The following is a 57671-nucleotide window of genomic DNA, read 5'->3' on the forward strand; positions in this document are numbered from 1 at the left end:
TCCTAAAATAATTGCATAGATATACCTAATCACAGAAAATACAAGTATAAATGTAATTTTAATGTTTTTAAATGTGAATTTTTTTATTGCTCCATTTATTTTTTATTAAATGAATTAGTTAAATTAACTAAAAAATAAATGAAAATAATATTGTCATTATGGGATGCTGCTTTACTCAATGGATTTTTAATATTTTTATACATAAGGTTTAAATTTTGACATTTTTGAGGAAAATATTTTTTTAATATATAATATTAAAAATAAATAGGAGTAAAATGGAAGCGATTAAAAAACATAAATCAATGAGAACTCAAAGAGTTGAAATTATTAACGAAATCTATCGAACCGAACTTCTAGAAGAACACTTTGATTATCAACAAATTATTATTGATAATATTGAGTTGACAAGTCTTCAAATAAGTAGATTGAATGAAATACAACAAAGATATGAATTTATTAAAAAAATTTATGGTAAATTAATTAACAAAGATTGAACCTGAGATAGAATTAGTCCATTAATAAGAGCGATATTAATCAATGCAGCAAATGAATTTTGAAGTGTTGAGCCCAAAATTGTTATAAATGAAGCGATAGAAATAACTAAAATGTTTTTTGGTTCACCTGAATTAGATGAAATAGAAACAATTGATAACAGGTTATATAGATTTGTTAATGCTCTTTTACAAAATTTTTATAAAACATTATTACATTTGGAAATGAGTACTAAATAATGGGCGTCATATCAAAATTATATTTTTCTCATATACAAAAGCAAATTACGTATGTTAATGATGCTTTTATAAAGTTAAATATAATTAATCATCTTGATAAAGAATATATATTGTGCAGAAAAATAAATGAATTTGAATCACTAGATGAGTTTATTGAAGATTTTTGTGAACAATTTAGATCGGTTAGTTTAACACCAACATACTTTAAAATGATTAAAAATTTTTATTTTTTTTATTTTTACCATCAAGTCTTTAAACATAAAAAATATTGAGTTAACAAAGAGAGTTTGAAATTTCTAAAAAATAAAACTAATAACATTATATTTAGCCATGAAAAAAGAGACTTTTATTACGATTTTTTGGATGAATTTAAAAAAATTAAAGATCATAATCGTTATTTAATTTTAATTTTAAGAAAGGTTTTGTAAATGGAAGATATCAGAAAACAATTTCCAATTTTAAATGATTTAGTATATTTTGATAGTGCTGCATTAGTTTTAAAACCACAAGTTGCTATTGACGCAATTATTGAATTTTATTCTAAGAATTCTATTTCTTCCCGTACTATTGATACACCAATCGGTTATTTAGTGAATGAAAAAATAACAAGTGTAAGACAAAAAGTTGCTAATCTAGTCGGAGCAAAATTAAATGAAGTAATGTACACAAGCGGAACAACAGAATCAATTAATTTATTTTCAAAAATGTTTGCAAGATTATTAAATAAAGGAGATGTTATTTTAGTTAGTGCATATAATCATTCATCTAATTTAATTCCTTGAGTTGAAATAGCAAAAGAAAAAAATGCTATTGTAAAGGTTTCGAATAATATATTAAATGACATTAATTCAATTAAAAATCTAAGACTTGTTGCTTTAGGGCAAGAAACAAATAATTATGCTATTAAATATGATTTAGAAAAAATTTATGAAATAGTTAAACAAAAAGGTGCATTTTTACTAAACGATGCTGCGCAAGCAATAATTCATCAACCAGTTAGCCTAAAGAATTGTGATGTAATTGCATTTAGTACTAATAAATTTTACGGCCCAACTGGATTGGGATTTTTGGTTATTAAAGATAATTTATTTAAAGATTTAAAACCAGCAAAATACGGAGGTGGAACCGTTAATGAAGTTAATATTGATTTAGAATGGACTTCTAAAAAAACAATTATGGATTTTGAACCTGGAACTCCTGATCTAGCTGGTATTTATATGTTTGATAAATCATTAGATTTTTTTAATGAAATTGGATATCAAAAGACCCAAAACATTTTGAAAGATTTATCATTTTATTTACATAAAAAATTAGCTGAATTGTCTAATGTAATTGTCTATTCAAAACCAGGTGATTATATTTGTTTATTAAACATTAAAAATGTTCATCCGCAAGATGTTGCTACATATTTAGGCTCTAAAAATATTTATACGTTAGCCGGAATCTTTTGTTCACAATATTTAAGAAATATCTATGATGAAAAGTCCTATTTAAGAATTTCATTAGGTATTTATAATAACTATCAAGATATAGATAAATTGGTTGCAGAGTTAAAAGAAGGCGGTGACTTTTATGCATTTTAATCCTAATGAAGCTCGAGAAATTATAATGAAGCATTATATGTTTCCTGAAAATAAAACTCTAGATTTCGAAGAAGATAATATTATTACAACTTATAGTCAAACATGTTCTGATAAATTAGAACTTTCAGTTAAATTTGAAAATAATATTTTGGTTCAGGCAAAGTTTAATGGACATGGATGCTCTGTATTTTTAGCTTCAACTGACATTTTGTTAAACGTAGTTAAGCAAAAGTCTAAAAAAGAAATACAAGAATTAATAAGTCTTTATGAAAAATTTTTAAACAATAATAATGAATTAAGTGATCAAGAATTAAAAGCAATTAATGATTTATGAGTGTTTTTTAATGTTAAAAAACACCTTAGTAGAATGAGTTGTGCATTACTAAGTTCAAAAACAATATTAAATGAAATCAAATAGATATATTTTTCACATTGATTTTGATAGTTATTTTGTGAATGCTATTAGAACTATTCGACCTGAATTAAAAAATAAACCTGTTGCAATAGCGAAAAATTCCATCCACTCAATTGCAGTATCAGTGAGCTATGAATTAAGGGCAAAAGGCGTCAATGCAGGAATGAAAGTTATTAATATTAAAAAGATTGAACCAAATACAATAATTTGTGATTCAAGATTTGACTTATATAGCACACTTTCTAGTGAAATATTTAGATATTTAGAAAAAAATTATTGTTCAGAAATAGAAATAGCTTCTATTGATGAATGTTTTTTGTTTTTCTATCATAATCAAATTCAAAATGATGAGCAAGCATTAATGCTTGGTAAAAAAATTCAGAGTGAGATTTTAAAAAAATTTAAAATAGAAGTTACGATCGGAATATCGTATACAAAATTCTTTGCTAAAATGACTACTAATATTTCTAAGCCTTTTGGCATACGTTTAACTAATCATAATAATTATCAAAATAATTTTTGAGAACTTGATGTTGAAAAATTTCATGGAATTGGATCGAAAATTGCTACTAAATTAAGACAAATAGGAATTTATAAAATTAAAGATTTAGCGAATTGTGATTTTAATAATTATAGTCTTAGAGAAATTTTTGGAACCGTAGGTTTTAAGTATCGAGAAGCTTTAAACATAGATCATTTTGATGCTTATAACTCAAGTACAGATATAAAAGGAATTGGTAATGAAACTACTTTTAATACCATTACTCAAAGTGAGGAAGTTATTTTGCAAAGTTTAAATTCATTAGTTAAAAAAGTATCTAATAGACTTAAAATGTATGCAAAAATGGGAAAAGTTATAACATTAGTTGTGAGAAAACTAAATAAAGGATGAGTTTCTAAACAAAGACAAATTTTAAATTACACTAATGATGAAGAAATTATTAAAAAAGTTGCTTATAATCTTTTTTATGAATATTTTTATGAAACTGAATTATTAGGAATCGGATTAAGAGTTACAAATTTAATTGAAAGTTACAATAATTTTTTCAAAATCTCATTGTTTGAAGAAACTAATTGTAGAAATAATTCGAAAATTGATGGAATAATTTCTACAATTAAAGCAAAAGCAAAAACTAATAATGTTTATACTTTAAAAGATTATGAAGTAATTCAAAATCGCGTTAATAGATTTGGCAAAAAAATCACAACAGGAATTTTTAAAAAGTAAGGAGGAAAAATGAGAATAGGAATTTATGGTGGTTCATTTGATCCGATTCATAAAGGTCATATTAAGCTTGCTAAATATGCAATAAAAGCGTTGAATTTAGATAAATTGTTAATTATTCCGGCTTACGTATCTCCTTTTAAAAATAAGGGAATTAGCATTGAAGATAAGATTAATATGATTGAATTAGTTTTAGAACAAAAAATGGAATTGTGTTTATTTGAAGCAAAAAGAAATACTGTTAGTTATACAATTGATACGATAAAATATTTAAAAAATAAATACCCTAATGATGAGTTGTTTTTAATAATTGGTTCTGATAATTTACCGAAATTGCATAAATGAAAAGATGTTGATCAAATTTTTTCATTAAGTAATTTAGTTGTTTTAAAGAGAACTAAGAATATTAGCAAAACTAATTTAAAAAAATATCATGGAATATTAATGGATAACCCGATTATAGATTACTCTTCAACAATGGCGCGGAATGGAATGTTTCAAATGCTAGACCCAAAAGTTGTTGATTATATTCAAGGTAAAGGTTTATATTTAGAAAAAATTATTCATGCATCATTGAGCGCTTTAAGAGCTAAGCATTGCGTTTCATGTGCTAGTTTTGCTGCTGATTTGGCTAAAAAACATAATTATCCTGCTAAGGACGCTTATATTGCAGGTCTAATTCATGATATTGCAAGAGAATGAGATCCGAAATTTTCTAGGGATTTTATTAAAAAATATCAACCAGATTTAAATAATGTCCCAGATTATTTTTTACATCAACATTGTGGAGCATTATGAGCTGAATATATTTATGGTCTAAAGAATAAAGAGATAATTCAAGCAATTAAATGTCATACTAGTATGAGAACAAATATGGATAAGCTTGATAAAATCTTATTTATTGCCGATAAAATTTGTCAAGGAAGAAAATTTAATGGAATTCAAAAAGTAAGAGAATTAGCATTCAATGATCTTGATGCTGGTTTTGCGAAAGTAACTAGATGTACATATGATTGAAATACTAAGATTAATAAAGTGGTTTTTGAAAAAGAAATAGAAGAAATCTACCAAAAATATATGGAGAAGTAATGCAAAAGCAAAGAATTCAAAAAATATTATCAATGGCTGGTGTTGCATCGCGAAGAGAAGCAGAATTATTAATTTTACAAAAAAGAGTTAAAGTTAATGGAGTAGTTGCAAGAATAGGAGATAAAGCTAGTTTTGATGATGTTATTTTATTTGACAATAAACCTATCACAGAAGAAAATAAGGTATATTATGTTATTAACAAACCTGCAAAAACAATATGTTCATTAAAGGATAATTTTGGTAGAACACTTGTTACAGATTTAATTGATGTTCCTTATAAAATTTTTCCAGTCGGTAGATTAGACTATGACACTACTGGAGTATTAATTTTAACTAACGATGGTGAATTAGCCAATAAATTAATGCATCCAAAATATAAAATTTTTAGAGTTTATAGAGCCAGATTAAATGAATCATTATCTAAACAAGAATTAAAAACATTAAATGGAACATTAATAATTAATAATACTCAAAGTTCTCAAGATGTAGTACCGGTAGGCAAAGATAGCCCTAAAACTTATTTTGTTATTTTAACTGTTGGTACATATCACCATGTTAAAGAACTTTTTAAACTGGTTAATAAAACTGTTGTTAATTTAAAAAGAGTCGAATTTGCAGGAATTACAGTAGAAAAAATGCCATTAGGTTCTTATCGTAAGTTGACATTAAAAGAAGTTAAAGATTTAAAAACCTTGGTAAATAAACAAGAAGAAATATTGCAAAAAAAGGAGAAATAATGAAAGAAAAAATTATTAAAAAATCTTTTAAAGATGCATTTGCATTTCTTAAAAAGGGTAATATGCTATTGTTAGCAATTGGGTTTTTAGCTGGGGTAGTTTTTAATGCTGTTGTTTCATCACTTGCTAATGATATTATTATGCAAGCGATTGCATCAACATTTGGTGTTACAAAACTTGACAATTGAGTTGTACACGGTATGCTTGTTGGAAAGTTTTTAGGAACTGTATTGAACTTTATTATCGTCACAACCTTATTATTTGTTATTTTATGTTTTTATTTTATTATTAAAAATATTGTTAATATTAGAAGAGAGAAAAATAAACCAAAAGAAGAACCACAAGAACTAAAACCAACCACAGACGAATTGATTTTGCAACAACTCCAAGAAATTAATAAAAACTTATCTAAAAATAAATCAAAAACCGCTAAATAAATGTTTAACAAAAAAAGTCGCTGGTATTAAACGACTTTTTTTGTTAATTTTAAATGATTAGTCTTTTCATTTTCATTCATTAAATGCATTCTTTAAGGCTTTGACTTGATCTTCTTTTGAAAGTTTATAATAATTTTTATCTAAACCTTTTTCAAATCCGCCATATGATGAATTTCCGCCTATTAAGACATATCCTTCAGCTCATGATTCATTTTCTTTTTTAATTATTCCTTTTGTTTTAGTATATTTAATACCTTTTACTTCCTTACTAAAGTTACCGAATAATGGACCAATTTCTTTAAGAACATCATTTCTTTCTTTATTTGATTTATTAACTGATGCAATATCATTAAAGTCATCAAAATTATCACCAACTCTCATCACAACTTTAAATGAAACGTTATTTGCTCCAACTTGATTATCACCAGAAAGGTCTAATTTTTTAGAATTTACTAAATTCATTCTTTCTTCTTTTTCAGTTTTTACTCTTTTATCATTTTCTTTTTTAATGTGCATTCATGGTTTATCTTTTGATAAATCAACCCCTTGCATTCATCATACTCATTTTTCTAAATATTTCGCTGGTAATCCTTGAGCAATTAGATTTTGTTTAGTAGGTTCAAGTTGATTTTCTTGTTCTCTATTTGAATTAAAGAATACTACACCACCTTTTTTTCAAACATGCTCAATAAATTCGAATGCACCTGCTAATTTTTTAGAAATTTTAGCTTTTACAAATTCATCTCAAGTTTTTGAACTGAATGATTGTTTATGAAGAACTAATCAATTTTGATATGCATAATTATTTAAAATTGTTTCATCAATATCCATAAATACAACTGGAATTGATTTTCCGTTATCGGTATTGCTTATTTTTACCTTCTCATTTTCTACTTTTACCTTGGTTAAGTCAAACACATCACTTTGGCTGTCTACAAGAGTATCAAATTGTTTAATTGCTGAATTATATTGAGTTAGAGTCATTGCATTTTTTTCAGCTGAAACAGTATTTCAAATATTAGATAATCATCTTTGATTTTCTAATACGGCTTTTGCATCGTCTTGTTGTTTTTGATTACTGCATGCAACTACTGTTGTTATAACAGTAGATGAGGCAATAATACCTAAACCACCAAATACTTTTTTTCATTTTTTCATCTTTGTACCTACTTTCCTTTAAATTATTTAGTTAATAGTAATTGTGTTTAATATTCTACAATTATGAAATAAATAAATCTTAAATATTGAATTTTTCTTGTATTTACTATTTCCATATTTTCAAAAGATTATTCTTTATTTTTTAAAGTTTCAAAACTTTTACTATTTATTTATAGACCTAAAAGAATTTTATTATGTGAGAATACTTTTTTCAAAGCATTCGGTATCTTTTCATTTTTTTTTTTTTTTTTTTGGCTGATTTTAATGATTTATATTATAAAAGCTTGAAAATAAAACATCAATTTGATTGAAATGAAAATATTAAAAAACAATTAAAGAAATAAAAAAATGCATTTTTCAACTATTTTTATATTAAAAATGCATTTTTTACTTTTTTAATAGTTAAAATAAGCTATAATTATTTAAAAATATTAAGGAAAATTATGAATTCAAAAAAGAATAAGTTTACAGAGAAGCAGTTTATATTTTATGGACTAAATTTTATTGTTGGTTTTGGTTTTATTGCCACGATTTCGAGTGTCATTAGTAGGGGATTATGAGGTATTTTAATTTTTGCATTAACTGCTTTTATTTCAATGACTGTTATGCTTGCTTTTGCTAGGGCGAGTCAAAGTTATGGGAAAGAAGTTGGTGGAACATATGTTTATGCAAAAAAAGCTTTTAGTGATAAAAGAAAAATATTATTTCTACAGGGATGAAATCAATTTTCACAAGTGCCATTATTTTCAGCAACAACACCATTATTTTTTATTGATCTATTAAAAGAAATTGACTCAGGAAATCAAACAATATACCAAATTTGTGCATTAGCATTTTTTGTGCTTTTAAATGTTATATGTTCATTTGGTATAAAAACATCTAAATGATTTATCCTATTTACCGGGATAATTAAATGACTTACTATTGGTTTAGGATTATCGATTGTTACTTTCTACTCATTTAGCACTTTATCATTTGGGGCAAATTTTAAAAATACCCCTAATGTTGATATTAGCATTATAGTTACATCCGTATTATCATTTATCTACGCTTTTGCAGGTGGAGAGGGCTTAGCAGGTGTTTCATCAGAAGTAGAAACAAAAAGATTCAAGAAAATTATTATGTTAATTTTTTGGATTGTATTGATTTTTTATTTTACATTTTATATTGTTTATTTAGGTTTAGATAGCACGGTATTTAATGAAAGTACTTCAATAAGTTTTGCGTTGATTTTTAAAGTTTCATTAGGTTCTGTTGGTGTCATATTATTTATTATAGGTACATTTTTTAATAGAGTAGGAGCAGGTATTAGTTCAATCATTTATTATGCTAGAACTGTTGTCCCATTAGCTCAAGATGACTTTATTCCAGGTATTTTTGCAAAAAAATCTAAAAAAACTGGTGAGTATCGAAATGCTATACTCTTTCAAAGCGCATTTTCGATAATCTCGATGATTATTTTTACCATTATTCCTTATTTTTTAGGTATAAAGGATCAATTTAGCGCTATTTTAAATGCAGGAAATATTGTTTTCTTAATGCAATATTTATTCACTATTTGTACCTTGTTATATTTATCTTGAAAAAGAAAAGAATTTGTTATTCCTGTTTGAGAAAAAATAGTTTACATCTGTTCAATAATTTTAATTTCATTTATTGTTTTAACTTCATTAATTCCGCCAATTATTGGAACAAGTTATACAGCAGAAAGTGCATTATTGCTTCCGAGTTATATGGGAATAATGTTGATAGGTTATCTAATTTGAGGTGGGTGATACTTAATTAAGAAGAAATGACCTAATAATAGATTTGTATGAAAAGAAGATGAAATAATGATTAATAATCAAAACAAAACAATGTCAAGTCCATTAATCTATTGATCAGAAAAAAGCAAAAAACATTAACTAAAATAAACCAAGAATTATTCTTGGTTTTTTACCATTTAAGCATTATAAATATGATATGAATTTATAAATGTGATAAAATAATTAACATAATATAAAAAGACTTAAATTATTATTTTATTTGGAGTAAAAATGAAAATAAGAACTCGTTATGCACCTAGTCCAACTGGATATTTACATATCGGGGGAGCTAGAACGGCGCTTTTTTGCTATTTATATGCAAAACATTTTAATGGTCAATTTATTTTTAGACTAGAAGATACAGATGTTAAGAGGAATGTTCCAGGCGGTGAAGAGTCCCAATTAAATAATTTAGCTTGATTAGGAATTATTCCTGATGAATCACCATTAAATCCAAATCCTATATATGGTAAATATCGTCAAAGCGAAAAATTGGATAGGTATTGAAAAATCGCTAATGAATTAATTGAAAAAGGATTCGCTTACAAAGCATATGATAATTCAGATGAGCTTGAGCAACAAAAAAAAGAAAGTGATGAAAAAGGAATACCTAGTTTTAGGTATGATAAATATTGATTAAAAATTTCTGATCAAGAAATCGCTAAAAGAGATAAATTGGGGCAATATTCTATAAGATTTAATATGCCAAAAAACCAAGAGTTTGAATGAAACGATATTGTTCGAGGACTTATAAGTTTTAATTCAAATGATATTGGAGATTGAGTTATTTATAAATCTGATGGTTATCCTACTTATAATTTTGCTGTGGTGGTTGATGATTACGATATGCAAATTACTCATATTCTTAGAGGTGAGGAACATATTGGTAATACACCAAAACAATTGGCTATTTATAAAGCTCTAAATTGGCCTGTACCTCAATTTGGACACCTAACAATTATTACCAATATGGAAGGTAAAAAACTTTCTAAAAGGGATACTTCGTTAAAGCAATTTATAGAAGATTATAAAAATGAAGGATATTTACCAGAAGCAATATTTAACTTTCTTACTTTACTTGGTTGAACTGCGTCAGATGCATCTGAATTAATGTCTAAAGATGAAATAATTGCCAAGTTTGATCCAGAAAGGTTAAGCAACAGTCCATCTAAGTTTGATATTTCAAAAATGAATTGATTTTCAAAACAATACTTTAAAAAATTGGACAATCAATTGATTATTAATCAATTAGGTTCATTAAATACTTCAAAAGATTTTTCATGAATTAATTTATTTGTTGAAACATTTAAGTCAAGTGTTGAGACATTTGCAGAATTAAAAAGCCATTTAGCTACTTTTTTAAATCCAAAGTTAATAATGCATAATTTTGAATCAGATGAATTAGTTGTAGTACATAAGTTTAAATTATTATTAAATGAAATTAAAGATGATTTTACAGTTGAAAATATTCAAGAATGTATTAATCAAACATCTCATGAATTATTAGTTAAAGGTAAAAAACTTTTTATGCCAATTAGAATTGCAACAACATCTATGATGCATGGCCCAGAATTAGCAAAAGCAATATATCTATTTGGAAAAGAAAATGTTTTTAAATCATTGGATCAATATTAAAATGAAACTAAAATTTAAATCAATTATTAATCAAAATAATGAAACCAAAAACATTGAATTTACTGTTCCTGTTGATATATATGAAGACGATAAATTTAAGTCATTTGCATTTTATGAGCCAAATACTAATCTTCGAAGTATGATTGAGATTAATGATGCAATTTTAAATATACACAATAATAGTTCAACTATATCTTTAAAGTATCAGGAAGAATGTGATTTTGATTTGGAAATTATTCAAAATAATAAATTATTTTCAATACCTTGTAAAACATTTTGAAAAAGTAAAGAATTTAGTGAAAATTACTACAATTTTACATATACTTTAACATCTAATGAGAAATTATTTGGCGAATTTAATATAACCTTAGAAATCATTGAATAATATTTGTTTATGTAGAAATTTAAAATACATAAATTCAAGCATAATGCTTAAAATTGGTTCAATAAAACAACAAACATTAATGAAATAATGGTTGTTGTTTTATTATAGTTTTAGAAATGAATGTTTTAAAATTATTGTTTTCAAGTCTTATTTTGTAGAATAATATCAAGTATGAGAGAATTTTACTATGTTTTTAGTTCTAAAAAATAGTACTATTTATTGAAATTTTAAATATTTAAAATGAACCTTGTTTATTAAAAGAGTTAACATAAATGTTGGAAAATATAAAATGTTTTCTTAAAATTTTTCTGTATAAATTATTAAAAATAAATTTTTTCTTTTTTTAATCAAAATTTTATTGGTTATTGCGCAAACTTAAAGTAAGTAAATTATCATTTTTTAATTTTAAGATAAAATGATATAATCAAAATAATTAATAAATATATTTATTAATCCTTGTTTTCAATTAATTAATTACAAAAAATAGGAGTTTTATATGGAAAATGTTAGAGTTTTTGCCTTAGGCGGGCAAGACGAGAATGGAAAAAATTGCTATGTTCTATCATATAATGAAGACATATACATCGTAAATACAGGCGTAAAAGTCCCGATTAATGCGCATAATGGAGTAGATACATTAATACCTGATTTTACATATTTAGAAAGTAATAAAGATAAAATTAAAGGTATTTTAATCAGTGATATTAGAAATGAGAGTTTTTCAGCCTTGCCTTGATTATTGATGAAAATACCTGGACTAAAAATTTTTACTTCAAGATTAAGTAAGGAAATAATTTTAGATAGATTAGCAAAATATGGAATTAAAAAAGATACTTATAAAATTTATGTTTTAAATGAACGCAAGAAAATAGGTAGCTTATTTGTACAGCCCATTTCACTTCCAGGTAGTGTTCCTGGCAATATTGGATTTGATTTTATTACTAAGACTGGTGATTATGTATTTATGTTCAATTATGTTGAAGGTGATTTAGAAATCTTTGGAAAAACCTGATTCAATCAATTGCCTAAATTATTTGGTAAAAGAAAGATAGTTGCTTTAATTTCCGATTCTGGTAAAACTAATTTTTCAGGTCGAGCAATCGATAAGATCCGACTACCAGAAAGTATTAAAAATGTTTTTGAAAAAGCTAAAAATAGTGAAAGAATTATTGTTGGAGCTTATGGCGAAGATATGGTTTCGTTACAAAAAATTTTGATTTTAGCTAAAAAATATGATCGTAAGGTTGTCACCTATGGTAAAAATTATGCTGATTTACTAGAAATAACAAAAAAAATTTGTATATCTAATGATTCATGCAAAGGATTTGAATTACCTGAAATAATAGATTATCGTTATATTCAAAAAAATAAAAATATAGTTGTATTAGTTACTGGTGCTATAGAAAGATTGTTTTTAAGATTTTTAAGAATAACTTCAGGGGAAGATGTTTATTTAAAAATAAATCCAACTGACCATGTTATTATGCTTGCTCCTCCTGTTAATGGTTTAGAGTCCCAAGCTGCATTTACATTAGATGAAATTGCTAGAGTTACACATAATTTAGTTGACATTTCTGATTCTGAATATTTTTATTGCAGACCATATAAAGATGATATTTTAAATTTAGTAAGAAATTTAAAACCAGACTTTTTTATTCCTGCGCAAGGCTTATATCGTTATTTAACAGATGCTGCAAATCATATAAATAATGAACCAAGTGTAAGACCGACTGAAGCTATTTTATTATTAAATGGGAAGATTCTACATTTTCAAGATGGTAAAAAGTTTTCTAATAATGGTAAAATAAAGGATGTGGGTGATGTTATTGTGGATGGCTTTGGTGTCGGGGATATATCATCAGAAGTTATTAATGAAAGAGAAGTTTTAGGTCGCGAAGGTGTGATTATTATCAATTCACTTTATGATCCTAAATTACGCAAAATAATTGGTAAATTACATATCAATTATGTTGGTGTAATTGATGAATCTGAGCAAAAAAATATGAATAAATTAATTAAAAATATTTTAATTGAAATAATTTCAGAAAATGTCTTTCCATCGCTATTTGAATTAAATGAAAAAATTAGAAAAACAATAAGAAAGAAAATTTTTAAATTAACTGATAAAGACCCATTAGTTGCATTAACTTTAACTCAGGTATAAAATTATGACATTAAAAAAAATTTATAATAAACTTGATATTAAATATCTAGAAAATAATGAAAAAATAAGCCCGAACCGAAAACTGTCAAGAAATACTAAAATTATTAATACTTGCTTATTAAGTGTATTATTATTTATGATAGTTTGTTCGATCGCTTATCTAATTCCTAATGTTTCTAAATCATTTAGAATATTTTATATTTTTTCATTTGGCTTAGCATTTGGAGGTTCAGTTTGAGCATTTATTCCGCTTTGCACTATTTTGCTATTATTTAGAGTTATAAATCATAAACTAGAGTCTAAAATTATTTTTTGATTGTCAAGAAGAAAAAAAATGAATTGATGAGATTACAAAAGGAAAATAATCTTAATTAGTGTATGAACATTCATCTTAGTTTTATTATGTTATCATGTTGGATTGCATTTTAATGATCCAAAACTAAGAGAGTTTGATTTTAATACAGAGAAGTTAAGAAATTTATTTTATTTTGGTTGGTGAGACAAGTTTTATAATGTAGGTATAAAAGATACCAATCAAAATGTAACTATCATTGATAATTTAATTAAAAATTACTCACTTTTTTCAAATCTAGGTTTTTTATTTGATACTCTCTTAAATGTTTTATATTTTATTTCAATATCATTTATTTTCCCGATAGTATTAATAATTATTTTAATAGTTTGAATAGTTAAAGAAATTTTGTTTCCTTATTTGTTTGTTAAATATCAAGGAAAATGAAAAAAAACAATTAATAATACAATATTAAATGAAAAAAATTATCTTGAGAATGTTCAAAAATATTTTATAAATACTTTATCAACACAGATTTTTTATAATTTTTTAGTATTTATTGAGAAAACCCAAAATACATTTAGAATAAAGCAATTTACCTTTTTTAAGTTTAAAACTACAATTTTAAAACATATTAAAGATGAGAAGTTATTAAATTTAATAAATGAATTTATGTCATCAAAGCTAAACGAATCTATAAATCAATATCAAAATGAGAATAAGGAAAATGTAAATCAAATTAAAGAAACAAAAAATAACATTGATTTATATGAGGAAATTTATGATGATGTTAATTTGTTTGAAGATGATATTAATATAACTTCGCTTACAAATATTAATTATTTGAATGAATCAAATAATGAAAGTACAAAAAATGAGATTGAAGATAATGATATAGAATTGACAATTGATCAAATTGAGTTAAAAAGCGAAAATAAAAACAATAATGTTAAAATAAAAAATAAAGTTGATAGTTGACTTGATAAAATGTCACCAATTGAATAGGAGAAAAAATGTTTAAAAAAATGCTATGAAATCACGCGGAACATACAATTAATAATAATAAAAAAAATAATTTAATATTCCTTGTTTTTACCACTGAATGATGTGGTGATTGTAAAATGATGAAAAGGACTTTTGATAGTGTTGCTGCGAAATTTAGCAACAATAAGGAGATAGCTTTTATTAATGTTGATGCTGAAGAAGCTAATTTATTTAGAAATCCTGATACAAAATGAAAAGTTATAAAAGTTCCAACAATGATGCTTTTAGATGGAGATGAAATTATTCAAAAAGCATATGAATATGTACCAGAAGAAGTCTTGGTAAACTGAATAGAACAAAAAATTTTATAATGCTGATACACCAAAAACAGTTGTTAGAAAACAAAGCAGAAAAATTTGTTTCTGTTTTTTTATTTATGCATTATAATTGTAAAGCAACTATAACAATGATCTATAAGGTTGTTAATGTGCCAAATGTTGTTGAGGACACATTAAGTTTTTATAGTGAGTTATTGTTCAAAAAGAACAAAAGGAGACAACCAAAATGAGTAAGTTAAGTGTTAAGGTAAAAGGTTTTGATCACGTTACTGTTGACCAAACAGCTAAAAAAATTTATTTAGTTGCTAAAGAAGAAGGTTTAAAAGTAAGTGGTCCAGTTCCATTACCAACAAAAAGAAACGAAATTACTATTTTAAGATCTGTTCACGTTAATAAAAAGTCACGTGAACAATTTGAAAGCAGAACACATCAAAGATTAGTTGTTATTTCTGATGTTAATGCAAAAATAAAAGATAGAATCGAAAGATTAGAATTACCAGTAGGTGTTGGTATTCAAGTAAAAACTAAGTAATACCATTATTAAGGAGAAAATATGAAAGGAATCTTAGGACGTAAAGTTGGTATGACTCAAATTTTCAGTGAATCTGGTCAAAGAATCCCAGTTACTGTAATAGAAGTACAACCAAATGTTGTATCAAAGGTTTTAACTGATGATAAAAATGGTTATGTAGCAACTCAATTAGCTTCTTTTGATAAGAAAGAAAATAGAGCTAATAAGCCAGAACAAGGTCATTTTAAAAAAGCTAATACAACACCTAAGCGCTACGTAAAAGAAGTTCGTAATATGTCAGGATATGAACTTGGGCAAATTATTAAAGCTGACATTTTTGTTGCAGGAGAACTTGTTGATGTTACTGGAATATCAAAAGGTAAAGGTTTTGCTGGAGCAATCAAGAGACATAATCAACACATTGGACCTAAATCACATGGTGGTGGTGGTGGATCACAACCTGTAAGACTTACAGGATCACTTGGAGATATTTCAGGTAATAGAGTTTTTAAAGGTATGACAATGCCTGGTCACTTAGGACATACAAAAACTACAGTTCAAAATCTCGAAATTATTAAAGTCGATATCGAGAATGATTTATTACTTGTTAAAGGATCAATTCCGGGACCTAAAAAATCATTTGTTATTATTAAACAAGCGGTTAAAGGTTTACCAAATCGTGAGCAAGTTAAACTTGTTGATGTCGTTGAAGTTATAAAAATGAATGAATTAATTGAAAATGCTAAGAAATTTGGTATTGAGGTTAAGGTTGGTATGAGTTCGTCAGAACTTGAAGCGTTAATTAAAGAAGCTGAAGCAAAAATAGAAGGAGAAAAATAATGGCTGAATCAAAGAAAAAAGTTGCAACTAATGAAGTTAAAACTAAAAAGACTGTTAAAAAAGAAACAGCTGTAAAAGCTAAATCTGAAACTCCTAAAAAAGCTTTGACAAAATCAATCACCAAGACTTCAACTAAAACAACTGTTGTTAAAAAAGAAGCAAGTGAAAAAATAAAAAAGACTGTTAAAAAAGAAACAGCTGTAAAAGCTAAATCCGAAAAAGTTAAAGTTAATAAAGATCTCAATGTTAAAAAAGTTGAATTTAATGTTGAAGGATTACCTGTTAATTTATTCGCAAGTGAAAAAATTTACAACCAAGCTATTTTTGATGCAATTTTATCTGAAAGAGCTTCAAGAAGACAAGGTACACACCAAGTAAAAAATCGTGCAGAAGTTTCTGGCAGTGGTAAAAAACCATGAAGACAAAAGGGAACAGGTAGAGCACGTCATAGTTCTATGCGTTCACCGATTTGAGTTGGTGGTGGTAGAGCATTCGGTCCTCAATCAAATAAGAATTATTCATTAAAAGTTAATAAGAAAGTTAAATATGCAGCTTTTGTATCTGCTTTAACATTATTAGCACAAGCAAAAGCTGTTGTTATTGATGATTTAACTTTAAAAGAAATTAAAACAAAAGAATTAGTTAAAAAACTTGTTGATTTAAATGTTAATGATCTTAAACATATTTTAATTGTTACAGAAGACCCGGTTGTATTTAAATCATCTCTAAATTTACAAAATGTGGTTGCTGTTAAAGCAAATTCAGTAACTGTTGAAAACTTAATTGGTGCAGATGTTATGATTATTTCAAACAAGAGTCTTGAATTATTTAAAGAGAGAGGTAGATAATTATGGAATTAACAAATGTTATAAAATCACCTATTCTTACAGAAAAAACAGACAAATTAAGATCTAACAAAAATAAACCAGTTTTCACATTTAAAGTTGATTATGCTGCTAATAAATACCAAATTAAAGAAGCAGTTGAAACTATTTTTAATGTAAAAGTAGAATCAGTAAATACTATAAAAGTTGGCAAAAAACCAAAAAGTGTTGGGCGTTTTCACGGATTTACAAATCGTTATAAGAAAGCGATGGTTACATTAGTTGACGGTAGTGAATTAAACTATCTACCAAATGATAATAAATCAGAAAAATTAGAAGCTGATGATAAAGAAAAATTGGCTAAAAAAGAAATGAACGCCAAAAAAACTAGTGATGTAGAAGCGAAAGTTGCTCAAAAACTTGCTACTAAAAAAGCAGTAGCTACAAAAACAGCTAGTGCTAAAAAACCTACTGTAACAAAAAGAAAAGTTGGTGGAGAATAATTATTTCACCAACCACAAAATTTAATTATTATGCGGAATAAAATGCTTAAAAGAAAGAACCGCAACTATTTTTAAGCAAAGGAGAACATATTTATGGCGATGAAATATCATAAGCCGACTACTAATGGACGTAGAAATATGTCATCTCTTGATTTCAAACAAAATTTATCAGGTCATACACCAGAAAAATCATTATTGGTTAATTTAAAAAATCACGCTGGTCGTAATAACCAAGGTAAAATAACTGTTCGACATCATGGAGGACGTGTAAAACGTTTCTACAGATTAGTAGATTTTAAACGTAATAAAGATAATATTCCAGCTATTGTTAAGACAATTGAATATGATCCAAATAGATCAGCAAATATTTGTTTATTAGCATATGCTGATGGTGAAAAAAGATATATTTTAGCTCCGAAAGGTATTAAACTTGGGCAAGTTGTACTTTCTGGAGATATGGTAGATATTGTTGTTGGTAATACATTACCATTAGCAAATATTCCAGAAGGAACATTTGTTCACAATATCGAAATGCAGCCAGGTGGAGGTGGTATTATTGCGCGTAGCGCAGGAGTTTCAGCTCAAATACTTGGTAAAGATGATGACGGAAAATACGTTGTTTTAAAATTAAAATCAGGTGAAACTCGTCGTATTTTAGCACGTTGTCGTGCAACAATCGGAGTTGTAGGTAATGAAGAACATTTATTAGTTAATGTTGGTAAGGCAGGAATTAATAGATATAAAGGAATTAGACCTACAGTTCGTGGTTCAGTTATGAACCCTGTTGACCACCCACATGGAGGAGGTGAAGGTAAGCAACCAGTTGGTCGTAAAGCTCCTCTTACTCCATGAGGTAAAAAAGCTCTTGGTGTTAAAACTAGAAAAACTAAAAAATCTTCAACTAAACTTATTTTAAGAAGAAGAAAGGATGCTAAATAATGGCTCGTAGTCTTAAAAAAGGTCCATTTGCTGATGAACATTTACTTAAAAAAGTGGATGCAATAGTGGATGGTAAAGCACCTAAAAAACCAATTAAAACTTGATCAAGACGTTCTACAATATTCCCTAGTTTTGTTGGATTAACATTTGCAGTTCACAATGGAAAACAATTTATTGAAGTTTATGTAACTGATGATATGGTTGGACATAAATTAGGTGAATTTTCACCTACAAGAACATTTTCTGGACATGGTGCTGACAAAGGTAAGAAAAAATAATGAAACAACAAGCAAAAGCACACGTTAAATTACAAAGAGTAAGTGTTTCAAAAGCGAAATTAGTCGCTAACTTATTTAGAGGAAAAAACGTTGATGTTGCGTTAGGAATCTTACACAACACTCCAAAGAAATCATCACCAATATTTATTAAGTTATTAAACTCAGCAATTGCAAATGCTACAAACAATCACGGAATGAATGCATCTAAGTTATTCGTAAAAGAAGTTTATGTTTGTGAAGGACCTACTCTTAAAAGATTTCAACCAAGAAGTAGAGGGAATGCTTATTCAATATTTAAACGTACATCTAACTTATCAATCGTATTAGAGGAGAGAAACTAATGGGACAAAAAGTTAATCCTAATGGATTTCGTTATGGAATTTCGAAACAACACAATACAAAATGATTTGCAGAAAAAGATAAATTTGGTAATTTCTTAGTAGAAGATGCAAAAATTTATAAGTTTTTTGATAAATATATTCGTCAATATCAAATTGGTAAATTAGAAGTAAGAAGAAATAAGGATAACAAAGTAACAGTTTTAATTCACACCGTAAGACCTGCTGCTATTTTAGGTCAAGAAGGCAAAAATATTCAAGAGTTAACAGTAAAAATTCAAAAATATGTAAAAAATCGTAAATTAAATCTTAACTTACAAGTTTTAGAACTTAAAAAACCTGATTTAAATGCTAAATTATTAGCAGAAATGATTGCTACAAAATTAGAAAATCGTGAAAGCTTCCGTTCAGCTCAAAAAATAGCTATTAGACTTGCGATGAAAGCAGGAGCTAAAGGTATTAAAACAATGGTTAGTGGACGTCTAAACGGAGTTGATATGGCACGTTCAGAAGGTTATTCTGAAGGCGAAATGAAACTTCACACTTTAAGACAAGATGTAGAATATGCTACTGCGACAGCTAGAACAACATATGGAGCAATTGGTGTTAAAGTATGAATTTCATTAGGTGAAATTTTAGGAGGTAATAAATAATGTTACAACCTAAAAGAACCAAATATAGAAAACCTTTTTTAGTTAAACATGATAAGCGTAAAGCTACAAAAGGTAACACAGTAGTATTTGGAGAGTATGGACTTCAAGCAGTAACATCTGCATGAGTTACAGCTCGTCAAATTGAGTCAGCGCGTATTGCAGCTACTCGTAGAATGGGACGTGAAGGACAAGTTGTTATTAGAATTTTCCCTCATTTTGCTAAAACATCTAAACCGATCGGGATTCGTATGGGTTCAGGTAAAGGTGCCCCAGAATTATGATATACAGCAGTTAAAGTAAATACCGTTATGTTTGAAGTAAACGGTGTTGCAGAAGAAGTTGCACGTGATGCTTTACGTCTTGCAGGTCACAAATTGCCAGTTAAATGAAAAATTATTAATAAAGGAGAAAAATAATTATGTCTTATTCAGATTTATTAAAGAAATCTATTGATGAACTTGAAACATTAGTTTTAGAATTAAAAGCAGAATTATTCTCTTTAAAATATAAAAATACAATTGGTGATTTAAAAGAAACCCACAAGATTAAAGAATTAAGAACTAATGTTGCAAAAGCTCTTACAGCATTAAATGAGAAAAAAGGAGCTAAATAATTATGGAAAGAAATACAAGAAAAACCTTAACTGGAATTGTTGTTTCAGCAGGTAAAGCAGCTAAAACCATTATTGTTGCTGTCGATACATACAAAAAACATCCATTATACTCAAAACGTTATAAATCAACTAAAAGATTTGCAGTACATGATGAGGAACAAAAAGCAAAACTTGGAGACACTGTTATTATTATGGAAACAAGACCATTTTCAAAAACAAAGCACTTTAGATTAGTTTCTATTACTGCTTCAAAAGAAGGACAAAACTAATGATAATAGAATTATCAAAAGCAAATGTCGCAGATAATTCGGGTGCAAAAGAAATTGGTGTTATTCGTATTTTAGGTGGATCAAAGAAAAAAGTTGCTAAAATTGGTGATATTATTGTATGTTCAGTTAAAAAAGCAATTCCAAATGGTATTGTAAAAGAAGGTCAAGTTGTTAAAGCGGTTTTAGTTCGTTCATCATATGGAATTCACCGCGATAATGGTACATATATTCGTTTTGATGATAATGCTGTTGTAATACTTAAAGAAGATTTAACACCACGTGGAACTCGTGTTTTTGGACCAGTTGCTCGTGAAATTCGTGAAAAATTCCCAAAGATTGTTTCATTAGCGCCAGAGGTTTTATAAGGAGTTATTTATAATGTCTAGAATAAAGTTTAAGAAAAATGATGAAGTAATCGTTATTGCTGGAAAAGAAAAAGGGAAAATAGGAACAATTGAAAAAGTATTAAACAAAGAACAAAGAGTTATTGTCAAGGATATAAACATTGTTAAAAAACATAACAAACCTACTCAAAAGAATCAAGATGGTTCTATTACAGAATTTGCTGCTCCAATTCATATTTCAAACGTTGCATATTTAGTTAAAAAAGCATCAAAAAGTCATCCAAATCAATTCTCAAAACTTGGTTATAAATTAAATAAAGATGGTAAAAAAGTGAGAGTTGTTAAGAAAACACAAAAGGAAATCTAATCTATGTTAAAACAAAGATATTTAGAAAAAGCAGTTCCTGCTCTTATTGAAAAATATAAATACTCATCTGTTATGCAAGTTCCAAGAATTGAAAAAGTTATATTAAATATGACTGCTGGTAAAGAAATTTCTAATTCAAAAGCAATTGAAGAAGTTTTACAAGAATTAACCCTTATTTCAGGGCAAAAACCATTCGAAACAAAAGCTAAAAAATCAAATGCTTCATGAAAATTACGTGAAGGAATGCCTATGGGTGGTAAGGTTACACTTCGTAGAGATAGAATGTGAGATTTTTTAGAAAAATTAATTAACATTTCATTACCACGTGTTCGTGATTTTCGTGGTGTAAACCCTAAGGCCTTTGATGGAAGAGGAAATTTTGCTTTAGGTATAAAAGAACAAATTATATTCCCAGAAATTGAATTTGATAAAATTCGTCGTATTAAAGGTCTTGATGTACTTATTGTAACAACAGCAAAAACTAATGATGAAGCTAAAAGTTTATTAGAACTTTTAGGTGTACCATTTGAGAAAAAAGGAGCTAAATAATGGCTAGAAAAGCATTGATAGAAAAATCAAAACGTCATCCTAAATTTTCTACACGTGCATATACACGTTGTGAATTATGTGGAAGACCGCATGCAGTTTTAAGAAAATACAAAATTTGTCGTATATGTTTTAGAAATTTAGCACATGAAGGAAAAATTCCTGGTGTTAAGAAAGCGAGTTGATAATTATGTTTATTACAGATCCAATTTCAGATTTAGTTGTTCGTATTAAAAATGCAAACGCTAGAAAACATAAAACTGTTTCTATTCCTTATTCAATAAAAAAAGAAGCTATTGTTAAGTTAATTGCAGAACAAGGGTACATTACATCATATTCAATTGAAGGTGAAAAAACACAAAAATCAATAGTAATTACATTAAAGTACAAAAAAGGACAACCTGCCATCGTGGGTATTAAAAGAGTTTCAAAACCAGGACTTAGAGTATATGTCAAGTCAGATGAAATTCCATCTATCATTTCTGGTTATGGTACAGTAATTATTTCAACATCAAAAGGACTAATGACAGGAGCTAATGCTAGAAAGGAAAATGTAGGTGGTGAAATTATCGCTTACATTTGATAGGTAGTGATATGTCACGTGTTGGAAATCGTGTATTAACTATTCCTACTGGAGCATCAGTTACAGTAGAAGGTTCAAAAGTTACTGTAAAAGGTGCTTTAGGAACTTTAGAAAGAGAATTTAGTCCATTAATTTCAGTTGTTGTTGAAGGGAATAAAATAACAACTGTTCGTGCAAATGATGAAAAAATTACAAAACAACTTCATGGAACAACTAACTCACATATTTCAAATATGCTTGTTGGTGTTTCAAAGGGATTCAAGAAAGATTTAGAAATCAAAGGGGTTGGTTATAAAGCAGTTTTATCTGGTTCTGAACTTGTGGTTTCAGCAGGATATAGTCATAATGTTACATTAAAAGTTCCAACAACTGTTAAAGTAACAGTTGCAAAACCAACAGAAGTTTCTGTTTCTGGTATTGATAAACAAAGTGTTGGGCATTTTGCCTCATTAATTCGTGATATAAGAAGACCAAGTGTTTATTCAGGTAAAGGTATTTCATACAAGGGTGAAAAATTAAGACGTAAAGAAGGGAAAACAGCTTCTAAAAAGTAGGAGCTAGGATAAAGATATGGCAAAATTATCAAGAAATGCTGCAAGAAAGCAAAAACATTTTCGTGCACGTTACAAAATTAATGGAACTGCATCAAAACCTCGTTTAAACGTATTTAAATCTCACCAAAACTTTTATGCTCAATTAATTGATGATGTTAAAGGGATTACATTAGCTAGTGTATCTACTCTTTCATCAAAAGAATATAGTGGTAATATAGAATCTGCAAGAAAAATAGGTTTATTAATGGGTGATAAAATTAATAAATTAGGATTTAAAGAAGTGGTATTTGATCGTGGAGGATATATTTTTCATGGACGTGTAAAAGCATTCGCTGAGTCAGTAAGAGAAAAAGGAGTTAAATTCTAATTATGTCTAATGAACAAGAAAAAAAATTATCTCAAAATGAAACAGGTACAAAAGAAGTTGTAATTAAAAAACCATTAAGAACAGCAAAAAAACCTACCGATATATCAAAAGATAAAAACTCAGAACGTCGTCCAAAAAGACATTCGCAATCAAAAGAACGTCGTCCAAAAGTAGAATCAGAATACACAGAAAAATTAATTGATGTAGCACGTGTTACAAAAGTTGTAAAAGGTGGAAGAAGATTTAGTTTTTCTGCTTTTGTTGTAATTGGTAATAAAAAAGGTAGCGTTGGTTATGGACATGGAAAGGCTAATGAAGTTCCCGATGCTATTAAAAAAGCTGTTAAAGATGCAAAAAATAATGTTGTTAATGTACCTTTAAATGAAAAAACTGGAACAATTCCACATGAAGTTAATGCAAAATTTTTATCTTCAAAGGTTATGTTGAAACCAGCTGTTAAAGGTAAGGGACTTATTGCTTCTGGAACTGTTCGTTCAGTAGTTGAATTAGCAGGATACACTGATATTGTTACTAAAACATATGGATCACGTTCAAAAGCTAATATTGTTAAAGCTACAATTAAAGCACTTCAAAACTTAAGAACACCTGAACAAATTGCAGAAATAAGAGATAAAGATGTAAAGGATCTTAAATAATTATGACAGTTAAATTACATACTTTAAAATTTACTGAAGGTTCAAGACCAGAAAAACACCGTAAAGGACGTGGTCATGCTGCTGGAAAAGGTAAGCAAGCAGGTAAAGGACAATCAGGACAAAATAAACGTAAAGGACATAGATTAGGATTTGAAGGTGGACAAACTCCTTGATTCCGTCGTATTGGTAAACGTGGATTTACAAATGTAAATCATATTGAATTTCAAGTTATTAATCTGAAAGACCTTGAGTTAAGATTTGAAAATAATTCAGAAATCACTGTTGAAAAATTATTTGAGTCAGGTTTAGTAAAAAGAAATTTACCTATTAAATTACTTGGTAATGGAACATTAACTAAAAAAGTTACTGTTTATGTTAATAAAGCAAGTGAATCAGCAAAAGAAGCTGTTGAAAAACTTGGTGGAAAAATCATTGAATTTTAATTTAAAAATGCCTATTAATTAGGCATTTTTATTTTATAATTTTCAACATTTTGTCTATGTAATGAAAATTTTAGTACAATTTAGGTAAGGAATATTTTGATACCTTTAAATTATTTGTTTTTTACAAAAAATTGTACAAATAATCAAGGAGAAAAATGGGAAACTTAATTAACTTTCTTGGGATTACCGATTATTAATTCAGTATATCCTAGAGCTATTTTATGAGCAAGTATTTGAACCATTTCGTATAGAATATTTTTATATTCATTTTGTTTTATGATTATGGCAGGTTTAAAATTAAATAAAGAGAATTTAAAAAATTTAATTAAAACAGCATTATTAAATCCAATTATAATTGTGACACTTTTAGGATTAGTATTTTGATTATCACAACTAACACCTGGAACAGGAGCATAGAAGAAGGATCTCAAATCCAACTATAGTGAAGTTAATGTCATATTATCCACGTTTTATCGTTACACCGCATATTGGATCATACACTGATGAAGCAGTTGCTAATATGGTTGAAATTTCATTTGATAATTTAAATGAATTTTTAACTTTTGGCAAATGTGAAAATAAAATTGGTTAAGCAAAATTTATACTATAAAAAATGCATTATAAAGATTTTTAAGTCTTATATAATACATTTTTAGTTTTGATATTATTAATAAATAAACAAAATAAATTAATATATTATTATATAAAAAAATAAACTTTTTTTATTATGCTAGTTAAGAATTTAATAAAAAATTGTATAATAATAAAATAATGAAGAGAGCAAACGAATTAGATAAAATTACACCAATGGAAGTGGATTTTTCAAAGTGATATACAGATGTTGTTAAAAATGGTAATTTAATAGCTTATGGTCCAACAAAAGGTTCTTTAATTTTTAAACCTAATTCATTAGGCATTTGAGAAATGATCCAAAAAGAACTTAATAAAATTTTTAAGTTAAAAGGTGTTCAAAATGTTTATATGCCACTATTAATACCAGAAAGTTTATTTAATTTAGAAAAAGAACATATAGCTGGATTTAATCCTGAATTAGCAACTGTTACACAAGTTGGAGATAAAGTTTTGAGTGAAAAACTTTTTATCCGTCCAACTTCTGAAGTTTTATTTGCAGATTTATTTAAGCGTTCAATTAATTCATATAATGATTTACCTATTATATATAATCAATGAGCTAATGTTGTGAGATGAGAAAAAACAACTAATCCATTTTTAAGATCAAGAGAATTTTTATGACAAGAAGGACATACATGTCATATTTCAACTAAAGAGGCAAGAAGATTTACAAGAGAAATGATCAATACTTATTCTAAATTTCTAAAGAACTATCTAGCTATACCTACAATAGTAGGGAGAAAAACACCAAGAGAAAAATTTTCTGGTGCATGTTCAACATATACAATTGAAGCCATGATGAAAGATGGAAAAGCATTACAATCAGGAACAAGTCACTATCTTGCTCAAAATTTTTCAAAACCATATGAAATAAAATTTAAAAATAAAGATAATAAAGATGATTTTGTTTATCAAACTTCATGAGGAATAACTACAAGATTAATTGGAGCTTTAATAATGACGCATGGCGATAATAGAGGAATTATTATTCCGCCTAGAATTGCACCAACTCAGATTGATATTCTTGAAATATTTGCTAATAAGGACCCTAATGTTTCTAAAATTGCTAAAAAAATCTATATTGATCTTGGTAGAAAATTTAGAGTTAATCTAGATAAATCAGATAGAAATCCAGGTTTTAAAGCATCAAATAGCGAAATTCAAGGGGTACCATTAAGAGTCGAGATTGGACCTAGAGATTTATTAAATAATGAAGTAACAATAGTTCGCCGCGATACATTAGAAAAAGAAGTAGTTAAAATTGAAAAATTAAAAGAACGTATTACTTTTATTTTAAAAGATATCCATGATAATCTTTATAATAAAGCAAAGCAAAGACTTGATGAAAGAACTGTTTTTGTTACTAATTATGATGAATTTAAAAAAGAAATTGCAAATAATAAATTTGTAATAACTCCATTTTGTTGTTCAGATGAAGCGGAAGAAATTATCCAAGAAGAAACTGGAGCAACAGCTAGATGTATTCCGATTAAACAAAACATCAAACCTGAACATAGTTCACTTTGTATAATCCCTGATTGTCAAAGCAAAACAAAAAGATTTGTAATTTTTGCAAAAGCATATTAACTTTTAATAAAAATGGTGGAAAAATAAATAATTTTTCCACTTTTTAGTATTTTTTTCATTCAATATATAAATTTATTTTAAAAAAAGCGTAAACTTTTAATTGAAATGGATGTAAATATGTTGTTAGACGAGCAAAAGAATATAGAAAAAAATATTCTAATAAAAGAAATTGAAAATAACAAAGAGTTCTATCAAAAGATGTGTAAGCTAGTTGATGAAATTTTTTTAATTTTTTGGTTATATAAAGATATTTATCGTAAGACACTTTTAAAGGTTAAGTTAGAAAGAAGATTTTTTCCTGACAAAAGAGAACTAAGAGAGTTCCAACGAGTTTTAGAAAGAAGACTTCAAGATGGTTCAACATTAATAAATTATATAATGGAGTATATGACACCAGAGTCATCATGAATAATTGAAAAATGCTATTTAGATGAAGAAACTAAAGATTTTACTGAGTGATATTTAAAACACTTTTCTAAAACAACATTTTATAAAAAGAAAAAAATTGCAATATTAGAATTTGCAAACTTGTATCTTGGTCTTTTTTAATTATAATCATTCTTCTAAAATAGAAAATAGTGATATTCAATTATCAAGAGCAAATATTTTTACTGAGTTTAAGTTTAATGAATCAAAAAATTTTAATCATAAAGAAATAAATTTTAATTTAGAAATATTTGAAGGTTTTGATGCAAGAAAACAATTTATAGTTTTTGATGATGGACAATATTCAACAAATAGTCCATATGATATATTTAGTTATGAGATATACATAAATGGAAACACAAGATATAAATTCGAAAGAGGCAAAAGAATTGTTTTGGATCTTGAAAAGCTCTTAAAAGAAAAGGAAAATTTAAAAAAGATATCCTTAAGATTTAAAGATCGAAACGATGAAGAATTGGGCTCTTTTAATGTTGAATATCTTGATGAAACAAATAATAATTTACATATAAGAAGTGGTTTTAAAACTGATGAGTTTAAGATTAAATATTCAAGTTCAATACAAGTAAAAGGAACGAATTTATATATCCTAGATAGATTTTTAAGAAGCAGATATATTTGATCTGAAATTAATTCTAAAAATGAAACTAAAAAAGTTTTGGAATTATCATTTAAGTTTGATCCGCTTCCAGACGGCCTTAATAGGCTATTTGAAAACATCTTTTTTGCTCCTGTTATAAAGGAGCCAAGATTATATATTCCAGAAATATATAATGATAAAGAACCAATTAAGTTAAATTCAAAATATGAAAAAATAGGTGAAGACTATTATGTTTATTTAGATATATTTGATATCTTACTAACAAATGATGAAAGAGGTGAAATTGTTAAATCTATAAAAGATAAAGCTAAACAAACACTTAGAATACCTAATAAATGTAATGAACAAGTGGAATTGAATATAACATTTAAACTATATAACAATTTCATTTCTATTTATTATAAAAAATTAGGTATTGGTAGATCATTTAGAACAAATTCGAGTTTACCAAATATAAAAATTAATGATAAACCATTAAAGCGTGAGTATAGATATAAAATTGATTCTAGTGATCTTATTAGAGTATTATCTTTAAATAGTTCTGAGTTTAAAATAGATGATTTTTATATCGGAAGAAAAGAAGATGAAAATTACTAAGGCAAAAACTTTTGGTGTTTTATTAGTTTCATTAATAGTTGGTAGTGTAATTTATATTATGGTATCACAAATTGTTTATACTAAAAAAACTGATTTATTTGTAGCTAAAAAAAATGATATGAAACACAACGAAATAACAATTTTTCCTGATCTAGATAATAAATTTGTTGATCAAATAGCTGAGAAAGATCAATCTGGAAATATTATTTTGAATGAGAAATTAGCAACAAAATTAATAAGTTCCGTTTTAAAGAGAGTTAATGAATATAATGGTGATATATTATTTGATTATGAGATCAACCTAGATAATAATTCAATGACTTTATATTTTAAACATGTTGATAACAATGAAACAAAAGAAGTAAAAAATTATATAATAACCATATAATTTTGTATAATTTCAATATGGATAATATAAGACATATAATTTTAGAAAACTTTTCGAAAATCGCACGAAAAAAAGTTAATGTTAATGATGTTATTAGGGATTTAAATATTGATTCATTGGATATAGCAGAGATAATTGTTTTAGCTGAGGAGCAATTCAATATTACAATCTTTGATGAAGAAATTCTTAAAATATCTAAAATTTCTGATGTTATTAATTTAATAACAAAAAAATTAGAAAGAAAAGATAAATAAAATCTTTTATTAGAAAATTAATTACTTTTTTTATAAAAAAAGGTTAAAAAATATTAACATTAATGTGTTAATATTTTTTTGTTTTTTAAAAAGTAATGAAAAAACATTATGATTTAAATTTTCCAAGAATACTTTGAATTCTCTCTGAAGTGGGTTCACAAACTAAATAGGTTCCAGCAACAACAGCATCAGCTCCAAATTTTAAACATAATGGACCAGTTATTGAATTAATACCGCCATCTACTTGAATTAGAAAATCGAATGAATTATTGTTTCTAATCATTTTTAATTCCTTTATTTTTTCATATGAAGATTCGATAAATTTTTGACCACCTCTTCCAGGTTCAACTGACATTACTAAAACTAATGAAAGTTTATCCAAAAATTTTTTTATATTCAAAACACTGGTATTAGGTTTTATTGCTAGACCTATTTTTAGTTCATGATGGTATTTATCTAAAAATTCTTGGAATTTAACTAAGTCATTTTGAATTGCTTCATAGTGGAATGTGATAATATCAACATCATTTTTAACTTTATCAACATATTCATAAGGATTAATCACCATTAAATGAGCATCCTTAATGTGAGGTAAGGCATTTTTATTAATTTTAATTATTTCATCAATTTCTATTGCAGTATTGGGAACAAAAATACTATCCATAATATCATAATGAATTCATTTAATTCCATTTGAAATTAAGGTGTTCGCCATTGAAAGACGTTGCTCTTTATTAACATTTAATAAACTAGGTGTAACATATTTTTTCATTTTTTCTTCTTTCTTTTAATTCTCTTTGCAATTTTACATAATTTTCATAACGAAAATCTAAAATTTGTCCTTCATTTAAAGCTAATTTAATTGCGCAATCACTTTTATTTTCATTTAAATGTAAACAACTTCGATATTTGCATTTTTTGGAAAGAGTTTTAAAAAGTGTATAGCTTTTCGCTAATTCAAGTTCATTTAAATTGATATCAATAGATGAAAAACCAGGAGTATCAATTAAAAAACCATCTAAAAATTTAATAATTTTAACTACTCTTGTAGTGTGTTTTCCCCTGCCGAGCGCTTTTGAAATTTCTTGTGTATGATATTTAAATTGACCAATATTGTTTATTGTAGTAGTCTTTCCCACACCGCTTTGACCCATAAATAAGGAATATTTACCGCTAAATATTTTCTTAACATTATCATTTAATTTATTTAAATTATCAATTAAATAAACATCATAACCTAATTTTTGATAATTGTTTTTTCACTTCATTGCTAGTTCAAAATTTAAATCTACCTTTGTTATAAAAATAATTGGCTTTATGTTTTGAAATTCAATTAAACTTAAATATTTATCAACTAAAAAGCTACTAAATTCTGGGTCTTGTATTGACATAAATATTATTGCTTGATCAATATTTGCGACTTTTGGACGAATAAGACTATTATGTCTTTTTATAACATCAATAATTAATCCGTCTTTTATTTTTACATTATCACCAACTAATAAAGACACCTTGTGATACCTTAATTTTCCGGCTCCTTTAAGGAATGAAATTTCATTAGTTTTAGTATTATGTACTTCATATGATCCTGCTACTACTGAAAAAATCTTATATTCTGACATCTACTACTCCTAAAAATCACGCTGCAAGAATAATTCCGCCTATAATCAGTAAAATAACAATAATGGCAATTATTAGAAATTTAGTTGAATTAATAATTTCCGAAAGACTTCTTTTTGCTTTTAATGTCTTTATTGAAATGGGTTTTTCAAGTTTTCTATCATCTCTTAAAGAAGTATAAACATCATTTCTTAGTTCTCAAACATCCGGATATCTTTCTTTCGGGTTTTTTGCAGTAGCTCTAATTATAATATTACAAACAGATTGAGGTAAATCTCGATAATTTTTAGGATTAGGAAATTCTTTATCGCGATGCATTAAAATAGTTTTATTTTCTTTATCACTTTCAAATGGATATTTACCAATTAACATTTCATAATAGACAATACCAATAGCGTAAATATCAACAGCCTTAGTTATTTTAGCGTTTTTAATAGTATATTCAGGAGCAGAGTAATGTGGAGAGCAAATTATTGCATTTGTTCTTGTATAACGATGAGATTCTTCTGATACTGATATTCCAAGATCTAAAACCTTAATATAATAATTTTCTTGGATCATAATATTTTGAGATTTTATATCGCGATGAATAATTCCTAATGAGTGTAGTTCACCTATTGCATTAGCAATTTGTCGAATAAAATTATTTGCTGTATTAACCGGCAATTGACGATTTTTTTTAAGCATATCATACAATGTTTCTCCTTTAACTAATTCCATAACATAGAATTGTTCTTTAGCATCACTATATGAATCAAATAATTTTGGAAAATTTTCAGATTTAATTTTTTTTAAGAGCTTAATTTCATCTAAAAAACGTTTTTTCGATAATTCATTAAAGTCATTATATCGATATTTTAAGGCATATTCAGTACTTGGATCATCTTTTAATCGGACAGAACAAACAACACCCATTCCGCCATAACCAAGAACCCGTCCAATTTTGTATTTTTTATGAATCATTGAATCATCCGGAATCTGTAAACTTTTTTTATTTATCATTTTTAATCTCCATTAAAATTGCGCTCATATTGTCGTTTGATTCGCTAATCAATGATAATGTAACCAAACTATTTAATTTTTGTAAGGTAGTATCTTTTTTATTACTTAAAATAAAATGAATTTGATCATTTGTTAAGAATTCATGAATTCCATCTGAGGTTAATAAAATCTTAGTTATGGGATTTTCAAAATTATTTTCGAGAACAATAAAATCAATTTTAGTTTCTAGGTTTGCGCCAATCGCACTTGTTAAATAACGATAAACACGATAATTTTTTTCAATATTTTTTTGTTCAATTCCTTCATCTATTCAACGATTTAGAAGATTATGATCTCTAGTAATTTGTAATAATTCACCATTTTTTTTATAAATATAACAACGTGAATCGCCGCTATAAAAGACTATTAATTTTTTTTCTAATTCATTGTACATAAATGAGACCAATGTGGTACCCATATCTTTTTTTTCAGGCGAATTAATAGCGATTTTTTTCATTTCATTTTTAATATTCATAATTGAGTTAAAAATGAATGATTTTAAGTCTTCAATGTTAGTGTATGTAAAAAAATTCATAAAGTCCATACTTAAAATTTCCAATGCAATATTAGCAGCATGATCTCCATTTTTATGGCCACCCATCCCATCACATAAAATGCCTAAGTAAATGTTATTTTTAATAAAATAACCAACTCTGTCTTCATTGTTGGTTCTTTGATTTCCTTTTTCACTGATTTTATCAATCTTAATCAAGTCCCAACTCCTTATGTAAAATATTTCTAATTTCTTGTGCTGCTCTTTCAGGGACATCGTTAATGATTTTGTATTTAAAAATATATGAATCAGCAATTTCAATTTCAGCTTTTCTTAATCTATCTTTTAGTGTTTGATTATTTTCGGTCCCTCTTGTTAAGATTCTATTTCTAAGATCATCAATTGAAGGTGGAGCTAAAAAAATTGTAATGAGATTATATTTATTTTTTAATTTTTCATCTTGAAATTTTTTAAGAACTTTTTTAACACCATTTGTTTCAATTTCTAATAATGGAACAAGGTTTTTTTGATGGATTTTATCTAATTCAGAATATAAAGTTCCATAATAATTATTTAAGTGATAAGAAAATTCTAAAAACATACGATTCTTCATCTTGTCTCTAAATTTTTCAGTGTCAATAAAATAATAATGAATTCCATTTAATTCACCATTTCTTGGTTTTCTAGTTGTAGCAGAGCATGAGAAAGAGAGTTGAAGTTCCTCATATTCAAAAAGCAACCTTTCGATTGTTCCCTTGCCAACACCACTAGGACCTGATAGAATAATTATAGGCTCTTTTTGAGAATTCATATTATTTTTCATAATGTAATTTTACCATTTTTTATATCTTTTTTAATATTGAATAATATTTAAAATTTCAACTTAAAAGTACTTGAAAATTAAGCATTAAACTTTGATAATTATTTCAAAAATTTTTTTGTATAAATTTGCTAAATGATAAAATAATGATATATATTTATGTCTAAATATTAAAGGAATTTATGTTTTTTAAATTTTACAAACAAATTGGTGATTTTTCTAATAAAACGATTAGAAATTTAGCTAAGGATTTAAATGTTTTAAAAATAGGTCACACTGGCATTTTAGACCCACTTGCAGAAGGTTTAATAATTTTTGCGACTGATGATGATACTAAATTATTTGAATATTTAAAAAATACAAAAAAAACCTATATTGCAACCGCTAGATTATTTTTACAAAGCGATACGCTTGATGTAACCGGTAATGTCGAAGAGTTAAAGAAGAAAAACATTACAAGATTAGAATTAATTAATGCAATTAATCAGATTTCTAAAACAAAATCTCAAGTTCCACCCATATATAGTGCTAAAAAAATAAATGGTAAAAAAGCTTATGAGTATGCTAGAGAAAATAAAATTATTGAAATTAAACAGCAAAGTATAAACATTGATTATATAGAATTAATCGATTTTATTGGTGACACTTTTAAAATTAGAACTACCGTTTCATCTGGAACGTATATTAGAACTTTATTATTAGATATTGCAAAATTATTAGGAACATGTTGTGTTATGACTTCTTTAAAAAGAATAGCAATTGGAGAAGTTGAGTTAGATTCATTAAAGCCAGGTGAATATTCCAAAATTAAAATGGAATCATTATTCGACATCCCTAAATATTATGCAAATCAAGCGGAATTAAAAGAGTTATCATTTGGAAGAAAAATTCTAGTTAATTTGTCTTACGAAACATTATTTATAATTAATTCATCAACTAACGAAATTGCATCAGTCGGTGAAATTCAAAACAATTATTTTTATCCAAAAAAAGTTTTTAATAGGAGATTGATATGAAAGAATTAAAAGAACAAATTAAAGTAGCAGCTTTTGATGTTGATGGAACAATATTGGTTAATGGAGAAGTAACATTTCAAGAAAATACTAAAAAAATGTTTCGAGATTTAAAAAATAATAATGTAACTAGTGTTTTAGCAACTGCTAGAGATTTTGCTACTATTGGAGATTTTTTAGATCAATTAGACCAGTTGATTACTTCATTGGAGCTAATGGTGCATTTATTTGGGATGTTCATAATTCAAAGTTTCTTTATAAAGCAACCATTAAAAAAGATGTTGTTAAAGCCATTTATGAAGAATTTAAAGATAAATTAGTTGAGATGGCGATAACTGATTTTGATAAAGTTTATAAAACACCAAATTATAAAACAGACACTTGATTTATAAAACCTTTTAAAAAGAATTATTTAGATTATGATGAAGATTCATTAACTAATTCTGATTTATATTTGATAACTTTTTCTACTGACCAACCTAAAAAGCTTGCGGAGGAAGTACAAAAATTTATTGAGAAAAATAATTTTGATGTTGAAGTAATGTCAAAATGAACGAGAGGTTTTTGAATCAGCCCTAAAAATATTACTAAAAGTAAGACTTTAGAAATATTATGCAAACATTTAGGTTACTCAATGGATAATTTAATTGCGTTCGGCGATAGCGCTAATGATTATGAAATGTTAAAAGATGCATATTATGGTGTTGCGATGCAAAGAGCAAATGATAAAATTAAATTAGTTGCAAAAGATGTTGCACTAGACTGTGAATATGAAGGTTGTTATCTTAAATTAAAGGAATTGCATTTAATATAATAAAATGAATGATTTATTAATTTATGATTGAGATAATTTTGATTCTAAGATTAATGACAATTTTATAATCGGAAGCTTTGAATCATTTCATCTTGGACATTATCAAATTTACAAAGCCGCCTTTGAGGCTCATAAAAAAAATAATGGTAGAATTATTTTAATTACTTTTAATCAAGAAACTTTTGAATTTAAAAATAAAGGTTCTTTTTTTCAATCAAATCAAGCCAATTACTTTAATTTAGTTGATTTAAACATATGTGCGGTTTTAGAATTAGATTTTTTAAAAGTTAAAAACTTAACTGCGATTGAATTTTTAAGTAAGCTTTCAAATCAAAAGGAAATTAATCTTTTTGCCGGAGAAGATTTTAGACTCGGTTCAGATCGAATATTGCTTAGCGATCTTAAACTTCCTAAAAATCTTTTAATCAATGTAACTAATATAGAGATATTTAAATATAGAGATAAAAAAATTTCAACCTCATTTTTAAAGGAATTGCTAGAATTCGGTGACATAAAATTTTTAAATGAACTACTAGTTTATAATTTTACAATATATGGTCAATATAAAGGAGATGCTATTGACTTAAATTCACATCAAATGTTACCGCATCGTGGGTTCTATATTGCTAAGGTTTATTTGAATAATTTAATATTTTATTCAGTTATTAATGTAACAACAGAACAAAAAATAAAGTGATTTCAGGTATCGCTTGATGATTTTTTTACAAATAGTATAACTGATGGAGAAATCTTTATTGAATTTATAGATAAAATCTATTTAATTACATCTAATCATGATATAAATATTAAAGACGAACATTTAGAAATAGCAAAAAAATATTTTTTAGCAAATGAAGATTAATGATATAATAAAAAAGCTTTTAATTAGCAAACATAAATTTTAAACTTGGTTTTGACATTGTATTTAGTTTTAGCTAGGTTTAAAACATAATAATATTATGGGAGTATTATGGTTTCAAAAATAAAAAAAGCGGAATTAATTAAAAAGTTTGGTAAGAATGCAAAGGACACTGGTAATACAGCGGTCCAAATTGCTATTCTTACAGAAGATATTGAATCATTAAAAAAACATTTTTTAAATAATCCAAAAGATAATCACTCACGTAGAGGTTTTTTAGCAAAAATTTCACAACGTAAAGTTTTATTAAGACATTTAAAAGAAGCAGATTTAGAACAATACAATAAAGTAATTGAAGCATTAAAAATACGTAAATAATCATATTTAGGAACTTATTATGGCTAGAAGATGTCAATTATCAGGTGTTGGTCCATTGTCAGGAAACACACGTTCACATGCTCTAAATGCTTCAAAAAGAAAATTCAATGTTAATCTTCAAAAAGTTAGAATAAATGTTGAAGGACAAAAAATTACTATACGTGTAAGTGCAAAAACTTTAAAAACCTTAAAAACAAAAGGTTTAATTTAAAAAAAAAAAAAAAAAAAAAAAAAAAAAGTTAGCTCCGCTAGCTTTTTTAAATATTTTTGTTTACTTTGATTATAAATTTCTCGATAGGAGTTTTATTGTTTAATTGATAAGAAATTTCGATTTCAAATTCAAAAATATAACTATTCTCACTATTTTTTGTTTTATTTAATATTTTAATTGGCTTAATAATTTTAAAACCAGAATTCAAGGATGTTTTGAAGACAAAGTCTCTAATTCTGCATCTTTTGGTGATTTATTATTAATTTTAGAAATAATAACAGAGCTAGAAGCGCCTTTTGCAGCTATCTTGTTTAAAAATGCGTTAAATTCTTGAGTTCCTTTTTTAAAAAGCTTTTTATTGAACGAATCACCTAAAAACAAAATGTTTGAATAAGTATTTCTTTTATTTAAAATACCATAAAGAGCACTAGAAATACCATCTAACCCAATTCATTTATTGAATCATATTCCATTTTTCTCATTTGCATGGTCAGATGTTAGTTCTTCAGATTGAATTTGAGTTTCTAATGCAGTAATTTTTCATGAATTATCAATTGTAAAACTTCTTCTTTGCTGAGTCTCATAATCAAAGAAAGATATTTTAGCGCCTGGTTTTAATTTATTGATTATAAAACTTGCATTAGCATTCATTCCTGGGTGTCCTTTGTAATAAATGTTATATTGATCACCGTATTCAAGTAATATTTTAGATATAGAATCTTGATCATTAGTACTATTAGTTCCTAAAATTATCAAACTTTCTTTATTATTTTCATTCTGAATTTTATTAACCTTATCGCGTTCTTTTTCTCAATTGTAACCTGTTATTTTAGCTCAATAAGTAGAATACCTTTTATTATATTTATCCTTCCTTTGAAAAATTTCATCTTTAAGTTTTTGAAACCCTTCTTCATTAAAAAAAGAAAAATGATTATTTATACCAAGAATCTCAAAGTTCTTTGATTGCTGAGGATCAGACCAATAGACTTTTATATTTTTATAAAACATAGGTATTAAATATTGATTTCACCTAGTTACTTTTGAATTAATAATAGGGTTTTTTCACTTTTTTGATTTTGGGTTTTGATTTTCTCTAATAAATTTATTATCTTTATAATAGTTATCAATAACATATTGCCCTAGTAAATTAGAATCTTCAATTCCAAAAATTTGAACATTATCAAATTTAGAAAGTCTTGAAAGTTTGTTTGCATTAGCAACAAAATGATCTGAATTTGTTCAAATTCCAATTTTTTTATCAGGATTATTTTTTACAAATTCTAAAGCCTTATCAAAAAAAGTGGATTCATCTTTATAATCACCTAGTTCATGAATACCAGAGTTTTTTAAAATAGATAGATCATTAACTTTTCTATTATTTTTTAGAAAATGCTCAAATTCACTAACATTTAAGTCTTTATGAAAACTTATTAATTTATTAGATCTATAAAAATGCACTTCTTTTTTTGAAAGCATAGACATTCTGATTAGGTTGTAAAAAGTTTGTACTCCATATGATGAAAAATATAAATTAATATCAGATTCATCTTGAATATCTAAAATATTAGTTTTGTTTAAATTTTTGTATTCTGTCAATACATTCTCATGGCTTTCATTAATTTGGTTTATTGTTTTTTTATAGTGAATGTAATAATAAATTGAACTAGTTAGCAAACTAGATATAATGCTAGCTAACATAAAATAACCCACTATTTTTTTAAATTTGCCTTTCATATATATAATATTTTAAACTAATTTAACTAATAAAAATTTTTTTAAATTTTTGTTTTTATTACATTTAGAAATTTAGTAAATAATTTTTGTAAAAAAAATAAAATTATTTCTTTGATATTTTTTATATGTGTTATAATAATCTTGCGCTTTTAAGATATAAAAGCAAATGAAAGTTCTTTGAAAACTAGATACACACAAAACATGACAGTCAATTTTTTCGAGAGTTTGATCCTGGCTCAGGATGAACGCTGGCTGTGTGCCTAATACATGCATGTCGAGCGGAGTTCTTTTAGGACTTAGCGGCGAATGGGTGAGTAACACGTACTTAACATGCCTCTTAGATTGGGACAACGATGAGAAATTATCGCTAATACCGGATACTTATATAGTTTGCATAAACTATATATAAAAGGAGCTTTACAGCTTCACTAAGAGATTGGGGTGCGGAACATTAGCTAGTTGGTAGGGTAAAGGCCTACCAAGGCGATGATGTTTAGCGGGGTTGAGAGACTGAACCGCCACACTGGGACTGAGATACGGCCCAGACTCCTACGGGAGGCAGCAGTAGGGAATTTTCCACAATGGGCGAAAGTCTGATGGAGCGACACAGCGTGCAGGATGAAGGCCTTCGGGTTGTAAACTGCTGTTATAAGGGAAGAAAAAACAATAGAGGAAATGCTATTGTCTTGACGGTACCTTGTCAGAAAGCAACGGCTAACTATGTGCCAGCAGCCGCGGTAATACATAGGTTGCAAGCGTTATCCGGAATTATTGGGCGTAAAGCGTCTGTAGGTTGTATGTTAAGTCTGGCGTGAAAACTTGGGGCTCAACCCCAAATTGCGTTGGATACTGGCATACTAGAATTGTGTAGAGGTTAGCGGAATTCCTAGTGAAGCGGTGAAATGCGTAGATATTAGGAAGAACATCAACATGGCGAAGGCAGCTAACTGGGCACATATTGACACTGAGAGACGAAAGCGTGGGGAGCAAACAGGATTAGATACCCTGGTAGTCCACGCTGTAAACGATGATGATTAGCTGATAGTAGAACTATCGGCGCAGCTAACGCATTAAATCATCCGCCTGAGTAGTATGCTCGCAAGAGTGAAACTTAAAGGAATTGACGGGGATCCGCACAAGCGGTGGAGCATGTGGTTTAATTTGAAGATACGCGTAGAACCTTACCCACTCTTGACATCTTCTGCAAAGCTATAGAGATATAGTGGAGGCTAACAGAATGACAGATGGTGCATGGTTGTCGTCAGCTCGTGTCGTGAGATGTTCGGTTAAGTCCTGCAACGAGCGCAACCCTTGTCCTTAGTTAAATTTTTAAGGAGACTGCCCGAGTAATTGGGAGGAAGGTGGGGACGACGTCAAATCATCATGCCTCTTACGAGTGGGGCAACACACGTGCTACAATGGACGGTACAAAGAGAAGCAAAATGGTGACATCAAGCAAATCTCAAAAAACCGTTCTCAGTTCGGATTGTAGTCTGCAACTCGACTACATGAAGTCGGAATCGCTAGTAATCGTAGATCAGCTACGCTACGGTGAATACGTTCTCGGGTCTTGTACACACCGCCCGTCACACCATGGGAGCTGGTAATGCCCGAAGTCGGTTTTGTTAACTACGGAGACAACTGCCTAAGGCAGGACCGGTGACTGGGGTGAAGTCGTAACAAGGTATCCCTACGAGAACGTGGGGATGGATTACCTCCTTTCTACGGAGTACAAGTTACAATTCATTTTAGTAACATAAAACTGTTTTATATTATCAATATTATAATGTTGTGTTTATGTATCTAGTTTTGAGAGAACTTTTTTTCTCTCATGTTCTTTGAAAACTGAATAGTAAAGATAAATTAATATAACAACGACATCAAAAAAATAAATTAGTCAATTTGTTTTGTGATACCGAGTTAATTATTTTGAAAAAAATAATTTATTAAAATGTCTTTGAATACATCAAAACAATAGGAAAATATTGTACTTTTAAATAAGTAAGAGTTTGTGGTGGATGCCTTGGGTCTGAAAGTCGATGAAGGACGTGATTACCTGCGATAAGCCTCGTGGAGCTGGATATAAGCTGCGATACGGGGATTTCCGAATGGGGGAACCTAGTTAGAGCATAAATCTAACTGCATTAAGATGAATAAATAGTCTTAATAGCGAGACACGTTGTGAACTGAAACATCTTAGTAGCAACAGGAAAAGAAAATAAATAATGATTCCATTAGTAGCGGCGAGCGAAATTGGAAGAGCCCAAACCAACTATATGTTGGGGTTGTAGGACTATCTACATAAAGTTACAAATTTTTGATATAGCAGAAAAAGTTGGGAAGCTTTAGCATAGAAGGTGATACTCCTGTATGCGAAATATCAAAAACTTTTGATAGTATCCTGAGTAGGGCGGGGCACGTGAAACCCTGTCTGAATCTGCCAGGACCATCTGGTAAGGCTAAATACTAATCAGACACCGATAGTGAACTAGTACCGTGAGGGAAAGGTGAAAAGAACCCCGGGAGGGGAGTGAAATAGAATCTGAAACCACTTACTTACAATTAGTCAGAGGCCGTTAATGGCTGATGGCGTACATCTTGCAGTATGGACCGGCGAGTTATGTTAACATGCGAGGTTAAGTAGAAAAAAGCGGAGCCGTAGAGAAATCGAGTCTTAATAGGGCGCTTAGTATGTTGATATATACCCGAAACCATGTGATCTATTCATGAGCAGGCTGAAGCTTGGATAACACCAAGTGGAGGGCCGAACCGTAGTACGCTGAAAAGTGCCCGGATGACTTGTGAATAGTGGAGAAATTCCAATCGAACTTGGAGATAGCTGGTTCTCCTCGAAATAGCTTTAGGGCTAGCGTGTGATGTTAAACTTTGGTGGTAGAGCACTGAATATGGAATGGCCGCGCCTAGCGGTACTGACTATAATCAAACTCCGAATACCATTGTGTATTATCATGCAGTCGGAACCGGGGTGCTAACGTCCCGGCTCGCGAGGGCAACAACCCAGATCGTCGGCTAAGGTCCCAAAATTATGTTAAGTCAGAAAGGTTGTGAGATTTCTTAAACAACTAGGAGGTTGGCTTAGAAGCAGCCACCCTTTAAAGAGTGCGTAATAGCTCACTAGTCAAGAGATCTTGCGCCAATAATGTAACGGGAGTAAAACATAATACCGAAGCCACGGGTACGCAAGTACGTTAGAGGAGCGTTCTTAATGCGGCGAAGCAAGACCGTGAGGACTTGTGGAGCGTTAAGAAGTGAGAATGCCGGTATGAGTAACGATTCGTGGTGAGAATCCACGACGCCTATTGGGAAAGGTTTCCTGGGGAAGGTTCGTCCACCCAGGGTTAGTCAGGGCCTAAGGAGAGGCTGAAAAGCGTATCCGATGGATAACAGGTTAATATTCCTGTACTACCTTATTATAGTGATGGAGTGACGGAGAAGGATAACACTACCTATTAATGGATTTAGGGGTAAATAACAACTGGTGAATATAGTTAAATGCGTATTCTATAACCGGGAGTTATGATGCATAGAACTTAGGTTTGAATTGTGTGATTTCATGCTTCCAAGAAAAGCTTCTAAACGTCTAAATTTTAAGGTACCTGTACCGAGAACGGACACACGTTCCCAAGATGAGTATTCTAAGGCGAGCGAGAAAACCAATGTTAAGGAACTCTGCAAATTAACCCCGTAAGTTCGCGAAAAGGGGTGCCAACTTTATGTTGGCCACAGTAAATTGTGAGGGGCAACTGTTTATCAAAAACACAGCTCTCTGCTAAACCGCAAGGTGATGTATAGGGGGTGAAGCCTGCCCAGTGCCCGAAGGTTAAGTGGATGCGTTAGCAATAGCGAAGCGTTGAAATGAAGCCCGGGTGAACGGCGGCCGTAACTATAACGGTCCTAAGGTAGCGAAATTCCTTGTCGGCTAAATACTGACCTGCACGAAAGGCGCAATGATCTCTCAACTGTCTCAACATTGGACTCGGTGAAATTATGGTCCCAGTGAAAACGCTGGGTACCCGCATCAAGACGAAAAGACCCCATGGAGCTTTACTACAACTTCGTATTGGAACTTGGCCTAACATGTGTAGGATAGGTGGGAGACTATGATATCAAGGCGCTAGCCTTGAAGGAGTCAACCTTGAAATACCACCCTTGGTATGTTGAGTTTCTAACCTGCCGCCGTTATCCGGCGGGGAGACAGTGCGTGGTGGGTAGTTTGACTGGGGCGGTCGCCTCCTAAAAGGTAACGGAGGCGTTCAAAGGTACACTCAATACGGTCAGAAACCGTATGTAGAGCGCAAAGGTAGAAGTGTGCTTGACTGCGAGACCTACAAGTCGAGCAGGTGCGAAAGCAGGACTTAGTGATCCGGCTGTACGTCATGGAACGGCAGTCGCTCAACGGATAAAAGTTACCCTGGGGATAACAGGCTTATCTTGCCCAAGAGATCACATCGACGGCAAGGTTTGGCACCTCGATGTCGGCTCATCGCATCCTGGAGCTGGAGTCGGTTCCAAGGGTTTGGCTGTTCGCCAATTAAAGCGGTACGCGAGCTGGGTTCAGAACGTCGTGAGACAGTTCGGTCCCTATCTGATGTGGGCGTTGGAATATTGATGAGAGCTGCTCTTAGTACGAGAGGACCGGAGTGGACGTACCGCTGGTGTTCCAGTTGTTCTGCCAAGAGCATAGCTGGGTAGCTAAGTACGGAAGGGATAACCGCTGAAAGCATCTAAGTGGGAAGCCTCCTTAAAGATAAGTATTCCCTTGAAATTCCTTGTAGACTACGAGGTTGATAGGATGGAAGTGTAAGTGTAGTAATACATTCAGCTGACCATTACTAATAAATTGATAGGTTTAAAAGAAATGTATTCAAGACATTTTAATAGATTATGAATTACTATTCAGTTTTCAAAGGACATACTCCCTTGTGGAGTTTTTTTTTTTTTTTTTTTTACATAACCCAAATAAAATAATTTTTATATTTAGTTCTTTCGAAAGATATAAAAATTTAATAGTGGTATGAAATGAATATAAATTTTCATTTTTAATATATTTTCAGTGAAAGCATCTAATATTGAAATGTAAATTCCATTTTCTATAATTTAAAGAAATATTTTTAATGTTTATTCTAACAAAAAATCAAAGAAAAATAATGAACATATTCTAAGTTTAAATGATATATACTATTCATTATTATAAAACAAATATAAACTGATAAAAAATATGATGCTTGTATTTATGAAATATTAATTTATTAATTTTTATCAATTAATGTTATAGAAATTTATTTAAAATTAAAAGTTGAAAAAATATTTGAATAGAGAAAAAGATTTTTTTTTTTTTTTTTTTTGTTAGCTAGTTAATAATTCAACTATTATTTTAATTTATTTTATTAGACTATTTTTAATAAAATTATTGTAATTTTCTTTTTTGATTTTTATAAACATATGATATACTTAATTAGCAATAAAAAAGTAGAAATTTTTTTGATATTTGCATCTTTATTGTATAATTAAATGGCCTAAAAACGGAGAAGTAGCTCAGCTTGGTAGAGCACTACATTTGGGCTGTAGTGGTCGCAGGTTCAAATCCTGTCTTCTTCACCATTTTATGGGGGGTTAGCTCATTTGGCTAGAGCGCCTGCCTTGCACGCAGGAGGTGGTGGGTTCGAATCCCATACTCTCCACCATATATGGCACTGTAGCTCAGTTGGTTAGAGCATCCGGTTCATACCCGGAAGGTCAAGAGTTCGACTCTCTTCGGTGCTACCAATTAGTTTGGGACCTATAGCTCAATGGTTAGAGCAACCGGCTCATAACCGGTTGGTTACAGGTTCGAGTCCTGTTAGGTCCACCAAAAAAATAATGGGTGATTACCCAAGTCCGGCTGAAGGGAGCAGTCTTGAAAACTGCCAGGGGCTTCACGGCCCGCGGGGGTTCAAATCCCTCATCACCCGCCATTATTGCTTTATATAATTTTTCTTATAGCGGAGTGGAGCAGTTGGTAGCTCGTCGGGCTCATAACCCGAAGGCCACAGGTTCGAGTCCTGTCTCCGCAACCAATGGTCCAGTGGTAAAGTGGTTAATACGCCTCCCTGTCACGGAGGAGAACGCGGGTTCGATCCCCGTCTGGACCGCCATTATGGCCCTGTAGCTCAGTTGGTAGAGCAACAGATTGAAGCTCTGTGTGTCGCTGGTTCGATTCCTGCCGGGGCCACCAATAACTCTATTTTATAGATTGAACTTCAATTTATAAAATAGAGTTATTTTATTTTAATTTATTAAAAAAATGATTAATTTTGTATAATTTAAAATTATTATATATAGTCAAAAAAGGAGTATTATGGATTATAAAAATACTTTAAATATGCCTCAAACTGATTTTGAAATGAGGGCTAATTTAACTAATAAGGAAAAATATTTTAGTGAATTTTGACTTAACAATGATATTTACAATAAAGTAATTAAGAAAAATCAAAATAATTCAAAATTTATTTTGCATGATGGACCGCCTTATGCAAATGGAGACATTCATATTGGCCATGCTTTGAATAAAGTGTTAAAAGATATTATTGTTAGATATAAAAGCCTTTGTGGTTTCTATTCTCCATGAGTATTAGGTTGAGATACGCACGGATTACCTATTGAACATAAAATGCTATCATTAGCTAATTTGAATAAAGAAGACTTAAATGCAATTAGTTTAAGAAAAAAAGCTGCTGCGTATGCAAGTGATCAAATTCAAAATCAAAAAGAACAATTTGCTTCATTGCAATTATTTACTGATATGAATAAAATTTATATTACAATGGATAAGAAATATGAAGTTATTCAATTAAAAGTTCTTAAGAAACTTGTTATGGATGGACTAGTATATAAAGCATTAAAACCAGTTTATTGATCTCCTAGTTCTCAAAGTGCATTAGCTGAATCAGAGGTTGAATATCAAGATGTCATTTCTCCTTCTATTTTCGTTGCTTTACCAGTCATAAAATCTAATTTTGATAAAATTAGCGTTGATGATAATTTGGTAATTTGGACTACAACACCATGAACCTTGATTGCAAATGCTGGTGTAGCAGTTGGAAAAGAAATTGAGTATGTAAAAATAAAATATAATGAGAAGTTTTATATTTTTGCAACTGAATTACTTGAAAAAGCTACTGAGATTATGAAATGAGATGATTATGAAGTTGTTAATAATTTTTTAGGTAAAGATATTAAAGATGTTTGATATAACACTCCAATTTTGAAAAAACCTGCTCCATTAGTATACGGCCATCATGTTACTACCGAAAGTGGTTCTGGATTAGTTCATATAGCTCCTTTATTTGGAGAAGATGATTTTCTTATCGGAAAGGAAAATCATCTTGAAATGATTATGCACATTTCTGATGATGGTAATATTTATAATACTAATACAAAATTTGACGGTGTTTTTTATGAAGATACTAATAAAATGATTTCAGAATTTTTACAAGAGAAATTATTATGTTTTAATCGTTTAAAACATTCATATCCCCATGATTGAAGAACTCATAAGCCAATAATTTATCGTGGTACTCCTCAATGATTTGTTTCAATTGATAAAATTAGAGATAAAATCTTATATCAAATTGAAAATAATGTTAAAACTCACTCGGATTGAGCCAAGAAACGTTTGATAAAAATGATAGAAAATAGAGATGATTGAACAATTTCTAGACAACGTTCATGAGGTGTTCCGTTAATATTTTTCTATGACAAAAATGATAATCCTATATTAGAAGCAGAAATTTTTGATTATGTGATTGATTTAGTTGCTAAATATGGAACAGATGTTTGATGAGAAAAGAGTGTTGATGAATTATTACCTGAGAAGTATCGTAATAAAGGGTTTAAAAAAGAAATGGATATTATGGATGTTTGGTTTGATTCAGGTGTTTCATCAATTGCTGCAAATATTGATGATGGAATTTCAAAGGCCCCATATGATGTTTATCTTGAAGGATCTGATCAATATCGAGGATGATTTAATTCTTCAATTATTAATTCAGTTGCATATAATGGATTTTCACCATATATTAATTTAATCTCTCACGGTTTTGCACTAGATGAAAAAGCTCAAAAAATGTCAAAGTCAAAAGGAAATACAATTTCTCCACTAGATGTTGTCAAAAAACGTGGAGCAGACATTTTAAGACTCTGAGTAGCAAATAGCGAGTACACAAATGATGTAACAATTTCAGATAAGATTCTTGATCAAAATGCTGAAATATATCGTAAGATAAGAAATACATTTAAGTTCTTGTTAGGTAATTTACATAACTATAACTATGATATAAGCACCCAAAGAACTGGAATACATTTATATATTAAAGAGCAATTAAATTTATTAAAATATGATATTCAAACAGCTTATAATGAATTTAAATTTATTAATGTGATCAAGTTGATTAATAATTATGTAGTTGACCTATCTAGCTTTTACTTATCAATTACAAAAGACATTTTATATATTAGAGAATTTAATGATCCTGAGAGATTGATGGTATTGGCTAATATGTATGAAATTTTAGAATTTTTAATCATTGCTTTAACACCTATTTTGCCAACTACTTGTGAAGAAGCGTATTCATTTTTAAATAAAGCGAATAAAAAAGAATCAATTATGCTTGAATCAATTCAACCTATTAAGAAAGAATCAATTAATTTTAAAATTTTAGAAGAATACAAAAATTTCTTTGATTTAAGAAATGAAGTAAATGTTTTAATTGAAAAAGCAATAAAAGATGGTTTAGTGAAAAGAGCCAATGAGTTAGAATTATTTATAGATCTAACTAAACAAAGTATATTTAAAGAACTAGATTTAAAAACACTTTTATCAGTTGGTAAAATAACTCATAGTTTAGAATTTAAAGTAGCAAAATTTGATTCAGTAAAATGTTTAAGATGTTGAAATCATTTTGAGTCAAGTGAAATAAAAGAAGAATTGTGTTTAATGTGCTATGGAATTGTTGAAAAATTTAAGTAATAGGTTTTTTGCTCATTTAAAACAAAATTATATCAATATCTTGATTTGTTACTTGTTTTTCTTGATAAGCTTTATTGTTTTTTTAATGTTTGATCAACTAACTAAAACATTATTATTTAATCATGGTTCAATTTTTGATTCTCAAAAATTAGGTGATGGAACTTATGTTACTGTACCAGTAACTGGTGAAAATGTCTTAGCTGAGAGTATTTATCCAGATGATCCAGAAAAATGACTTGATTATAAAATTATAGGAATAAGAAGTATCTGGCATGGTGGAGTAACTTTTTTAAGAACCAGAAATCAATTTTTTATTCAAGGGTTAAGTGTTTTCTTTTTAATAGTTTTATCATTTTCACCTTTAATGGTTTATAAAAGACCAAAGTTTGTTGGATTTATTATTGGAGTAATTTTAGCCGGGACTAGCGGAAATATGATTGACAGATTTATGTTTTTAGGTCATGTGAAAGATATTTTATATGTACCATTTTGAAGTCAGAATGGGACATTTAATGTTGCAGATGCTGAAATTATTTCCGGGATAATATTGTTTATTTTGCATACGATAACAAGCTCATCGAATAGAAAAAAAATAGAAAATATTCAACATTTAATTGTATAAAAAATTTCAAAAACATCCTATTTTTATGGATGTTTTTGATTTATTTTTTTATAAAAAAATAGTAAAATAAACACATGAAAACTATTAATAATTTGTTTCAGTGGTTCTTAGAAAAAATCCCAAAAATATTCAAAAAAAATGAGTTAAAAAACCTTCATCAAACTCAAAATGACAATATTGATGAAATTAAAGATCAAGAAATAAAAGCAGAGTTTGAAAAATTAAAATATAAAATGGGTAAGTATTTACATAATTTAGAAACTGAAAGACTTACCTTTAAACTTATTGTTAAAAGATATTGATTGCGTGTTATTATGCTTTTTATAGCAGCAACTGTGTTTAATGCAGGTGTACAAATATTTTTAAGTCGTGCAGATACTATACCATCTGGCGTTACAGGGGTACCATTTTTGATTCAAAATGCTTTTCCTGTTACTAAACCTTATTTTGCATTGCTTTATTTAGCATGTAATGTTCCTTTGTTTATCATATTCGGTTTGAGAATTAAAAAAAGTTTTGTTTTACTAAGTTTAACATTTATGGTGTTTCAAATTGGAACTAATTTGGTTTTTACAGAAAAACATGTGCTCGAGTTTTTCTGAAAAAATATTAATTTAACTGATAATTATGGATCATATACTGGTTGAAGTAAAATAATTTATACTTTTATTGGTGGTGCTTTAATTGGAATTGGGATCGCTATTTCATGAAAGGCAGGTGGTTCAACTGGTGGAACTGATATAATTGGATATTACTTTTCAACAAAAGCTAAGAAAAGTGTTGGCTCAGTGTTATCAATTATCGGATTTGTAACTGCTGCAATTTTTATAGTGATATTTGAATTTATTAAACCAAATTATTTATTAGATAAGCCGCTTGATTTAGAACATATTAAAAGTCTTTCGGAAAATGATTTTATTAAATTACATGATTATAAAGGGATCGCTTTTAATGAATATGACAAAATAGAACATCGTTATAATCTTTTAATGGAAAATTATAAGGACTCAAGAATTTATTTTGGAGTTAGGGAAGTTGGGACAATTCTTTATGTCTTTATTATTAATATAATGATTAATCTTATTTATCCTAAATATAAAAAGATTTCAATGACTATTGTTTGTCAAGATCCAGAGAAGGTACTTACTTATTTTAAATTAATTAAGTATTGACATTCATATAGAATTGAAAAATATAAATCCGGTTACACCGGACAAAATGGTTATAAAATAACTACAATTATGTTATTGCTTGAGGCAAAAAAAATAATAGATGATTTAAAACAAATTGACCCCCGGGTTTGAATTTCTGTAGAAAAAGTCTCGAAAGTTGTTGGACAATTCTCGACATTTTATGTAGAATAAAAATACTTTATGAAGTATTTTTTTTTTTTTTTTTTTTGTACTTTATTCATAAATATTTATCTATTTTTTGAAAGGAGGTCTATGAAACTAAATGAATTAAAACAAATTGAAAAAAGTAAATGATTAAAAATAAATTCAGCATTTGGTTTTACAACTATTGTAACTGGAATCCCATTATTAATTAATGCTATTGGTAGTATGGTCGGTTTATTAAAAGCTGCATTTTCAACTTCTGGTGAAATAAAAGATAAAGCTGGTGTGTATAAATGAGATAATTCAAAAGCAAATAGTGTGAACACAAAAGGATTTAATATTTATTAAAAAAGGCCTAAAGTGGCCTTTTTAATTTTATAATTCTTTTTTTAACATTTCTTCTACATCAAGCATTGTGTGAAGATTTAATGCTTTTTCAGCTAACTTTTGCATTTTCTTATGCTCTAGTGAATTTATTAATTCTCTTGTAGCTAATACATTACTTGCGCTCATCGAAAATTCATCAAGCCCAAGCCCAAGTAGAATTGGAACTGCTCTTTTATCGCCAGCCATTTCACCACACATTCCAGCTCATTTACCGTGTTTGTGCGCTCCATCAATTACCATTTTAATAAGTTTTAAAATAGAAGGATTTAAAGGTTGGTATAAATAAGAAACATTTTCATTCATTCTATCAGCAGCCATTGAGTATTGAATTAAATCATTAGTACCAATAGAAACAAAATCAGCATATTCACAGAACTTATCTGATAAAACGGCTGCAGCAGGAGTTTCCATCATCAAACCAACTTCAATTTCATCAACTTTTTTAATGTTCTTATTTGTTTTAGCTACTTCTTTATATGCTTCAATATAAACATTTTTTGCATCTATAAATTCTTGAACATTGGTAATCATTGGAAACATAATAGCGACTTTTCCGAATTCACTTGCTCTAATTAAAGCTCTTAATTGTGTTTTAAATATATCATGGTTTTGTAAACAAAATCTAATTGCACGATATCCTAAAAATGGATTCATTTCTTCAGGAAATTTAAAGTACTTAAGAGTTTTATCACCGCCAATATCGAGAGTTCTAATTACAACCCTTTTTCCATTCATTCCCTTAACAACTTTTTTATATGCTTCAAATTGTTCTTCTTCTGTTGGCCAGTGTTCATTATCCATATATAAGAACTCAGATCTAAATAAACCAATAGCCTCAGCGTCATTGAATATTGCATTATCAAGGTCTTTTGGTGTTCCGATATTTGCTCCAATTTCAACATGCACACCGTCAATGGTTTTGCTTTCTTTACCTTTTAATTTTGTTAATCTTTCTAAATAGTCTAAATAATCTTTTTGAGCTTTTTGATAAATAGCTAATTGCTCATCATTTGGGTTCAAAATAACTTCGCCAATTGCTCCATTTAATGCAATAATATCACCTTGTTTTGCATATTGCATTATAGTATTAGCTCCGACAACGGAAGGAATTCCTAAACTACGAGCCATAATCGCTGTGTGAGATGTAGGACCTCCGATATTTGTGACAAATCCTTTAACAAATTTTTTATTCAATTGCACTGTTTGTGATGGACTTAAATCTTCTGCAACAATCACTACTTCTTCAGAAATATTAGCTAGATCTGGTTCTTGAATTCCATTATATACATATAAAAGTTTCTTTAAAACATCATAAACATCTGCCGCTCTTTCTTTTAAATAAGGATCATCAAGCATCTTAAATGTTTCTGCAAAACCATTGTAAAATTCTCTTGTTGCATATTCAGCTGTTTCATTGTTATTTTTAATACTATTTTCAATACTTTCAATAGCAAATGGATCTAATACAAAACCAATATGCGCATCAAATATCGCACTATGTTCAGGATTATTAGCTAGTTGTTTAGTTTTTTCTAATTTATCAACAACTATATTTCTTGCATCTTGATATAATTTTAATTCTGCTTCGATATTATTAGTGTTTTTTGTGATTTCTAATGGTAATTCTTCAATTTTGAACACTTTAGAAATGGCAACACCTTTTGAAGCTCCAATTCCTTTTATAGTCATAAAATACCTCACTTAATTAATTAACATAATTTTATACAAAAAAGAATATTAATTTTTTAGTATTCCATTTTTTGCATAAAAAACTATGTAAACATTTCCACATATATATTAATTTAGTGTTTTTTAGGTCCATTATTAAAAAATACAATCATTTTATGCCCTTATACTAAAATTAAAAAGTAGATATTCTGTAAATATTTAATCTTGTAAAATATTGAAATAAAAAAGTGAATTATTTTTTCATAAGTATATTTTTCATACTAAAGCTATTTTTATTTATGTACTTGGTGAAGTTTTATTTTTGTATTTAATAATATTTTATAATTGTATCTTTGAATTTAAATTTACATTAATTTATCATTAATGATTATTTTTTAACTTAATTAATTCAGCAGCATCATTATCTAAAATTAATGAAACATCTGGATGATTTCTTAGATATGAAGAAGGAACATTAGGACCGATTTTAGCAAAGATAGTGTCATAAATTGCTTTTGCTTTATTCTTTCCATCTGCTAGTAAAATGATTTTTTTAGCAGAAAGAATACTTTTAATTCCCATTGAAATAGCAGTTTTTGGAACATCTTCTTCATTATTGAAATATATTTTATTTGAATTAATAGTGCTCTGAGTTAATTTAACTTCACGAGTAGTTTCAGTATCTAACGATCCAGGTTCATTAAATGCGATATGAGCATTAGTTCCGATTCCTAGTATCATTAAATCAATGCCACCTTTTTCTTTAATTATTTTTTCATAATCAGCAGCATTTTTTGTTATGTTACCAATTCCATTTGGAAGATTAATGTTTTCTTTTTTAATATCAATGTGACTAAAGAGTTCCTTTTGCATAAAATAATGGTATGAACATTTGTTTTCTGGGCTAATTCCGACATATTCATCTAGATTAAATGATGTTACATTTTTAAAACTAATTTCTTTATTTTGATACATTTCAATAAGTTTTTTGTAAGTCTTAATTGGGGAGTTTCCAGTAGCGAAACAAATATTTAGATTAGGTTTTTTTAACATTTCTTCTTTGATTATGTTTGCAGCGAAGTCAGATTGTCTTTGAGTATCTAATTTTATATATATTTTCATTATTTTATCTTTCTACCATCTATATAGACAGATTTAATTTTATAATCATTTGAATTTAAAATAACAATATCAGCAAGATAGTCTTTTTTTATTTCTCCAAGTTTATCATAACCAAGATGCTTTGCAGCATTATATGATGTCATTTTAACAGCATCATTTAATGAACAACCTATTTTAATTAAGTTTAAAAATGCATCATAAATCATTATCCCAGATCCAGCGATAGTGTTTGTTCCAGCTAGAGTAATAAGTTTACCGTGTTTTTCAACTTTTATTCCTCCTGAAATGTTTTCTCCATCATGATAATACGCTGGTTTTATTGCATCTGAAATCGCGATTATCTTATCTGGTGTTTTGTTTTTAATAGTGAATAAGATTGTTTCTTTTGTTGAATGTACAAAATCAATAATCAATTCAGTATAAACTTGATCATTATACAATGCTGCTTGTGCTAAACCTGGATGTCTTGAATCAACTCCAGACATTGCATTTCATAAATGACAAACCATATTGCAACCATTATTGAAAAATTCTTGACAAAGTTGATAATTAGCATTAGTATGGCCTATAGATCCGATGATTTTTAAATCATTTTGAAGATATTTAAATGAGTTTAATGGCATCATAGTCGGGTCAAATGATATCTTTTTAAGGTTATAGTTGCTAGCTTTTAAAATTGCATTAATTTTTGTTTTGTTAGCTTTGGTTAAATATTCAGGTTTATGTGCTCCTTTTTTTTCTTGACCAATAAAAGGTCCCTCAATATGAAAACCTAGATTTCTGGAATATCAAATCTTATTTTCAGACATTGAATTAAGCGATTGAAGTATTATATTTCAGGAATTTGTCATTGCAGTTGGCATAAATGAAGTGGTCCCATTTAATGCTAAATGATATGAAATATGTTCTAAAGCTTCTTTCCCTTGCATTACATCATAATTGTACATTCCATGAATATGTGTGTCAATAAAGCCGGGGACAGCTATTTTTGTAGCAATGGAGTTATTGGGAATTATTTCTTTAATGTAGTTATTTTCAATGATGATATCAGCACATTCAATGGTTGTGTCTGGGTTAATAATTTTAACATTACTAATTGTTTGAATCATTTTCTAATACCTTTCTAAGATTATTATCATTTAATTTTAAAAGTTCACCTGCTTTTGATTTTGAGACTTTCAATTTAAACATAATACAAGCTATTTTAATATTGTTATCAGATCTTTTATAATATTCTTTTGCTTGTTCTAAGCTAGCTCCTACTATTTTTGAAATGATATTATAACTTCTTAAAATTAATTTTTCATTAATAGGTGTTACTTCAATCATTAAGTTATCATAAACCTTATTATTTTTAATTGCAGCAATTGATGAAAACATATTTAAAATAATTTTTTGAGCTGTAGCTGACTTTAATCGTGTTGATCCATCAATGATTTCAGGACCAGTATCAATATTTATAATATAGTTACTAGATTTTTCACATATACCACCTGTTTTATTCTCAATAAGGATATTGTATGCATTTGAATTTTTAGCATAGTCAAAAAAACCTTTTACATATCTAGTGTTTCCAGATGCTGATAGACCAACAATTAAATCTTTTTGAGTTATTTTGAATTTCTTAGCATCTAAGTATCCTAAATCTCAATCATCCTCGAAACCTTCTAGTGAATTTAATATTGCTTGATCTCCACCGGCCATCGAATATTTGAACCATTCTCTTTCATTAAAAGTAGGGATCACATCTAATGCGTCAACTAAACCTATTCGACCACTACTTCCAGCACCGACATAAATTACTCTACCTTTATTTTTAATTGTGTTTGATATTTTATCTGATACTATTTCTAAGTCATTTTGAACTTTTTCTAATGCTTTATATATATCTAATGTTGAATTATTAAATATAGTTACTAATTCATTAATATTTAATTCATCTAATTTTTTCACTAGACCTTCTTTCGTTTTTAATTTTATTATTGTACATAAATAAAGAGTATTTTATGAATTAATAATTCATATATAAAAATATTTTCGTATTTAATTTGAGTGTAAAATATTTAATTAAGAATTCTTAATTTAATAATGGAAATATTTACATAATTATTGCTAAAATATGTTTAGAGTGAAGAGATTTTTTATCACTCTTTATAGACAGTGAAAGGTTTAAAAATGTCAAGTATTACAGGTTTTATTAAAAAGATTCGTAATGAACAATGGATTTACATTAGTCTTTGAGCATTATGATCAGTATTATTAATTGTAATAATTTTGCTATCAACATTATATAAGAAAGATACTGTTATAAATTATAATCCAGATATTGTAGCAGGTATTGCTCTTATTTGATTTATTGTATTTTTAAGCGCAATTATTTCGACAGTTATAGTACAAATTTATCTTAAGAAAAAAGAAATGCGTTCAATAAAAGGTCAAGGAGGTAATAAATAATGATGCAATCAACAACATTACAACCTCAAAAAACCTTTATTCAAAGAACATTGTCAACAATAAGCAAAATTGGTTCAACATTAATGTTTCCAATCGCAGTTTTACCAGTTGCTGCCATATTGTTAAGAATTGGAGCAGAGCTCCCAGATGCAACAGTATTTTCAAAGATTGTGCAAACAATTATTATTAAACCAGGTGGTGTTGTGTTTGATAATCTACACCTTATATTTGCAGTCGGAATCGCATTTGGATTTACCAAAGATAAACGCGGTGAAGCAGCGTTTGCAGGTTTAATAGCTGGTTTAATTATTACAACATTAGTTCCTCTTTTAGTAAAAGAATTTTATGGTTCAATTAATCTAGGTAAAGAAGTTCCAATATATAATGATAAAAAGGTAATTACTGGTAAAATACTAGGATTTGAAGCTATTTTCGGTAATAAGTTTGATGCTATTTTAGGATCGAATGTATTATCAGCAATTGTAACAGGAGCTATTATTGCATTTGTTTATAATCGTGCAAATAATGTTGAATTACCAAAGGCGTTAGGATTTTTCTCAGGTAGAAGATTAATTCCTGCTCTTGCGATTATAACAACAACACTATTTGGTATTCTTTGAGCAATAATTTTTCCATGAATTGCTTGAATTATTTATTTTATATCAAAACACTTATCAGATAATACAAAAGTTGGTGAAGGAACAAATATATCAAATAGATTTATAAGAGCATCAATTATGGGAGTATACGGATTTATTAATCGTTTATTAATTCCTTTTGGATTGCATCACATCCCAAATAACTTATTTTGATTCCAACTAGGGGAATGAGCAAAAGAAGGTGGTGAAGCAGGAGAGAAAGTTAATGGTGACATCTTTATTTTCTTAAATGGTGTTGCTAAAAACAACCCTGGGGGAATTTTCCAAGCAGGATTCTTCCCAGTTATGATGTTTGGACTTCCAGCACTTGTTGGTGCATTTATTTGAACAGCAGAAAATAAAGTGCAAAAAATAAGAGTTTTAGGATTATTTGGTTCAGCAGCTGTTATTAGTTTTCTTTCAGGTATTACAGAACCAATTGAATTTGCCTTTTTATATGTATCGCCACTATTATACTTTATACATGCAATATTAACTGGTATATTTGCATTTATCACTGGTGCATTTGGAATACAATTAGGGTTTGGTTTTTCAGCTGGTTTATTAGACTTTATTACATCAATTCCAAAGTCACTAAGAATCATTAATGAATCTAATTTTGAGGGTCTTTCAAGAGTATTTGCAAACCCAGGTTGAATTATTCCTATTGGTTTATTAACTGCTACAACTTATTTATTTGTTGGAAAATTTGTAATTGAAAAATTAAATCTTGATACTCCAGGAAGAGGAAAAGGTGTTATTTTAGAAACAGAAACAACAGAGACACCAAAATCAATTGGACATCTAGGATTTTCTGAAAAAGCTAGATCAATAGTAAAAAATTTAGGTGGTTGAGATAACATTGTTGAATATAATAATTGCTCAACAAGATTAAGATATTTAGTAAAAGATAGTTCATTGATTAATGAAGATGGTATTAAAAAAGCTGGTGCATTTGGAATAACAAAAGTAACAGACATATCAATACAAATTATTATTGGTGTTGAAGCAGAGAAAATAAATAATGAAATTGTTTCTAATGTAGGTAATGAATTAGAATAAAATTGAAAAAATACTAGTTTATTTAGCTAAACTAGTATTTTTTCAATTTTAATTAGAGATAATTCTTGTATTTCAAAAAGTATTGAAATATTTTTTTAATAGATAAGTTATGTATTATTTTAAAATTTTAAAATCAAATCATGTTCATTGTAAGAAAATTTTTTCATTATCTTTATTTTTATATTTTTGATAATATTTTTTAAAATATTCTTTTGAATAGAAGAAGATGTTTCCGTTATAAATAGTTTGCAAGGTTTTTTTATCAAATCGGATTATGATATTTTCAACTATTTCATAGTCAATATATTGATTGGGTAATAATTTATTTATATGATTGACATTTAATTGAAAATCATAACCCTTGAGTTTCATTAATGTGTTAAATATACTAAAATCAGTATCTTTATTAAATGAAAATTTAATGTTTTTTTCAAGTAAATTGTTTTTTATTATTAATTCTTTTAAACTTTTTGCATATTTAATAACAAATTCATGTGATCTGGGAGTTAATATTTTTAAAAATGACGGAACTAATCAAAATCCAGTTAGTGTTTGATTTATTTTTAACTTAATTATTTCGTTTAACATATTAGTTTATTTTTTCAAAAAAATCGTATATCCCATCATCATTATTTGATAAAGTAATAAAAGTAGCAGCGTTTTTAATTTCTAAATTTGCTTGTCCCATAGCAACTGAATATTTAGAAACATTAAACATTGATATATCATTATGTTCATCGCCGAAAACTATTGTTTTATTTAAATCGATATTTTGAATTTTAGATAACATATTTAATGCTTCACCTTTTGAGCAATCATTTGGCATTATATCTATAACGTTTGATTGTGATTTTATAGTATATATACCTTTGATATTTCGCAATTCATCGCAAAATGAATGAACATACGTTAAGTCGCTATCGCTTACAATAACTAAAATTTTTATAATATCAAATTGTTGAATTTCAAAATCATTTTCATTAAATTTATATTTATATGCATTAAACTTAAATTTAAATTTATCTGGTAATTTATTAATTGAATTATTTAATCAATTAAATCAATTTGGATATTCATTTATAGAATAAAAACCAAAAATTTCTTCTGTGGTGTATAGCAAGAATGTTATATTATTTTTAATTAGCTTATCAAATATTTCTATTGTTGCATTTTTGTTTATTGGATTTTTATAAATAATTTCATTTTTTTTAAAATCATATATTAAAGCACCATTACAACCTATTAATGGAAAATCAGCAT

General features: G+C 28.0%; 63 protein-coding genes, 8 tRNA genes, 2 rRNA genes and 1 pseudogene (1 of these 74 running past the window's edge). 60 read left to right on the forward strand and 14 right to left on the reverse strand.

Features of this window, described 5'->3' with window-relative positions; translation table 4 throughout:
• Window positions 1-275 precede the first annotated feature (275 nt).
• The 7 genes from EXC48_RS01105 (at window position 276) to EXC48_RS01135 (ending at window position 6217) form a co-directional block, all read left to right on the forward strand.
• Window positions 276-731: a transcription antitermination factor NusB gene (locus tag EXC48_RS01105; RefSeq protein WP_015287022.1), complete on the forward strand. Its 456-nt coding sequence runs from the start codon at window positions 276-278 to the stop codon at window positions 729-731.
• Window positions 732-1159: 428 nt separating this feature from the next.
• Window positions 1160-2314, forward strand: coding sequence for an aminotransferase class V-fold PLP-dependent enzyme (locus EXC48_RS01110; RefSeq protein ID WP_015287024.1), 1155 nt, complete (start codon window positions 1160-1162; stop codon window positions 2312-2314).
• Complete coding sequence (locus EXC48_RS01115) at window positions 2304-2732, forward strand: iron-sulfur cluster assembly scaffold protein (RefSeq protein ID WP_129720470.1); 429 nt, start codon at window positions 2304-2306, stop codon at window positions 2730-2732. The genes EXC48_RS01110 and EXC48_RS01115 overlap by 11 nt, the downstream gene beginning before the upstream one ends.
• Window positions 2719-3957: a Y-family DNA polymerase gene (locus tag EXC48_RS01120; protein ID WP_129720471.1), complete on the forward strand. Its 1239-nt coding sequence runs from the start codon at window positions 2719-2721 to the stop codon at window positions 3955-3957. Before EXC48_RS01115 ends, EXC48_RS01120 begins: the two co-directional genes overlap by 14 nt.
• Window positions 3958-3966: 9 nt before the next feature.
• Window positions 3967-5043 carry a nicotinate-nucleotide adenylyltransferase gene (locus tag EXC48_RS01125; protein ID WP_129720472.1) on the forward strand — a complete coding sequence of 359 codons (1077 nt, stop codon included), beginning with the start codon at window positions 3967-3969 and terminating at the stop codon, window positions 5041-5043.
• Entirely contained in the window at window positions 5043-5780 is a 738-nt protein-coding gene (locus EXC48_RS01130; protein WP_129720473.1) for a pseudouridine synthase, read from the forward strand. The genes EXC48_RS01125 and EXC48_RS01130 overlap by 1 nt, the downstream gene beginning before the upstream one ends.
• Entirely contained in the window at window positions 5780-6217 is a 438-nt protein-coding gene (locus EXC48_RS01135; RefSeq protein ID WP_015287029.1) for a large conductance mechanosensitive channel protein MscL, read from the forward strand. Before EXC48_RS01130 ends, EXC48_RS01135 begins: the two co-directional genes overlap by 1 nt.
• Before the next feature lie 57 nt (window positions 6218-6274).
• Here the strand turns inward: EXC48_RS01135 and EXC48_RS01140 are convergent, their stop codons facing one another.
• Window positions 6275-7375 carry an HAD family acid phosphatase gene (locus tag EXC48_RS01140; protein ID WP_129720474.1) on the reverse strand — a complete coding sequence of 367 codons (1101 nt, stop codon included), beginning with the start codon at window positions 7373-7375 and terminating at the stop codon, window positions 6275-6277.
• Window positions 7376-7818: 443 nt separating this feature from the next.
• Between EXC48_RS01140 and EXC48_RS01145 the strand changes: the two genes are divergently transcribed.
• The 26 genes from EXC48_RS01145 (at window position 7819) to rplO (ending at window position 24606) form a co-directional block, all read left to right on the forward strand.
• Window positions 7819-9279 (forward strand): APC family permease, encoded by a 1461-nt coding sequence (locus tag EXC48_RS01145; RefSeq protein WP_129720475.1) that lies wholly within the window; start codon window positions 7819-7821, stop codon window positions 9277-9279.
• Between the two features lie 132 nt (window positions 9280-9411).
• Window positions 9412-10815, forward strand: coding sequence for a glutamate--tRNA ligase (gene gltX, locus EXC48_RS01150; protein ID WP_129720476.1), 1404 nt, complete (start codon window positions 9412-9414; stop codon window positions 10813-10815).
• A 1-nt stretch (window position 10816) separates the two neighbouring features.
• Window positions 10817-11200 (forward strand): hypothetical protein, encoded by a 384-nt coding sequence (locus EXC48_RS01155; protein WP_129720477.1) that lies wholly within the window; start codon window positions 10817-10819, stop codon window positions 11198-11200.
• 496 nt (window positions 11201-11696) lie between these two features.
• Complete coding sequence (locus tag EXC48_RS01160; RefSeq protein ID WP_015287036.1) at window positions 11697-13364, forward strand: ribonuclease J; 1668 nt, start codon at window positions 11697-11699, stop codon at window positions 13362-13364.
• 4 nt (window positions 13365-13368) lie between these two features.
• Entirely contained in the window at window positions 13369-14661 is a 1293-nt protein-coding gene (locus EXC48_RS01165) for a hypothetical protein (protein WP_129720478.1), read from the forward strand.
• An 8-nt stretch (window positions 14662-14669) separates the two neighbouring features.
• Window positions 14670-15011 (forward strand): thioredoxin family protein, encoded by a 342-nt coding sequence (locus EXC48_RS01170; protein ID WP_015287038.1) that lies wholly within the window; start codon window positions 14670-14672, stop codon window positions 15009-15011.
• A gap of 193 nt (window positions 15012-15204) precedes the next feature.
• On the forward strand, window positions 15205-15510 hold the full coding sequence (rpsJ, locus tag EXC48_RS01175; protein ID WP_129720479.1) for a 30S ribosomal protein S10: 306 nt from the start codon (window positions 15205-15207) through the stop codon (window positions 15508-15510).
• Window positions 15511-15531: 21 nt separating this feature from the next.
• The gene (gene rplC, locus EXC48_RS01180; RefSeq protein WP_129720480.1) at window positions 15532-16329 is read left to right on the forward strand and encodes a 50S ribosomal protein L3; all 798 of its coding nucleotides are present in this window, start codon (window positions 15532-15534) and stop codon (window positions 16327-16329) included.
• Window positions 16329-17177, forward strand: coding sequence for a 50S ribosomal protein L4 (rplD, locus tag EXC48_RS01185; protein WP_223216299.1), 849 nt, complete (start codon window positions 16329-16331; stop codon window positions 17175-17177). The genes rplC and rplD overlap by 1 nt, the downstream gene beginning before the upstream one ends.
• Window positions 17178-17179: 2 nt before the next feature.
• Window positions 17180-17656, forward strand: coding sequence for a 50S ribosomal protein L23 (rplW, locus tag EXC48_RS01190; protein WP_015287043.1), 477 nt, complete (start codon window positions 17180-17182; stop codon window positions 17654-17656).
• A gap of 93 nt (window positions 17657-17749) precedes the next feature.
• Window positions 17750-18595 carry a 50S ribosomal protein L2 gene (rplB, locus tag EXC48_RS01195; RefSeq protein ID WP_015287044.1) on the forward strand — a complete coding sequence of 282 codons (846 nt, stop codon included), beginning with the start codon at window positions 17750-17752 and terminating at the stop codon, window positions 18593-18595.
• The gene (rpsS, locus tag EXC48_RS01200; protein ID WP_015287045.1) at window positions 18595-18873 is read left to right on the forward strand and encodes a 30S ribosomal protein S19; all 279 of its coding nucleotides are present in this window, start codon (window positions 18595-18597) and stop codon (window positions 18871-18873) included. The genes rplB and rpsS overlap by 1 nt, the downstream gene beginning before the upstream one ends.
• Window positions 18873-19214 carry a 50S ribosomal protein L22 gene (gene rplV / locus EXC48_RS01205; protein WP_015287046.1) on the forward strand — a complete coding sequence of 114 codons (342 nt, stop codon included), beginning with the start codon at window positions 18873-18875 and terminating at the stop codon, window positions 19212-19214. Before rpsS ends, rplV begins: the two co-directional genes overlap by 1 nt.
• Window positions 19214-19864, forward strand: coding sequence for a 30S ribosomal protein S3 (gene rpsC, locus EXC48_RS01210; protein ID WP_015287047.1), 651 nt, complete (start codon window positions 19214-19216; stop codon window positions 19862-19864). The genes rplV and rpsC overlap by 1 nt, the downstream gene beginning before the upstream one ends.
• Entirely contained in the window at window positions 19864-20280 is a 417-nt protein-coding gene (gene rplP, locus EXC48_RS01215; RefSeq protein WP_129720482.1) for a 50S ribosomal protein L16, read from the forward strand. The genes rpsC and rplP overlap by 1 nt, the downstream gene beginning before the upstream one ends.
• A gap of 2 nt (window positions 20281-20282) precedes the next feature.
• Entirely contained in the window at window positions 20283-20477 is a 195-nt protein-coding gene (gene rpmC / locus EXC48_RS01220) for a 50S ribosomal protein L29 (RefSeq protein WP_015287049.1), read from the forward strand.
• A gap of 2 nt (window positions 20478-20479) precedes the next feature.
• Entirely contained in the window at window positions 20480-20746 is a 267-nt protein-coding gene (rpsQ, locus tag EXC48_RS01225) for a 30S ribosomal protein S17 (RefSeq protein ID WP_015287050.1), read from the forward strand.
• Window positions 20746-21111: a 50S ribosomal protein L14 gene (gene rplN, locus EXC48_RS01230; RefSeq protein WP_015287051.1), complete on the forward strand. Its 366-nt coding sequence runs from the start codon at window positions 20746-20748 to the stop codon at window positions 21109-21111. The genes rpsQ and rplN overlap by 1 nt, the downstream gene beginning before the upstream one ends.
• A gap of 13 nt (window positions 21112-21124) precedes the next feature.
• Window positions 21125-21457: a 50S ribosomal protein L24 gene (gene rplX / locus EXC48_RS01235; protein WP_015287052.1), complete on the forward strand. Its 333-nt coding sequence runs from the start codon at window positions 21125-21127 to the stop codon at window positions 21455-21457.
• Between the two features lie 3 nt (window positions 21458-21460).
• Window positions 21461-22006, forward strand: a complete 546-nt coding sequence (rplE, locus tag EXC48_RS01240; RefSeq protein WP_015287053.1) for a 50S ribosomal protein L5 — start codon at window positions 21461-21463, stop codon at window positions 22004-22006.
• Complete coding sequence (locus EXC48_RS01245) at window positions 22006-22191, forward strand: type Z 30S ribosomal protein S14 (RefSeq protein WP_015287054.1); 186 nt, start codon at window positions 22006-22008, stop codon at window positions 22189-22191. Before rplE ends, EXC48_RS01245 begins: the two co-directional genes overlap by 1 nt.
• A gap of 2 nt (window positions 22192-22193) precedes the next feature.
• Window positions 22194-22589: a 30S ribosomal protein S8 gene (rpsH, locus tag EXC48_RS01250; RefSeq protein WP_041593742.1), complete on the forward strand. Its 396-nt coding sequence runs from the start codon at window positions 22194-22196 to the stop codon at window positions 22587-22589.
• A gap of 8 nt (window positions 22590-22597) precedes the next feature.
• Window positions 22598-23140, forward strand: a complete 543-nt coding sequence (rplF, locus tag EXC48_RS01255) for a 50S ribosomal protein L6 (RefSeq protein ID WP_041593849.1) — start codon at window positions 22598-22600, stop codon at window positions 23138-23140.
• 16 nt (window positions 23141-23156) lie between these two features.
• Entirely contained in the window at window positions 23157-23507 is a 351-nt protein-coding gene (gene rplR, locus EXC48_RS01260) for a 50S ribosomal protein L18 (RefSeq protein ID WP_015287057.1), read from the forward strand.
• A gap of 2 nt (window positions 23508-23509) precedes the next feature.
• Window positions 23510-24163 carry a 30S ribosomal protein S5 gene (gene rpsE / locus EXC48_RS01265; RefSeq protein WP_015287058.1) on the forward strand — a complete coding sequence of 218 codons (654 nt, stop codon included), beginning with the start codon at window positions 23510-23512 and terminating at the stop codon, window positions 24161-24163.
• A gap of 2 nt (window positions 24164-24165) precedes the next feature.
• A complete protein-coding gene (gene rplO / locus EXC48_RS01270; protein ID WP_015287059.1) occupies window positions 24166-24606 on the forward strand; it encodes a 50S ribosomal protein L15 in 441 nt (146 codons plus the stop codon).
• Between the two features lie 164 nt (window positions 24607-24770).
• On the opposite strand, the gene EXC48_RS01275 is transcribed toward rplO, so the two are convergent.
• Entirely contained in the window at window positions 24771-25037 is a 267-nt protein-coding gene (locus EXC48_RS01275; protein WP_129720483.1) for a hypothetical protein, read from the reverse strand.
• 20 nt (window positions 25038-25057) lie between these two features.
• Between EXC48_RS01275 and EXC48_RS04645 the strand changes: the two genes are divergently transcribed.
• The 6 genes from EXC48_RS04645 (at window position 25058) to EXC48_RS01300 (ending at window position 29110) form a co-directional block, all read left to right on the forward strand.
• Window positions 25058-25198: a hypothetical protein gene (locus EXC48_RS04645; protein ID WP_165035622.1), complete on the forward strand. Its 141-nt coding sequence runs from the start codon at window positions 25058-25060 to the stop codon at window positions 25196-25198.
• 179 nt (window positions 25199-25377) lie between these two features.
• A complete protein-coding gene (proS, locus tag EXC48_RS01280) occupies window positions 25378-26826 on the forward strand; it encodes a proline--tRNA ligase (protein WP_041593743.1) in 1449 nt (482 codons plus the stop codon).
• Between the two features lie 117 nt (window positions 26827-26943).
• Window positions 26944-27375: an MG284/MPN403 family protein gene (locus EXC48_RS01285; RefSeq protein WP_041593744.1), complete on the forward strand. Its 432-nt coding sequence runs from the start codon at window positions 26944-26946 to the stop codon at window positions 27373-27375.
• Window positions 27362-28468 (forward strand): hypothetical protein, encoded by a 1107-nt coding sequence (locus tag EXC48_RS01290; protein WP_129720484.1) that lies wholly within the window; start codon window positions 27362-27364, stop codon window positions 28466-28468. The genes EXC48_RS01285 and EXC48_RS01290 overlap by 14 nt, the downstream gene beginning before the upstream one ends.
• Window positions 28455-28856, forward strand: a complete 402-nt coding sequence (locus EXC48_RS01295) for an MHO_1590 family protein (RefSeq protein WP_041593746.1) — start codon at window positions 28455-28457, stop codon at window positions 28854-28856. The genes EXC48_RS01290 and EXC48_RS01295 overlap by 14 nt, the downstream gene beginning before the upstream one ends.
• A 17-nt stretch (window positions 28857-28873) precedes the next feature.
• Window positions 28874-29110 (forward strand): phosphopantetheine-binding protein, encoded by a 237-nt coding sequence (locus tag EXC48_RS01300; protein ID WP_041593850.1) that lies wholly within the window; start codon window positions 28874-28876, stop codon window positions 29108-29110.
• Window positions 29111-29216: 106 nt separating this feature from the next.
• On the opposite strand, the gene EXC48_RS01305 is transcribed toward EXC48_RS01300, so the two are convergent.
• From EXC48_RS01305 to gmk, 5 genes are read right to left on the reverse strand one after another with little or no spacing between them, the layout of a single operon-like run.
• Window positions 29217-29882: a ribulose-phosphate 3-epimerase gene (locus EXC48_RS01305; RefSeq protein ID WP_129720485.1), complete on the reverse strand. Its 666-nt coding sequence runs from the start codon at window positions 29880-29882 to the stop codon at window positions 29217-29219.
• Complete coding sequence (rsgA, locus tag EXC48_RS01310) at window positions 29860-30732, reverse strand: ribosome small subunit-dependent GTPase A (RefSeq protein ID WP_129720486.1); 873 nt, start codon at window positions 30730-30732, stop codon at window positions 29860-29862. The genes EXC48_RS01305 and rsgA overlap by 23 nt, the downstream gene beginning before the upstream one ends.
• Complete coding sequence (locus EXC48_RS01315; RefSeq protein ID WP_015287069.1) at window positions 30719-31732, reverse strand: serine/threonine-protein kinase; 1014 nt, start codon at window positions 31730-31732, stop codon at window positions 30719-30721. Before EXC48_RS01315 ends, rsgA begins: the two co-directional genes overlap by 14 nt.
• Window positions 31722-32483, reverse strand: coding sequence for a PP2C family protein-serine/threonine phosphatase (locus EXC48_RS01320; protein WP_129720487.1), 762 nt, complete (start codon window positions 32481-32483; stop codon window positions 31722-31724). Before EXC48_RS01320 ends, EXC48_RS01315 begins: the two co-directional genes overlap by 11 nt.
• Window positions 32476-33087 carry a guanylate kinase gene (gene gmk / locus EXC48_RS01325; protein ID WP_015287071.1) on the reverse strand — a complete coding sequence of 204 codons (612 nt, stop codon included), beginning with the start codon at window positions 33085-33087 and terminating at the stop codon, window positions 32476-32478. Before gmk ends, EXC48_RS01320 begins: the two co-directional genes overlap by 8 nt.
• A 179-nt stretch (window positions 33088-33266) precedes the next feature.
• On the opposite strand from gmk, the gene truB reads away from it, so the two are divergent.
• The 5 genes and pseudogenes from truB to rpmB all read left to right on the forward strand — a co-directional run bounded on the left by truB (window position 33267) and on the right by rpmB (window position 36359).
• On the forward strand, window positions 33267-34109 hold the full coding sequence (gene truB, locus EXC48_RS01330; RefSeq protein WP_129720488.1) for a tRNA pseudouridine(55) synthase TruB: 843 nt from the start codon (window positions 33267-33269) through the stop codon (window positions 34107-34109).
• Window positions 34097-34911, forward strand: a pseudogene (locus EXC48_RS01335) (YcsE-related riboflavin metabolism phosphatase). Before truB ends, EXC48_RS01335 begins: the two are co-directional and overlap by 13 nt.
• 4 nt (window positions 34912-34915) lie before the next feature.
• Window positions 34916-35773 carry an FAD synthase gene (locus tag EXC48_RS01340; RefSeq protein WP_129720489.1) on the forward strand — a complete coding sequence of 286 codons (858 nt, stop codon included), beginning with the start codon at window positions 34916-34918 and terminating at the stop codon, window positions 35771-35773.
• Between the two features lie 108 nt (window positions 35774-35881).
• Window positions 35882-36148, forward strand: coding sequence for a 30S ribosomal protein S15 (gene rpsO, locus EXC48_RS01345; protein ID WP_015287075.1), 267 nt, complete (start codon window positions 35882-35884; stop codon window positions 36146-36148).
• Window positions 36149-36167: 19 nt separating this feature from the next.
• Window positions 36168-36359 (forward strand): 50S ribosomal protein L28, encoded by a 192-nt coding sequence (rpmB, locus tag EXC48_RS01350; RefSeq protein WP_015287076.1) that lies wholly within the window; start codon window positions 36168-36170, stop codon window positions 36357-36359.
• A gap of 165 nt (window positions 36360-36524) precedes the next feature.
• On the opposite strand, the gene EXC48_RS01355 is transcribed toward rpmB, so the two are convergent.
• Window positions 36525-38093, reverse strand: coding sequence for a hypothetical protein (locus EXC48_RS01355; RefSeq protein WP_223216300.1), 1569 nt, complete (start codon window positions 38091-38093; stop codon window positions 36525-36527).
• A gap of 213 nt (window positions 38094-38306) precedes the next feature.
• Here EXC48_RS01355 and EXC48_RS01360 point away from each other — a divergent pair.
• The 14 genes from EXC48_RS01360 to EXC48_RS01425 all read left to right on the forward strand — a co-directional run bounded on the left by EXC48_RS01360 (window position 38307) and on the right by EXC48_RS01425 (window position 49428).
• Window positions 38307-39815, forward strand: a 16S ribosomal RNA gene (locus tag EXC48_RS01360).
• A gap of 269 nt (window positions 39816-40084) precedes the next feature.
• A 23S ribosomal RNA gene (locus tag EXC48_RS01365) occupies window positions 40085-42971 on the forward strand.
• Together the 16S and 23S rRNA genes form the textbook arrangement of a ribosomal RNA operon.
• A 667-nt stretch (window positions 42972-43638) precedes the next feature.
• Window positions 43639-43715 (forward strand) — tRNA-Pro (locus EXC48_RS01370).
• Between the two features lie 6 nt (window positions 43716-43721).
• Window positions 43722-43798 (forward strand) — tRNA-Ala (locus tag EXC48_RS01375).
• 5 nt (window positions 43799-43803) lie between these two features.
• Window positions 43804-43880 (forward strand) — tRNA-Met (locus tag EXC48_RS01380).
• A gap of 9 nt (window positions 43881-43889) precedes the next feature.
• A tRNA-Ile gene (locus tag EXC48_RS01385) sits at window positions 43890-43965 on the forward strand.
• Between the two features lie 10 nt (window positions 43966-43975).
• Window positions 43976-44068: transfer RNA gene (locus EXC48_RS01390), tRNA-Ser, on the forward strand.
• Between the two features lie 26 nt (window positions 44069-44094).
• A tRNA-Met gene (locus tag EXC48_RS01395) sits at window positions 44095-44170 on the forward strand.
• A 2-nt stretch (window positions 44171-44172) separates the two neighbouring features.
• A tRNA-Asp gene (locus EXC48_RS01400) sits at window positions 44173-44248 on the forward strand.
• 4 nt (window positions 44249-44252) lie between these two features.
• Window positions 44253-44328: transfer RNA gene (locus tag EXC48_RS01405), tRNA-Phe, on the forward strand.
• A gap of 123 nt (window positions 44329-44451) precedes the next feature.
• Entirely contained in the window at window positions 44452-47121 is a 2670-nt protein-coding gene (gene ileS, locus EXC48_RS01410) for an isoleucine--tRNA ligase (protein WP_129720490.1), read from the forward strand.
• Window positions 47096-47743, forward strand: a complete 648-nt coding sequence (locus tag EXC48_RS01415; protein WP_129720491.1) for a signal peptidase II — start codon at window positions 47096-47098, stop codon at window positions 47741-47743. The genes ileS and EXC48_RS01415 overlap by 26 nt, the downstream gene beginning before the upstream one ends.
• A gap of 74 nt (window positions 47744-47817) precedes the next feature.
• Window positions 47818-49107 (forward strand): YitT family protein, encoded by a 1290-nt coding sequence (locus tag EXC48_RS01420; RefSeq protein WP_129720492.1) that lies wholly within the window; start codon window positions 47818-47820, stop codon window positions 49105-49107.
• 81 nt (window positions 49108-49188) lie between these two features.
• The gene (locus EXC48_RS01425) at window positions 49189-49428 is read left to right on the forward strand and encodes a hypothetical protein (protein WP_129720493.1); all 240 of its coding nucleotides are present in this window, start codon (window positions 49189-49191) and stop codon (window positions 49426-49428) included.
• A 27-nt stretch (window positions 49429-49455) separates the two neighbouring features.
• Here EXC48_RS01425 and ptsP read toward each other — a convergent pair whose 3' ends face one another.
• The 4 genes from ptsP to EXC48_RS01445 form a co-directional block, all read right to left on the reverse strand.
• Window positions 49456-51156: a phosphoenolpyruvate--protein phosphotransferase gene (gene ptsP / locus EXC48_RS01430; protein ID WP_041593750.1), complete on the reverse strand. Its 1701-nt coding sequence runs from the start codon at window positions 51154-51156 to the stop codon at window positions 49456-49458.
• A 360-nt stretch (window positions 51157-51516) separates the two neighbouring features.
• A complete protein-coding gene (gene nagB / locus EXC48_RS01435; protein ID WP_129720494.1) occupies window positions 51517-52257 on the reverse strand; it encodes a glucosamine-6-phosphate deaminase in 741 nt (246 codons plus the stop codon).
• Entirely contained in the window at window positions 52257-53366 is a 1110-nt protein-coding gene (nagA, locus tag EXC48_RS01440) for an N-acetylglucosamine-6-phosphate deacetylase (protein WP_129720495.1), read from the reverse strand. Before nagA ends, nagB begins: the two co-directional genes overlap by 1 nt.
• Window positions 53350-54210 carry an N-acetylmuramic acid 6-phosphate etherase gene (locus EXC48_RS01445; protein ID WP_129720496.1) on the reverse strand — a complete coding sequence of 287 codons (861 nt, stop codon included), beginning with the start codon at window positions 54208-54210 and terminating at the stop codon, window positions 53350-53352. Before EXC48_RS01445 ends, nagA begins: the two co-directional genes overlap by 17 nt.
• A 222-nt stretch (window positions 54211-54432) precedes the next feature.
• On the opposite strand from EXC48_RS01445, the gene EXC48_RS01450 reads away from it, so the two are divergent.
• On the forward strand, window positions 54433-54711 hold the full coding sequence (locus EXC48_RS01450) for a hypothetical protein (protein WP_129720497.1): 279 nt from the start codon (window positions 54433-54435) through the stop codon (window positions 54709-54711).
• A complete protein-coding gene (locus EXC48_RS01455) occupies window positions 54711-56411 on the forward strand; it encodes a PTS transporter subunit EIIC (protein ID WP_129720498.1) in 1701 nt (566 codons plus the stop codon). Before EXC48_RS01450 ends, EXC48_RS01455 begins: the two co-directional genes overlap by 1 nt.
• A 114-nt stretch (window positions 56412-56525) precedes the next feature.
• On the opposite strand, the gene EXC48_RS01460 is transcribed toward EXC48_RS01455, so the two are convergent.
• Together EXC48_RS01460 and EXC48_RS01465 are read right to left on the reverse strand one after the other, a co-directional pair.
• Window positions 56526-56999 (reverse strand): MPN499 family protein, encoded by a 474-nt coding sequence (locus EXC48_RS01460; protein ID WP_015287091.1) that lies wholly within the window; start codon window positions 56997-56999, stop codon window positions 56526-56528.
• Window position 57000: 1 nt separating this feature from the next.
• Window positions 57001-57671: the 3' portion of a Cof-type HAD-IIB family hydrolase gene (locus tag EXC48_RS01465; protein ID WP_041593752.1), read on the reverse strand. 199 nt of this gene lie beyond the right edge of the window; only the last 671 of its 870 coding nucleotides appear in the window; its start codon lies off the right edge, out of view; the stop codon is at window positions 57001-57003.

This window comes from Mycoplasmopsis cynos (assembly GCF_900660545.1).
GTDB classification, from domain to species: domain Bacteria; phylum Bacillota_I; class Bacilli_A; order Mycoplasmatales; family Metamycoplasmataceae; genus Mycoplasmopsis; species Mycoplasmopsis cynos.